Source organism: Pseudarthrobacter sp. Pseusp20, assembly GCF_059492155.1.
This window is the reverse complement of record NZ_CP168521.1, coordinates 112,555-167,268: the sequence shown is the minus strand read 5'-3', so window position 1 is coordinate 167,268 and position 54,714 is coordinate 112,555. Positions and strand designations below refer to the sequence as shown.

The window sequence follows — 54,714 nt, the reverse complement described above, 5'->3', positions numbered from 1 at the left end:
TCAATATCCACGGGCTCCCTAGAATAGGAGCTCCACGATGGCTAAGGCTGAACTCCGTAAGCCCAAACCAAAGTCCAACCCCTTGAAGGCCGCTGACATCACTGTCATCGACTACAAGGACGTAGCATTGCTGCGCAAGTTCATCTCCGACCGCGGAAAGATCCGCGCCCGTCGCGTCACTGGCGTTACGGTGCAGGAACAGCGCAAGATCGCCCAGGCAATCAAGAACGCCCGCGAAGTTGCTCTGCTGCCTTACTCCGGCGCTGGCCGCGGCTAAGGAAGGGATTAACTAACATGGCAAAGCTCATTCTGACCCACGAAGTAACCGGTCTCGGTGCTGCTGGCGATGTTGTCGAGGTCAAGGACGGTTACGCACGTAACTACCTCCTGCCCCGCAACTTTGCCCTGACCTGGTCGAAGGGTGGCGAGAAGCAGGTTGAGTCCATCAAGGCTGCCCGCGCTGCCCGCGAGCACGCTTCCCTGGAAGATGCTCAGAAGCAGGCCGCTGCACTGTCCGCCAAGCCGGTCAAGCTGGTCGTCAAGGCCGGCGAGTCCGGCCGCCTGTTCGGCACCGTCAAGCAGGGCGACGTCGCCGACGCTGTTGAGGCCGCCGGCCTCGGCAAGATCGACAAGCGCAAGGTTGAACTGCCTGCCCACATCAAGTCGGTTGGTTCCTACCAGGCCAACGTCCGCCTCCACGCTGACGTTGCTGCTGTGATCGAACTCGACGTGGTTGCAGGAAAGTAGTCCTCAACTGCATCGGAAGACCCCCGTCGCCGGACTCCGGCGGCGGGGGTCTTTCGTTTTCCGGTGGTAGCCTGCTCCGGTGAACCCGACACCACGCAGCCGCCCCTTCCATCAGGTGGATGTTTTCGCCAGCCAGGCCTACCGCGGCAACCCGCTCGCCGTCGTACTTGATGCCCAAGGGCTGGACACGGCAACAATGCAGCACTTCGCCAACTGGACCAATCTCTCGGAAACCACGTTTCTCCTGCCTCCCGAAGATCCCCGCGCCGATTACCGGGTCCGGATCTTTACCGGCAGCGAAGAGTTTCCGTTCGCAGGCCACCCGACCCTTGGCTCGGCCCATACGTGGCTGCGGGCCGGGGGAGTGCCGCGGTCTGACGGCCACGTGGTGCAGGAGTGCGCTGCGGGCCTGGTCCGGATAAAGCGCGACGGCGGGAGGCTGGCTTTCGCGGCACCGCCGCTGACACGCTTCGGGCCTGTGGATGCGGGTATCCGCCGTCAACTGGCCGCGGCGTTGCGGGTGTCCGCTGCCGACATCGTTGACGCGTCCTGGCTGGTGAATGGTCCGGAATGGATCGGTGTCCTGCTGCCTTCTGCGGCCCAGGTGCTGGCCCTGAATCCGGACCAGGCGGCGATGGGCAACCTGAAGATCGGCGTTGTCGGGCCGCACGAGCCGGGTGCAGACGCCGACTTTGAGGTCCGCACATTCCTGCCCGGCGACGCCATGGCCGAAGACCCGGTCACCGGCAGCTTCAATGCAGGCGCCGCCCAATGGCTCATTGGAAGCGGCAGGGCGCCGGAGGAATATGTGGCTTCGCAGGGGACCGTCCTGGGGCGTGCCGGACGCATCCACATCACTGCCGATGCCGGGGACATCTGGGTGGGCGGGGACTCCGCCACCTGCATCCAGGGAAGCGTCCTGCTCTGACGCAGCGGCCCGGGTTCACGTCCGGGAATACTTCGCTGCCGGCGGCAGTTCACAGGTATAGATGCAAACGCATGTATGCTGAAGTGAACGATTACCAGGAGAATGCCATGGAAACCCGCCGTATCACCGTCCTTTCCGCAGGGCTTGGCGTACCTTCGTCCAGCCGGCTGCTGGCTGACCAGCTGGCTGCTGCCGCCGAGCGCCAGCTCAGGGCCGGGGGCTACGAGGTGGAGGTGGACGTCGTCGAACTCCGCGACTTTGCCGTGGACATCGCCAACAACTTCGTCACCGGGTATGCCGCACCACGCCTGGCCGAGGTCATAGCCGGGGTGGAGGCCTCGGACGGCATCATCGCCGTGACACCGGTCTTCAGCGCCTCCTTCAGCGGCCTTTTCAAATCCTTTATCGATGTTCTCGACCCGAAGTCGCTGGACGGCAAGGCGGTCCTGCTGGGCGCCACCGGCGGCACGGACCGGCACCAGATGGTCTTGGACTACGCGCTGCGGCCACTGTTCAGCTACCTCCGCACGCGCATGGCTGCAACCGGCGTCTTTGCCGGACCCCAGGACTGGGGAACAGCTGAAGAGGGCGGGGGGTCACTGGCGGACCGCATCGACCGCGCAGCCGGTGAATTCACCACTCTGCTGCAGGGGCCCCAACCGGGCCGGAAGCCCGCCCCGCTGGAGTCCCTTCCCTTCGAGCAGCTGCTGGCCGGGATTTCCGGGAACCGCTGACACACGGGCGGCCGCCCCCGGTGCCGGACCCCGTGGTTTCGGGGTTAGGGGACCCGGGCCGCGGGTTTTAGGGGGCGGTCCGGGGATTGCTATTGATCCTTCCACCGCCAACACTGAGCAGTCTGGGGGTTGACTGATAATTCAACACCGGGGAGTGAAGTTGAGAGACCATCCAATATCCAACGTGGACGAGCATGATCGGGGTGCCGGGGCTTCCCGGCCCTTTCTTAGAGGGGGACCTGCCGGTCCCGAGGGCCGCCGCATGCGTCAACGCCGACTGGCGTTTCCCGCACTGCTGACGGCGCTGCTGCTTGTGCTTGGTGGTCTGGTGGCGCCGTTGGCCGCCTCCGCCGCTACCGGTGATGTAGGCGTCCAGGGCCCGTCCCACTCCGGGACGGCAACGCCCACCGGGACCAAACGGCAGACGAATTCGCTGTGGTTCAACGACGGGACCTGGTGGGGGAACCTTTGGGACGCCGGCAGTTCCACTTTCCGCATCTTCCGGTTCAATGCCTCGACAAGTTCGTGGACGAGTACAGGTGTGGTGACGGAGTCCCGGGCGAACACCCACCATGACGTGTTGTGGGACGGGAAGACCCTGTATGTCGCGAGCTTCCGGTTCGTCAATGACGGCCTGCCGTCCGAACCGAACTTCCCCACGACTATGCGGCGGTACAGCTACAACTCGAGCACCAAGTCGTACACGAGCCTGGGATCCAGCCAAATCAACAACCAAAAAACTGAAACCATCTCCATTGATAAGGACTCAACCGGCCGAGTGTGGGCCACGTGGCAGCAGGGCAATCGGATCTATATGAACGTCACCGGCACGGACGGCGCCACGTGGGGCACCCCGTTTGCCCATCCGGCGTCGTTGAGCAATGTGTCCGTGGACGATAACTCGGCGGTCATCGCGTTCAGCGGGAACAAGATCGGTGTGATGTGGAGCAGGCAGGTGGGGGACTCCACTGACGGCATGTACTGGAGCTACCACGTCGACGGAGCGTCGAAGACCACCTGGACCACTCCTGTGGCGGCGGTGAAGGGGCAGCGGAGCGGCGACGACCACATGAACCTGAAGTGGCTGGATGCCTCAACAGACAAGGTTTTTGCCGCAATCAAAACCTCGTACACCTCGGCGTCCCAGCCGCTGATCCAGTTGCTGGCACTGAATACGTCTACGTCGACGTGGTCTGCATACACGATCGCGACAGTGTCTGAGTGCCCGAACAGGGTGATCGTCATGATCGACGAGGCAGCGCGCAAGCTGCGTACCTTCGCTACCTATCCGAAGCCGGGTGGCACAACGAATGCCGGGGTATGCACGAGTTCCGGCGGGGCCATCTACGAGAAATCCACGTCGCTGGACAACATCAGCTTCAGCACCACCAAGACGGCCCGGATCGTTGACGCCGACCAGTACGTCCACAACGTCACGTCGACCAAGCAGAACGTCAACAGTGTTGCGCGGGGCACGGCCAACAGCGGCCTGCTGGTGCTCGCTGACGTGAATGCCACAAGCCGGTACTGGCACTACTACGATTCCACCGGCGGTGCCGGGTAGGCGGGCGGCAGCCAGCCCATCTTCATCCTGAGCCAGGCAAGGCATACAGGACAAGTACGGCCGGGACCCATTCGCAGGAATGGGAGCCCGGCCGTACAGCCGTTTCAATTGGCAGGTGTCAGTCGTCCAGCAGCGCAATGAACTCGCGGGCCTGCTTCATGGAGATATCAGAATGCTTGGACAGTGCAGTGGCTGCCGCTTCGGTGTCGCCACTGCGGGCAAGGGTGCGGATCCTGCCATAGATCTCGTCGTTGAGCATGTTGCTGCTCACTTCGCGGGTGACGTCGCCCTTGCTGGCGATCGCCCGGTAGCGGTAAGGAAACCGCTGGGGCTCGTCGTCGTCGGCCTCGGGTGCCTGCGCCGACTCGGGGCTCCGGTAGGGCTGGGGATGGGCCGCCAGGGCCCCGACGGCGTCACGGGAGGCCCGAAGCCCGTCGCCCGTGATTTCGTAGTAGAGCTTGATGGCAGCCATGGCCTGGCCCTGGGCAATCAGGGCATAAAGCCGCCGGTGTTCGTCTTCCGACAGCCGGTCTGCCGCAGCCCGGGCCAGCTCCTGTGGGGTGGCAGCGGGCTGGGACTGGGAGGCGGTATGTGCGGCCCTCCGCCTGGTGGCCGCGCGGTAGGCCACGGTGACTCCCGCAACCACGGCGAGCAGGATAAGGACCGGGACCACAAGCGATTCCATTTTCACGAGCCGTTCTATGTACTTCCTGGCCCTCGCCAGGTGCGATTGCTTTGCTGGTCATCCGCCCAGCCGTGTTCCTGCTGTTGGATGCGCTGCTGCCTGTTTTGGCTTGGGTGGGTAGCCGCCTCCAGCCGGGCGCGGGCGGCGGTGGCCGCCTCGACCTGGGCTGCGTAATGCCGGGCAGACCGTTCGGCAAGTTCGTGCTGGTATTTTTCGGCTTCAGAGGTGCCCGCACCACGCGGCCGCAGGGCTGTGGCAATGCCCCAGATGAGCGCCACCAAAACTATCGCCGGCAACAGCACCAGCAGTAGATCGCCCATACCTAGAGCTTAATCCAGATCGTGGTTATCCACAGCATATTCACTGCTTCGCATACAGCGCCCCGCTGGTGTGGGTCAAACTCCCTGACGGGAATATGAGTAGTGCCACAGCGCCGATCGAAGTGCTCCCGGCCCGGCCTTACCTCCGCTTTCCGCGAGTGGTGCCAACAATGGCCTGTGGATGAAATTCCTTGGAAGAAATATTTACTCCACATGCTGTCCCAAGTGTTTCCCCAGGTCAGAGGCGGAAGCGGCGACAAAAAACTTTGATATCCACAGTGTTCCCCACAGACTGTGCACAAGGTATGCCCGGTACTGCACAGGTTATCCACAGCCCCTGCGGCATGCTGGCTTTGCGGCTGGCGCCAGGGCGGTTAGCGTAGCGGGGTACCTGTTCTCCGCGGTCAAAACAGGGTATGCCTGCACCGGTTTTCAGCCCGGCGCACGGCCTCCTGCAGGTCTCTGTGGAAAAGCTGTGGATAGTGGGGATAACTCCTGCGGAGCCGGGCATCCGGAGCCGCCGGCGCTTGATTGTCAGGGCCAGCGGGTAGACCTGGGCAGGTGGCGGAGCCGGTTACCGGGTGCCGCGAACAGGATGGATCGCCGGGCCGCCAGGCCGGGCATAAATTGAGGACGGCAGCTTTGTCAATCGCGCATCTGGACCCTGTCGAGACAACCCGTGGATCGGACGCCAGCCGGAAACCTCCCCAGGACATCGCGGCCGAACAGTCGGTCCTGGGCGGCATGATGCTGTCCAAGGATGCCATCGCAGATGTCGTTGAGATCCTCCGCGGGCAGGATTTCTACCGTCCCGCGCACGAGACCATCTACGAGGCCATCATTGACCTCTACGGCCGGGGGGAGCCCGCCGATGCCGTCACCGTCTCCGATGAGCTGACCAAGCGCGCCGAGATCAACAGGATCGGCGGCCCTGCCTACCTGCACGAACTGATCCAGACCGTTCCCACGGCAGCCAACGCGGGCTACTACGCCGAGATCGTGGCCGAACGGGCAGTGCTCCGCCGGCTGGTGAACGCCGGAACCAAGATCGTCCAGCTGGGGTACGGGTCGGACGGCGAGGTGGAGGACCTGGTCAACCAGGCGCAGGCGGAGGTTTACGCGGTAGCGGAGCGCCGCACCGCGGAGGACTACGTGGTACTGAAGGACGTGATGGAGTCCACGGTGGACGAAATTGAGGCGTCCGGCCACCGTGGAGAGGGCATGACGGGTGTGCCCACCGGCTTCTATGAGCTCGACGAGCTGACCCACGGGCTCCACCCGGGGCAGATGATCGTCATCGCCGCCCGCCCGGCCGTCGGTAAGTCGACGTTCGCACTGGACTTCGCCCGTTCCGCAGCCATCAAGAACAACCTCGCCACCGTCATGTTTTCGCTGGAAATGGGCCGGAATGAGATCGCCATGCGCCTGCTGTCTGCCGAGGCCACCATTGGTCTCCAGGACCTCCGCAAGGGCACCATCAAGGACGAACAGTGGTCCAAGATCGCCACCACCATGGGCCGGATGAATGATGCACCGCTGTTCATTGATGACAGCCCCAACATGTCCCTGATGGAAATCCGGGCCAAATGCCGCCGCCTGAAGCAGCAGCACGACCTCAAGCTGGTCATCCTGGACTACCTGCAGCTCATGAGCTCGGGAAAGAAGGTGGAGTCCCGCCAGCAGGAAGTCTCCGAGTTTTCGCGTGCGCTCAAGCTCCTTGCCAAGGAACTCCAGGTCCCCGTGATCGCGCTGTCCCAGCTGAACCGTGGATCGGAACAGCGGCAGGACAAGCGGCCCATGGTGTCCGACCTCCGCGAGTCCGGCTCCATCGAGCAGGACGCGGACATGGTGATCCTGCTTCACCGCGAGGACGTCTACGACAAGGAATCACCCCGTGCCGGAGAAGCGGACATCCTGGTGGCCAAACACCGTAACGGTCCCACCAAGGACATTGTGGTGGCCTTCCAGGGCCACTACTCCCGCTTCGCCAACATGGCCGGCGATACCGGCGGCGGCGGCTTCTAAGTATCCCGGCGGGCGCTGGTTCCGCCGCCGGCAGGCCCTGCGGCGGCCAGCAGGTGGTTCGGCAGGCGGTTGCCGGGCGCTGTTCCCCGGATCTCCAGGAGTTCGCGGGCGTGGGCGTGGAGCCGCTTGTCCTCCTCGCTGACCGGCACCCAGGCGGGGACGGGCACGGAGTTGCCCTCGTCGTCGCGCGCCACCATCACGGTGAGGCAGTATGTGGTGAGGGCCAGTTCACGGCCTTTCGGATCGCCCGAACGGACATGGACGGCGATGTGCATTCCCTTGGTCCCGGTGTAAACCAGCCGGGCCTCAACCTCCACAACATGGCCAATCAGCAGCGGCCGGTAGAAGCGCACGCCGCCGGAGAAGACAGCCACGGTATCCCTGCCGCAGTAACGGGAAGCGCACACGTAAGCGGCCTCGTCGATCCACTTCATGACAATGCCGCCGTGGACCTTGCCGCCCCAGTTCACGTCCGTGGGGGCGGCCATGAACCGCAGCGTCACCCGCTCGGCCGTACCGGCGTCGGTATATTCCTGCCGGTTCATGGCTTCCACGATCTGCTCGCGGACCTTGATCCTGGCCAGCGCGTGGTCCCGTTGCTCGATCTCGGCCGGGGTTTGGGGTTCGAACTGCTGCACCGGGATGGGCCTGCCGTCCGGGCCGACCGCAACGAAGATCACCATGCACTGGCTGCGCATGGTGGCAGGGCCGCCTTTGGGGTCACCCGAGGAAACCACGGTATGGATGTGCATTGAGGACCGGCCGGTGTAGACGATGGTCGCTTCCACCTCCACCATGTCGCCGCTGTTGACGGGATCGGCGAAGTGGATGTTTCCCACGTACGCGGTGACGCAGTAGGACTTGGCCCATCCCACTGCCGCGGCATAGGCGGCTTTGTCCACCCACTCAAGCACCGTGCCTGCGTCCACGGAGCCGCTGTGCCCCACGTCGGTGGGGGCAGCGAGGAAGCGGAGGGTCACGGAGTTGGCGCGGCCGGTCTCAGTCATGCTGCGATCTTACTGAGGGCCACGGTTACCGGCCGGTTGGGCCTGAAACAAACTTCCCGGCGGGAGTGCCGCGATTAAAGCCCGACGGCGGCCGGCCACCTTGGGTGACCTGCCGCCGTCGCACCCGGTGGGACAAGTGATCCTAGGCGAGGGCGGCCAGCCGCGAGTTGCTGCGCCCGAAGAGCGCGCGGTCCATGGAAAGCCGGCCGGCGCCCGTGAGCGCCAGCGCGAATGCCGCGGCGGCCAGGAGCAGGACGAGTTCGTAGCCGCCGTTTGCGGCAAAGATGCCGGCGGGAGCGTGCACCAGGAAAAGGGCGCCCAGCATGTCCAGGGCGAGGAGGGCGGCCACCACTCGGGTGAGGATCCCCAGGATCAGGGCAACGCCGCCCGCCAGTTCCAGGACGGCGACGGCGGGTGCCACGAGCCCGGCTGCCGGAACCCCCATTTTGGCGAAGGATGCCTGGGTGCCGGCGATGGTCCATTCGTTGAACTTCTGCCATCCGTGGGCTGCGAAGAGGAAGCCAAGGACGATGCGCAGGGCGGTGAGGGCGGTGGTGGTGAGTCGTAACTGGTTCATGGATACCACTCTTGCCGACCAATGGTTGAAGTGTCAACTATTCTTTGGGGGACTGTGGGCTTTCTCATCTCCGGAGCGTGTTGTCGGCGGCCGCGGTTAAGCTGGCAGCGTGCCCCAACAACCCGCCCCCTCCGCCGTGGCCGGCCGCCAAGGCCATGCCCGGGAGATACTCCGCCTTGCTGTCCCTGCCTTTGGCGCGCTGGTGGCTGAGCCCCTCTTCCTGCTGGCGGACTCCGCCATTGTGGGACATCTTGGTGTTGCGCAGCTCGCGGGAGTGGGGCTGGCATCTGCGGTGCTCCAGACTGCCGTCGGACTCATGGTCTTCCTGGCCTACTCCACCACGCCCGCCGTGGCCCGCGCCATTGGTGACGGGCAGTTGGGCAAGGCCCTTGCGGCAGGGCGCGACGGCGTGTGGCTGGCATTGCTCCTCGGCGTGGTCCTCGCCGTGGCAGGCATCGCGGCGGCCGAACCGCTGATTGACCTGATGGGGGCCCAGGGCAGCGTCCGGACCTTTGCGGTCGATTACTTCCGCTGGTCCATGCCGGGCCTGGTGGCAATGCTCTTGATCTTCGCCGGCACCGGTGTTCTCCGCGGACTGCAGGACACCCGCACCCCGCTGGTGGTGGCCACGGCCGGTTTCGGGGTCAATATTGTCCTGAACCTGTGGCTTGTGTACGGGCTGGGCATGTCTGTGGCTGGTTCCGCGGTGGGCACCAGCCTGGCCCAGTGGGCCATGGCGGCTGTCTATGTGGTGATGGTGCGGCGCAGCGCAGTGCGGCAGGGCGTGAGCCTGCTCCCCAGCTGGCGCGGCATCCGCAGCATGACGCGGGTTGGATCCTGGCTGATGCTGCGCACGCTCAGCCTCCGGGCCGCAATCCTGGCCACGGTGCTGGTGGTGACGGCCCAGGGGGAGGTCAACCTTGCCGCCCACCAGCTGGCCATGACCATTTTTTCCTTCCTGGCGTTCGCGCTGGATGCCCTGGCGATCGCGGCGCAGGCGCTCATTGGCAAGGAGCTCGGCGCGTCCCATGCCGCCAGGGCCCGGCTGCTGACCGGAACGATGATCCGCTGGGGCGCGGGGTTCGGCGTGGTGACGGGCCTGCTGCTGGCAGCGGCAGCCCCCTGGGCCGGGGCTCTGTTCACCACGGACCCCCAGGTGCAGCAGGCACTCACCGCTGCCCTCTGGATCCTGGCGGCCGGGCAGCCGATCGCCGGCTATGTCTTTGTCCTGGACGGCGTGCTGATCGGCGCAGGGGACGCGCGGTACCTCGCGCTGGCGGGGCTGGTGAACCTTGCCGTCTACGTGCCGCTGCTGGCAGCGGTTGCCTGGTCCGGTGCCACCGGCACCACCGGGCTCGCATGGCTTTGGGTGGCCTTCGCGCTGGGGTATATGGCGGCGCGCGCCGTGACGCTGGGCCTGCGTGCCCGGTCCGACCGCTGGATGGTGCTGGGCTCTGCCTGACGCGGCCCGGTTAGACCTTCCAGCTGCCCCCACTAAACTGGACCGGTGACACAACAATCCACCCCCGCCGGTGCTGCTCCCGGAACCACCGCCCGCCACGACCTCTGGAAGCCGGTCCTGCTCCGTGCGGCCGCTGCCCTGGTGTTTGGCGCCGTGACGGTCTTCTGGACGTCACCGTCTGTGGAGGTCATGGGCTGGGCCGGGGGACTCTACCTCCTGGCCGCCGGTGTGGTTTCCCTGCGGACCGTCCCCGCAGCCGGATTCGCGCAGAACTCGGCGGCCGGCAAGCTGCTGTCCGCCGCCGGCGCGGTCCTGGCCGGCGCAGGCTTTGCCGTGCTCCTCCTGCACAGTGACCTGCTGTTCGGGGTGATCGCAGCCCTGGGCCTGGGCGCAGCCGGCATCCTGGAGCTTGCCTGCGGCCTGCAGCACAGGCGCCGCCATGTTCTTGCCCGCGACTGGATTGCTTCCGGCGTCATCGGGATTGGAACCGCGGTGCTCCTGCCGTTCTTCATCAGTCTCGGTGCCCATGCCCTGCTGGGCGTGGCCGGTGGAGGCGCCATTATTTCCGGCGTCCTGTGGGTGCTTTCCGGCCTGACGCTGCGGCACGATGCCCGTGCCGGCGCAGGGAAGCCGTAAACTAGGGGGAGCGCCCTTCTACTTTCTGTAGAAAATTCGGTGCGACACCGCAATTCGTAAACCGGGCCGGCCGTGCGCCGCCCGCAGGGAGGAACCACCGTGGCTGACCAGCATCAAGGAAAACCGCGCAAGCTGCGGACCTCGGTGAAGGGGCCGCTGATGTTTTCGGCATTCTGGGCCGTCGTCGCCTTCGTGGCAGTGTTGATCTTCGCCTCCGGTGGAAGCGCACGTGCACCCCGGTTCGACCTCGCGTTCACCGCAGCCGGCATCGCCTTCATCGCCACCCTGGTGATCGCCGCAATGCTGTCCATGAGCTACAAGGAGAACGCCGAACACCTGGGCAAGGGATCAGGGGTGAACCTGAGTTCGGCGCCCAAAGGATCCCCGCACGCAGGGCCAAGCCATGGCTTCGGAGCTCCCGGCAACCAGAACCCGCCGGCATCCGGCGATGGCACTGACGAAACTCCCCAGCGCTAGCCGTTACCGGCGGCAACCGGACAAAGCGCGGGAAAATCCCTACCCCGCAGCAGCCTGGCGGGCCCGGTAAGCAGCAACATGCGCACGGTTGGCACAGTTGCCGGTATCGCAGTACCTCTTGGACCGGTTGCGGCTCAGGTCCAGCACGGCGGCATCGCAGTCCTCTGACTCACACATCCGCAGCCTGTCCATCTCCTTGCTGCGGATCACATCAGCCAGGGCCATGGCCGCTTCGGTGCTCATCCGGTCGGCAAGGGGTGCCTCGGGCGCCGTGGCATGAAGGTGCCAGTCCCATCCGTCGTGCTTCATCAGCTGCGGCAGCGCGTTGGCGTCCCGCAGCAGCCGGTTGACGGTTTCCACGGCGGCGTCCTCACCGGCCGTCCATACCGCGGACAGTTCACGGCGCAACTGCCGCACGCTTTCCAATTCCGCAGCGTCCCGGTTCCGGGAGCCGGAAAAACCCTCCGCGGCCAGGAAGCTGTCCAGGTCCGCAACGGAGGCCAGGCCTTCCCTGCCGTTCGCGGCCGTGTTGATGAGGTTCACCACCGTCCGCAGCGCCACTTCAGTGTCAGGGGCGAAAACCATGTTGACTCCTTACAGCGCTTGAGCGTAGTGTCATGAGCATTACCCCACTTTACTCCTGACAGGAGGCAACGGTGCCTGCCGCCCAAAACCACACCCCCACCCCGGAACTGTCCCCCAGGCGTCCCGGCTTCCAGGCCTCCGGGCTCGGCGTCGCGCTGTTCTCCTCCGCCGTCTTTGGCCTGTCCGGATCCTTCGCCAAGTCGCTGCTGGAAACCGGCTGGTCCCCGGGGGCGGCCGTGACTGCCCGCCTGACGGGAGCTGCCCTGATCCTTGCCCTGCCCGCGGCGTGGGCGCTTAGGGGCCGCTGGAGCCAGTTGAAGGACAACTGGCTCACCATCATGCTGTTCGGACTCATCGGGGTGGCGGCATGCCAGTTGTTCTACTTCAACGCAGTGGCCCTGCTCTCCGTGGGCGTCGCGCTCCTGCTGGAGTACCTGGCCCCGGTGATCATCGTCCTGTGGCTCTGGGCCGCCAGCCGACGCCGCCCGCGCGTCCTCACGGCCGGCGGGACGCTGCTTTCGCTGGCCGGGCTGGTACTGGTCCTTGACCTCACCGGAGCCGTGAAGGTTGACCTGGTGGGGGTGCTGTGGGGCATGGCTGCCGCGGTCTGCCTGGCCATCTACTTCTTCATCACGGCAAAGGAAAATGACACGCTGCCGCCCATCGTGCTGGCTTCCGGCGGCCTGCTGGTGGGTGCGGCCGCCATGTGGCTCGCTGCCGCCACGGGCCTGCTGCCCATGGCCTTCAGCACTGCGGACACCACCCTGGGCCCATGGCTTACGCCGTGGTGGGTGCCGCTTGCCGGGCTGGTGGTGCTGGCCACCGTGCTGGCGTACGTCTCGGGCGTCATGGCGGCCCGGGCCCTCGGTTCCAAGGTGGCGTCCTTCGTGTCGCTCACCGAGGTCCTCTTCGCCGTGGTCTGGGCGTGGCTGCTGCTTGGGGAGCTGCCGGGCACCATCCAACTCCTGGGCGGGGTGCTGATCGTCGGCGGGGTCATCCTGGTAAGGCTCGACGAGCTGCGTTCCCCCGCCACCATTGCTCCTTACGACGGCGGAAAGGGCACCCAGGTGCCGGCGTCACCGCTGGAGCACGCGAACGACGTCGAGCCTGTCCCTTAGGAGCGCAGGTCCCGTAAGCCGGGCACCGGCGTCGCACGCCAACACAAAAGGGCAGGGACACCACCTGGTGTCCCTGCCCCTTGCCGGAATGCGGCGATAAGCCTAGTTCGATGCCTGGCTCTGCTGCTCGGCGTTGCGCTTGGCCTGCGCGCCGGCTTCCTTCAGCGCCTCGGCAACCTTGGTAAGCATGGTGGTGTGGGTTCCGGACCACTCCTGGCGGAACTTATCAGCGTCCGGGCCCTTCCAGTCAGTGCCGCTCAGGACCTTGGTGAGAGTGGACTTCTGCGTCTCGATCTCGGACGCCCCTGCCTGAAGCTTGCTGCCGAGCTGGCGAAGCTGCTCAACGTCTGCACCCCAAATAGCCATCAGTTTCTCCTTGTTAGGTCGTGGATCCGAACCAGATCGGCTCCCCAGTGGCCCCCCGGCTCATCCGGAAGATCCATTGCCTCAAACCTATCCCGGCCCCCAAAACAGTGTCGATGGGCAGCCCTGCCCATGCCGGGCTCCCCATGGACGCCGGGTAGGGACCATGAAAAGGGGTCGATCCCAGGCGTTGGAAGAGCCTAGCATGGCGGTATGTGCCGGAATATCCGAACCCTTCACAACTTTGAGCCGCACGCCACCTCCGAGGAAGTGCACGCGGCGGCGCTGCAGTATGTCCGCAAAGTCAGCGGCAGCACCAAACCGTCCAAGGCCAACCAGGAGGCCTTTGATGAGGCCGTGCACCAGATAGCCCACATCACGCAGCACCTGCTGGATTCCCTGGTGACGCAGGCGCCGCCGAAGGACCGGGAGGCCGAAGCGGCCAAGGCCAGGGCGCGCGCCGCGGTCCGTTACGGCGCGGCCTGAGCCCGCGCTGCTACTTGCCGAAGCTGCGCAGCCGCAGAGAGTTGGCCACCACCAGCACCGAGCTGGCAGCCATGGCAGCTCCTGCGATCATCGGGTTGAGCAGCCCCAGGGCGGCCACCGGGATCCCCACGGCGTTGTAGAAGAACGCCCAGAACAGGTTGGTCTTGATGGTGCCCAGGGTCTTCCGGGACAGCTCGATGGCCTGGGCCACCTGGGCGAGGTCGTTCCCCATCACCGTCAGGTCCGCGGCTTCGATGGCTACATCGGTCCCGGAGCCCATCGCAATCCCGAGATCCGCCTGCGCAAGCGCCGCGGCATCATTGACGCCGTCCCCGGCCATGGCCACCGTGGCCCCGTCCGCCTGGAGCTCCCGGACTGCTGCCACCTTCCCTTCCGGCAGGACGCCTGCATGGACGTCATCCGCGGCGATGCCGACGGCGGCAGCCACCTGGGCGGCGACGGCGGCGTTGTCGCCGGTCAGCAGGATGGGCCGCAGGCCCAGCGCCTTAAGCCGGGCGACCGCTGCGGCGGACCCTTCCTTGACGCTGTCCCTGAGGCTGATGATGCCGGCGGGCGTGCCATCCACTGCCACGCAGATGGCCGTGGCGCCGCCTTCCTCTGCAGCAGCCAACTGCGCCTGCTGGCCGCCGTCCAGGGCAATGCCGTTCTGCTCCAGCCAGCTGCTCCGCCCGGCCATCACGTGGCTGCCTTCGACGGTGCCCGACACTCCGCCACCCGGGGCGGAACTGAACCCCTGGACTGGCGGCAGGTGCACTGAAGGCGAGGTGCCGCCGTCGTCCCCTGCGGGCGCCAGGCGTGCGGCGGAAGCTGCTGCTGCCGCAATGGCGTGCGCAACCGGGTGCTCGCTGGCGGCCTCAACGGCTCCGGCCAGCCGGAGGACATCCCGGTCCTGGAAGCCGGGGAACGCGGCCGTGGCATCCACGGCCAGGGCGCCGGTGGTGACCGTCCCCGTCTTGTCCAGCAGGATGGTGTCCACGGTGCGGGTGTCCTCCAGGACCTGGGGGCCCTTGATCAGGATGCCCAGCTGTGCGCCGCGTCCGGTTCCGGTCAGCAGTCCCACCGGAGTGGCCAGGCCCAGCGCGCAGGGGCAGGCGATCACCAGCACTGCGACGGCGGCCGTGAACGCCTGCCGCAGGTGGCTGCCGTCGGCGCCCGGGCCGGCGACGAGGAGCCAGAGCACGAACGTCAGGGCGGCGATGGCCAGGACCACCGGTACGAAGACGGCGCTGATGCGGTCGGCGAGCCGCGCGATGGGGGCCTTGCCGGTCTGGGCCTGCGACACCAGGCGCGCCATCTGGGCCAGTGTGGTTTCGGAGCCGACCCGGGTTGCCCTGACCAGCAGGCGGCCGGAGGTGTTGATGGTGGCACCCGTAACGCGGCTGTCCGGCCCCACCTCGACGGGGACGGACTCACCCGTGACCAGGGAGGCGTCCACCGCGGAGGCGCCGTCCACCACCACACCGTCGGTGGCGATCTTTTCACCCGGCCTTACCACCAGGACGTCGCCCACCTGCAGACCGTCCGCGGGAATTTTCTCTTCCCGGCCGCCGCGCAGGACGGTGGCGTCCTTGGCGCCCAGGTTCAGCAGGGCCTGGAGGGCGCCGCCGGCCTTTTGCTTGGCATTGGCCTCCAGGTACCGGCCCAGGAGAAGGAAGGTGGTGACCACCGCGGCCACCTCGAAGTACAGGCCGCCGGACATGCCTTCCATGCCGGGATGCTCCGTCATGCGCGGGTCCGCCAGCAGCTGCCAGGCGGAGAAGAGGTAGGCGGCGGCCACGCCGAGCGACACCAGGGTGTCCATGGTGGAGGCGAGATGGCGGGCATTGACTGCTGCGGCCCGGTGGAAGGGCCACGCCGCCCACGTGACCACCGGCAGCGCCAGGACCGCTGCCACCCAGCCCCAGTGCGGGAACTGGAACGCCGGAACCATGCTGACCAAAAACACCGGGACTGTCAGCACCGCAGCGGCGGCCAGGCGCGGGCGGAGACTCGAAGCGTGGACCTCAGCAGACGGGTCCACCGGCCGCGCCCCCGCACCAGTAGTGCTGCGGTGGCGGACCCTCGCCTTGTACCCGGCTGCCTCGACCGTTGACGTGAGCTGTTCGTCGGTGATGCCCTCGGGGACCGTCACGTAGGCCGACTCCAGCGGCAGGTTGACGGTGGCCGCCACACCGTCGAGCTTGCCGAGCTTCTTCTCCACCCGGTTGACGCAGGACGCGCAGGTCATCCCCTCGATGTCCAGTTCGACGATCCGGGTACCCGGTGGGTGGAGCAGTTCCTGGTGGCTCATGTCAGCTTTCCGCGGTGTAGGGGTTTCTAGGCCTCGTTGGCAACCACCAGGTAGCCCGCCTCAGCGACGGCCTCCCCGATGTCGGAGGGTGGGAGTTCCTTGCTTGAGGTGATGGTCACTGTGGAGACCCCGCCGGCGTTCAGGTCGACGGTGACCTCTTCAACGCCTTCGAGGGCTTCAAGTTCTTCACTGACGGCCGACACACAGTGCCCGCAGGTCATGCCGGAGACGCTGATGGTCGTGGTGGTGGGAGAGGTGGTGCTCATGGCTTGCTCCTTCAGTTGGGACGGCGGTGGCCGGGATCCGGGTTTTGGTGGGTGTCAGCGAAGCAGTCGGCCGATGGCGTCGGCGGCTTCCTTGACTTTGGCATCGATGGCTTCAGCGCGTGCTGCCGGGTCCGGCTCGGAGGCTGCACCCACCACGCAGTGGCCGATGTGTTCCTCGACCAGCCCCAGGCTGACGGCGTGCAGGGCCTTGGTGACGGCGGCAACCTGCGTGAGGATATCGATGCAGTACTTGTCCTCATCCACCATCCGGGCAATGCCCCGGACCTGCCCCTCAATGCGCTTCAGGCGGCGAAGGTACGCGTCCTTGTTTTCCGTGTAACCGTGCTGGGCTGCGTAACCGTGTTGGGCTGCAACGCCGGACTCCGCGGCCGGTGGTGCGGCTGCTACCGCCGCAACGGCTTCTTCGATAGCGTTCATGCAGCCAACCTATACCCCTTGGGGGTATGAGCGCAAGTACCCCCTAGGGGTATCCGGGAACTCTTCCCACCCGTCCGTGGGACAGTATCCCGGGCACAAAAAAAGCTCCGGAGTGCGTTATTGGGGGATACGCACTCCGGAGCAGCTTTTGGGCAAATCCGGCTTCCACTCGTGTGGATCGGCCTTGCTTGAATCAGCTTACTGGCAGGTACGGGCAGCGCGCCAGCACCACGAATAAGTACTTTCGCTTTACTTTAAGCCCGCCATTTCCAGGCGCATTTTCCCCGGTATCCGCCGCTCAGGGCCTGTCCTCATGGGCCGGCATCCGGTATGGAACCACAAGCACGGGGCGGCTTTGGTGGTGGCTTAGCCACTGCCCGACCGATCCGTTGAGTGCCTCCGAGAGCCGGTGCGTGAAGCCGCGCTCGGAGGTGCCCACGATGATGACCGGGGCATCCAGTTCGGCGGCCAGTTGCGCCAGCGCCCGTGCGGGATCGCCTGAAAGGGTGCGGAAGGACCACTGCAGGGGCCCGCCGTCGGAAGGCACCTTGTCCGCCGCAGCCTGGACCTGTGCCTTCAACTCCGTTGTCAGCGCCAGCATGTCGTCATCTGCGTCCGGGTGCAGGGAAAGCCGGTGGGCGGAGCGGGCCGGGTCCCATTCCACCAGGTAGCTGGCTTCGTCCACGTACGCGCAGACCAATGGCGCCGACAACCGGGCTGCCAGGGAGGCTGCGGTCTGGAGAACCTCCGGGTGCTGTTTGGGCATGATTCCCGTCAGCAGCGGAGCGCCGTCGAAGTTTTCCCACGTCATGCTGCAATTGTCCGCCCGCACCGGCTGCATGAACAGGTTCGTTCGGCCCGTCAGACCTCCGGAGTGCGGGCCCGGAGGCCTAGGGAAGGCTGGGATATGCCGTGACCACCACGTTCTTGCCCCACGGATCCTCGGTGTAGCAGCTGATGAGGACCAGCCGGTTGGGCACCATGTCCCAGACGGGGCTGTCCTTGAGGCTGGACTTCAGGTAGGTCGTGACGCTGTCCACCCGGTAGCTGATGGTTCCCGCCACTGTTTCCACCTCCAGGCGGTCGCCAACGGCCGCCGCCGAACTGAGGTGGTTGAAGGGAGCATCCGCGCCGTCCCAACTGTGGCCAATCACGTAGGTGGTGTTGCCGGAGCCCTTGCCCGGAACCCCGAAGGGCGTGAGCCAGTAGCCGTCCTTGGTGGCGGGAGGTTCAATGGTCCGGCTGTATTGGGCCCCACTGTCCAGGTCCAGCGGGTGGACGGGCACATCGAAGGCGGCCGACGGGTAGCGGATGCGGACCGGCTGGGATGCCGCCGGAAGCTCCGGTCCCGCAGGCGCTTCCGTTGCTGTTTCGCCAGGAGCCTGGGCTGCCGCTGCCTGGTCGGGTGCCGCTGCGGCGTCCTGCAGGCCGGTCTCCGCAATGGGAGCCGCCCCCGCGGCGGATGGAATGCCGCCACGAACCAGGGCAACCGAAGCGGGGGCATTTCCGATTGCCAGTGGCGGTGCCGGGTGGAACAGGGGAGCGCCGAGGGTGAATGACACGAAGGCGAGGACGCCACAGCACAGGATTGCCAGGTCACCGGCGTTCCACCGGCGCCATATGCGCCGCCACATGCCGTGCTGGGGGGCTGCGTGCCGGCTCCGGTCCTGTGGCATGGCGCTCCTCACGGGTTGGCGGGGGTGGAAGGAAGGCGTCCTGCCGGGCACTGGCAGGACGCCTTCCTTGTCAGGGGGCCACTGGTGGTGGCGGTGTTCCGGCTAGCCGACAGTGTGCAGCGGACGCGACTGGCGCCGTACTGCCACCACGGTCCCCGCGGCAGCAAGCGCTCCCAGGCCTACCAGCCAGCCCGGCAAGCCATCGGGTGCTCCCACCGCCGTCTGTGCGTTGTAGCCCTGGTTGGTTCCGACGCTGACGGGTGCCGCGGCAGGGGCGGCCTTGGGTGTGGCAACAGCCTGCTTGGCGGGCGCCGGCTGCGCGGGTGCGGCAGCAGGGGCCACAGCCGCCACAGCGGCCGGAGCAGTTCCACCGGTTGTGTCGCCGCCGGTGTTGCCGCCGGTATTGTCGCCGCCGGTGTTGGTGTTGCCGCCGGTATTGTCGCCGCCGGTATCGCCGCCGCCGGTATTGTCGCCGCCGGTGTTGCCGCCGGTATTGTCGCCGCCGCCGCCGTTGCCGCCACCGTTGTTGCCGCCGCCGCCGCCGTTGCCGCCACCGTTGTTGCCGCCGCCGTTGCCGTTGCCGCCACCGTTGTTGGTGCCGCCGCCGCCACCGTTGCCGGTGCCGCCGCCGTTGGTGCCGCCACCGCCGTTGCCGCCGCCGTTGTTGGTGCCGCCGGTGCCGCCGCCGTTGGTGCCGCCACCGCCGGTGCCGCCGCCGTTGGTGCCGCCACCGCCGGTGCCGCCGCCGTTGGTGCCGCCGCCGCCGTTGCCGCCACCGTTGTTGGTGCCGCCGCCGCCGTTGCCGCCACCGTTGTTGGTGCCGCCGCCGCCGGTGCCGCCACCGTTGTTGGTGCCGCCGCCGCCGTTGCCGCCACCGATGTTGTTGCCGCCGCCGTTGTTGGTGTCACCGGTGTTGTTGCCGCCGCCGTTGTTGGTGCCGCCGTTGGTATTGATCTCCAGCGGTATCAGGGCGCTTCCGTTTGAGCGGGCGACCACCACCTGGTCGGAAGCCGCGATGGCGGGCGCTGTGAGGCTGATAAGGCCAAGCCCCATCACCCCCATTGTTGCTAAGGTGCGTTTCATTTTGTCTCCCCATATATGTGTGAAACGGACCATGGCGAGGAAAGGCCAGCGGTGACGCCGTATGCCCCAGCAGCACGGTCAGCTTGCTTGAGATTTCAGGCTAGGAGCGCCGCCTTGCGCAGTCGCCAGTAGGGGATACTCGTCTTTCAACGGGGTTGGCCGGGAAAGTTACCTGCCAGTACTTGAAACCCGGCCGGACACACCTGCTTCCGGCCGCAGCACCTTGTCCCCCGGAGGGGCCGCGCCTAACGTTTAAAGCGACGCAAGGAGGGGTTTCGTGGAAATCTTTATGTGGTGGCTGGACCTGGACCTCGCCAGCAAAGAGTGGCTGCGGGAAAACCTTTATGCGGAGGAACTGCCCCTTCCGGTGCTCCAGGGCATCGCTGAGGCGGGCGGCCCGCACCCCGGAAATCCCGCCGCCGTGCTGACCGTCGCCGACTGGGACTTCATCCAGACGCAGTCGGAGTTCGTGGACTGACTCCTGCCTCTGTGAATGTGGAGCCTGCGCACCTGGAAACGTTGCGCGGTGACTGATCCGGTGGTTGCATGGTCCGCATGGCAACGGCCGCAGAATCATTTGTCCTGGCAATCGGGACCAAGAAAGGGCTGTGGCTTGCCACGAGCCGGGACCGGCAGGAGTGGTCCTTCACCGGGCCGCACTTCCTCATGGCGGAGATCCCCAGCATCGGGATCGATACCAGGGAAGGCCGCACGCGCATCCTGGTGGGTGTCCGCAGTCCGCACTGGGGACCAACGGTTGCCCACTCCGACGACTTCGGCACCACCTGGACCGAGCCGGAACAGGGCGCCATCAAGTTCCCAGAGGACACCGGGGCAGCATTGGAGCGGGTCTGGCAGATCTATCCGGACGCCGAGTCCCGCCCCGGAGTGGTATGGGCCGGAGCCGAACCCATCTCCGTCTGGAAATCCACGGACGGCGGGGAGCACTTCGAGCTGAACCGCGGCTTGTGGGACCACCCGCACCGCAGCGAATGGGGAGCGGGCTATGGCGGGGCGGCTGCGCATTCGATCGTGGTCCAGCCGGCCGGGGAAACGGTGCACGTTGCCATGAGTACCGGCGGCGTTTACCGCTCGCTGGACGGCGGCACCTCCTGGGAGGCGCGCAACAAGGGCATCTCGGCCTACTTCATGCCGGACCCCAACCCCGAGTTCGGCCAGTGCGTGCACAAGATCGCCGCCGATGCCGCCGTGGAAGGGCGCCTCTATGCCCAGAACCACCATGGGGTGTACCGGACGGACGACAATGCGGACAGCTGGACATCCATCGCCGAAGGCCTGCCTGCCGATTTCGGCTTCGTCATGCTCACGCATCCCCGCAGGGAGGGCACCGCCTGGGTTATTCCGTTGAAGGCCGACGGCGAACGCATCCCGCCCGACGGAAAGCTTGCCGTCCACCGCACCGACGACGCCGGGAACACCTGGAAGCGGCTCAGCACCGGGCTCCCTGAGCACGAATACAACAGCGTGCTCAGGGACGCGGCGTCCGTGGACACCGCAGATCCCGCCGGCGTGTACTTCGGTACGCGGGGCGGGACGGTCTATGCGAGTGCGGATGAAGGGGAGACATTCAGGGAGGTGGCCTCCCACCTGCCTGATGTCCTGTGTGTCAGGGCGGCCGTGGTGGCAGGTGCCTGAGATTTCTTTGCTGCTGCCCAGCGTCCTGCAGCCCCTGGCCGGCGGGCAGTCCGTACTGACTGCGCCCGCGGACGGGCCGGTGACGGTGGAAAGCCTGCTCGATGCGGTGGCCTCCGACTACCCGGTGCTGGGCCGGCGGCTCCGTGACGAAACCGGTGCGCTGCGCCGGTTCGTCAACATCTACGTCAACGGCGACGAGGTGCGGCGGTTGCAGGGCCTGGATACCAGGGTGGCGCCGGGCCAGGAAGTACTGGTGATCCAGTCCGTGGCCGGCGGCTAACCGGGAGGCGGGCCGGTGGCGGGCAGTCCTTACTGACTACGCCCGCAGCCCCGCATCCAGGTCCCTATGCCACACGCCAGACGGTGCATTCGTCCGTATTGATTGCTTTCCGGACCCCCGTGATCCGGTCCAGGATCCACACCACCCCGATGCCGGGCGCCGTTTCCTGCACGCTGCCGCGGCGGATCACCACGTCGTCGTAGGAAGGGCCTACGGAGAGGCGGGCTTCGATTTCGTCACCGCGGTGGAGCTGGTCCAGGGCGCGGACTCTGGTTACATGCGTGGTCGCTTTCTTCAACATCGGGGGCCTCCTGGCTGGAGCTGGTGCCGGCTCTTGCCTGCACTACCCAGTGTGGGCCGGGAATGTTGCGTAGCGGTTTCCCCGTGGTTAGCGCCCGGTTAGTTCTTCGCGCCGCTGCGGTTTCCTGCCTCTGCTTACATGTCCCCGGCGTTATTCGTCCGTGCCGTTGCGGTAGGCGGCCAGGAAGCTGGAAATCCGCCGGACGGCTTCCTCGATGTCCAGCACCGAGGGGAGGATGACAAACCGGAAGTGGTCCGGCGCGGGCCAGTTGAAGGCCGAGCCGTGGGAGACCAGGATCTTTTGGTCCCGGAGCAGGTCCAGGACGAATTTTTCGTCATTGGCAATGGGATACAGGTCCGCGTCCAGGCGCGGGAACAGGTACATGGCGCCCGACGCCGGCACGCAGGTCACGCCGGGAATGGCGGTAAGGAGTCTATGGGCAAGGTCCCGCTGCTCGCGCAGCCGGCCTCCGGGTTTCACCAGCGCCTCGATGCTCTGGTAGCCGCCCAGGCAGGTTTGGATGGCATGCTGGGCGGGAACGTTGGCGCAAAGGCGCAGCGAGGCAAGCAGCTCAAGGCCTTCACGGTAGGCGGCGGTAGCGGCAAGCGGTCCGGTGATGGCCACCCATCCTGCCCGGTAGCCAGGCATCCGGTAGGCCTTGGACAGTCCGCTGAACGTCAGGCAGCACAGGTCCTCAGCCACGGACGCGGTGTGGATATGCTTTGCGTCGTCGTACAGCACCTTCTCGTAGATCTCATCCGAGAACAGGACCAGGTTGTGCTTCCGGGCCAGCGCCGCGAACTGCTCCAGGATGTGGCGGGGGTAGACGGCGCCGGTGGGGTTGTTCGGGTTGATGATCACGATGCCTTTGGTGCGGCTGGTGATCTTTGCCTCCACGTCGGCCATGTCCGGCCACCAGTTCTCCGCCTCGTCGCAGGCGTAGTGCACGGGTTTTCCGCCCGTCAGGGTCACGGCGGCGGTCCACAAAGGGTAGTCCGGTGCCGGGACCAAAATTTGGTCGCCGTTCTCCATGAACGCCTGGAGGCACATGGAGATCAGTTCGCTGACGCCGTTGCCGATCACGATGTCTTCGACCCCGATGTTCATCAGGCCACGCGTCTGGTAGTACTGCGAGATGGCGGTCCGCGCCGTGAAAATGCCCTTGGAGTCACTGTAGCCCTGGGCGCCGCGAAGGTGGTGGATCATGTCCACCACCACGGATTCAGGTGCTTCCAGGCCGAACGGCGCCGTGTCCCCGAGGTTCATCTTGAGGATCCGGTGCCCTTCGGCCTCCATGTTTTTGGCCGCCTGCAGGACTGGCCCGCGGAGCTCATACCGGACGTTTTCAAGCTTGCTGGAGTGCTGCATTGCGTGCATGGTTGATCTTTTCACACAGCGCACACCGGGGGCAGCGGGTCACGCGGCCCACCTGGCAATGTCGGGACCGCTTGTCCGATAAGTTTGAGACTTGTAGTACTTTGTCCTGCGGCGCGGCAGGATGCGGCGGGAGCGGAAGGAAGTACCCCACGTGGGCGGTGTGCTGATCGGACTGGCGGTGATCGGCGTCGTCATTGCCGTGGGTTACATCGCCGCACGCTGCGGCCTGGGCGATGAACCCACCATCTCGGCGCTGACCCGGACCGCCTTCTTCATCACCAACCCGGTGCTGCTCTTCACCGTGGTGCTGAAATCGGACCTCTCCGTGGTCCTCTCCGCATACGTTCCGCTCGCCATGATCACGGCGGCGATCACGGCCCTCCTGTATGTGGCCGCCAGCCGGATCTGGTTTCCGCGGCCGCTCGCGGAGACGGCCGTGGGCGCGATGGCGGGCTCCTACGTCAACGCCAACAACATCGGCATCCCCATCACGCTGTATGCCCTGGGGGACGCCACTCCCGTAGCTCCGGTCCTGCTGGTCCAGCTGCTCCTGTTCGCCCCGCTGGTCCTGACCCTGCTGGACCTCTCCGAGGCCGGCCGGTTTTCGCCCCGGCTCATGCTGACGCAGCCCTTCCGGAACCCCATGATCATCGCCTCGCTCCTGGGCGTGGTCCTGGCCGCGTTCCATGTGCAGCTTCCGGCTCCGGTGATGGCTCCACTGACGCTCCTGGGCGGTGCTGCAGTGCCGGTGGTGCTCCTGGCCTTCGGGATGTCGCTGCACGGAACAAAGATGCTTCGAAGCGGCGGCCACACGGCCGAAATCCTCACTGCCACGGCACTCAAGTCCGCGGTGATGCCGGCGGTGGCGTTCGTCGTCGGCCGCTTCCTCTTCAACCTGGACCACCACATGCTGCTGGGCGTAGTGCTCATGGCGGCGCTTCCCTCGGCCCAGAACGTGTTCCTGTTCGCCAGCAAGTACGGGAGGGGGGTGGCGGTGGCGCGGGAAACCATCCTGCTCTCCACGGCCGCCGCGGCGCCGGTGCTGGTGCTGGTGGTTTGGCTGCTGGCAGGCTGAAAACCACTCCGCCGCCGCGCCGCCCTACCGTGCAGGGCGCTGGCCGGGCAAGAATGGGCACTATGGAACTTCCCGTGATGCCGCCCGTCCCGCCCATGCTCGCCAAGGCCGTCAGCGGCATTGACGGCATTCCAGGAAGCGCGGACCTCAGCTACGAGCCAAAATGGGACGGCTTCAGGTCCATCATCTTCCGCGACGGTGATGACCTGGAGATCGGCAGCCGCAACGAGAAGCCCATGACCCGCTACTTCCCGGAGCTCGTTGCGGCACTGAAGGAAAACCTGCCGCCGCGCTGCGTGGTGGACGGCGAGATCATCCTTATCGGTGCGTCCGGCGACCGGCTGGATTTCGACACCCTGCAGCAGCGCATCCACCCCGCGGCCAGCCGGGTGAAGCTGCTGGCCCAACAAACCCCGGCGAGCTTCGTGGCGTTCGACCTGCTGGCGCTGGACGACGACGACTACACCGGCAGGCCTTTTTCTGAGCGGCGGGCCGCGCTGGAGAAGGCGCTCGCGGCCAGCAGCGCCCCGGTCCATCTCACAGCTGCCACCACGGACAAAGCCACGGCCGCGCAGTGGTTCGAACAGTTCGAGGGCGCCGGGCTGGACGGCATCGTGGCCAAGCGGCTGGACGGCCGGTACGAGCCGGACAAGCGGGTGATGTTCAAGGTCAAGCACGAGCGCACGGCCGACTGCGTGGTGGCAGGATACCGCCTCCACAAGAGCGGTCCCGATGCTATCGGGTCCCTCCTGCTGGGCCTCTACAAGGACGACGGCGGCCTGGCGAGCGTGGGCGTGATCGGCGCCTTCCCCATGAAGCGCCGCAAGGAACTGTTCGAAGAACTCCAGCCGCTGGTGACCGGCTTCGAGGGCCACCCGTGGGCGTGGGGCAAGCAGGAAGAAGGGGAACGGACGCCGCGGAACGCCGAAGGCAGCAGGTGGAGCGCCGGGAAGGACCTGTCCTTCGTCCCACTGCGGCCCGAACTGGTGGTGGAGGTCCGCTACGACCACATGGAGGGCGACAGGTTCCGCCACACGGCCCAGTTCAACCGCTGGCGCCCGGACCGGGACCCGGAGTCCTGCACCTATGAGCAATTGGAGGAACCGGTCAATTTTGACCTGGCCTCGGTGCTGGAGACCGGGCGGGGGTAAGTGCCCTGCGGGACGCTTCCGAAGCAGCCCATCTTTCACGAAGGAAAGCCCGCCATTTGGGGGAATGGCGGGCTTTCCGGCTCTAAACCGGGCTGGTGTGACGTCGGCGCCTACTTCACGCCCAGCAGGTTGGTGGGGGTCCGGAAGGACTCCTTGGCCGTGAGTGCCGAGACGGCGGCGATGGCGCAGATGATGGCGGTGAAGATGCTGATCTGGACCCAGCCGCCCGCCTGGATGCCGCCCATCGCAGCCACAATGGCCGGGGCGAAGCCAGCCATCAGGAACCCGAGCTGGGTGCCGATGGCCAGGCCGGAGAAGCGGACCTTGGTGCTGAACATCTCGGCGTAGAAGGACGGCCACACGGCGTTGGAGGCGGCGTAGCCGAAGGAGAAGAAGCCGATGGCTGCAACGAACATCAACGGGATGCTGTGGGATTCCAGGCTGAGCAGGAACAGCGGGGTGAGGATTGCGCTGGCCACGGCGCCGTAAATGAAGACGGGCTTGCGGCCGATCCTGTCCGCGAGCTTCCCGAAGAGCGGCTGGGTGCCCAGGGCCACCAGGTTGGCCCCCACGACGAGCCACAGGGTGGTGGTGCCGTCCACTCCGGCCACGGTCTTGGCGTAGCTGATGGCCAGGGTGCCGAAGACGGTGGAGACGGCGGCAATGAAGGCGCAGGCGACAACACGCAGGACGTCGCGCCAGTGGCCCTTGAGGAGGTCGGCCACCGGGAGCTTGGAGATCTGGGCGTTCTTCTGCGCTTCCTCGAAGGCCGGCGGCTCGTGCAGCGTGCGGCGGATGAAGAAGGCAACCATGACCACGACGGCGCTGAGCCAGAACGGGACGCGCCAGCCGATGCCGTACTTGATCTCATCCGGCAGGGCCAGGACGGGGATGAAGACCAGGGCGGCGAGGATCTGGCCGCCCTGGGTACCGGTGAGGGTCCAGGACGTAAAGAAGGAACGCTGGTTGTCCGGAGCGTGCTCCAGGGTCATGGACGAGGCGCCGGCCTGCTCACCGGCGGCGGAGAGGCCCTGGCACAGGCGGGCCAGCACCAGCAGGACCGGGGCCCACCAGCCGACCGTGTGGAAGTCGGGGAGGCAGCCGATCACGAACGTCGACGCGCCCATGAGCAGCAGGGTAAACATCAGGACCTTCCGGCGGCCCACCCGGTCGCCGAAGTGGCCCAGGATGATGGCGCCCACGGGACGTGCCACGTAGGCGAAGCCGAAGGTGGCGAAGGACATGATGGCAGCGTTGGTGTCTGCATCGGGGAAGAAGACCTTGGGGAAGATCAGCGCCGCAGCGGATCCGAAGATGAAGAAGTCGTAGTATTCGACGGCGCTGCCCAGGAAGCTGGCGAGGGCTGCTTTCCTGGGCGTCCCGGCACGGGTGAGGGCACCCGCCCCGGCGGACGGAAGTGTCTGGCTCATGGTGTTCCTTTGGTGTGACGACATTGTCGCGGATGGATCTGGAGGTCGCAGCCGCCGCTGCCTTGGTGCGGGCGGGGCGCGATGCGGCTGGAGTCCGGAAGAAGACCCGGCGTCAGTAGCCACATGGTGGGAGCTACTTGTGCGATATAGAAACTATGACTGTGAGGGCAGTCACCTGTCAAGAAAATAATCACCATCTAGAAATAGCTCTCACATTGTGGCAACATGATTGCCATGAGTGTGAACCAAACCACAGCGGCCAATGAAGAATCCGCTGCTGCCCCTGCCGCCACGGAGCCCGTGAACGCCATGCCCCTGGAGGCGAAGGTTGGCGCGCGTCCTGCGGAACGCACGGACATGGTGGGCAAGGCCCTGGGCCTGCTTGTCCTCCTGGGGGACGAACCCCGCGGTGCCAGCGCCGCGGAAATTTCCCGCCGCGCGGAACTGCCGTTCAGCACAACCTACCGGCTGCTCGGATCCCTGACCCGTGACGGCTTTGTTGACTACGAGCCGGACGGCCGCCGCTACCACCTGGGCCTGCGCATCTTCCAGCTGGGCCAGCGGGTCTCCAACCACCACGGTTTCGCGGGCACTGCCATGCCCATCCTGCGCCGGGTGACCGAGCAGACCGGGGAAGCCACCATCCTCAGCGTCCGGGACGGCCTGCACCACCTCACCGTCAGCAAGGTGGACGGGCCGCAGATCTTCCGCGTCACCAGCGATCCGGGCCACCTGGGCTCCTTGTCCACCACTGCCGTCGGCAAGGCCCTGGTGGCATTCGCCGAGGATGCGGAACGGGAGCGGCTGCTCGCGGAACTCCCGCTCGAGGCGCTCACCGCCCGCTCCATCACCGACCGGGACGCGTTCCGGGCGGAAATCGAGGAGGTGCGCCGCCGCGGCTACGCGGTCATGGATGAGGAGAACGAGGCCGGCATGCGTGCCGTGGCGGTGCCCCTGCTCAACAGCCAGGGCCACGCCTTTGCCTCCCTGGCGACGGCCGTTCCGGTCTTCCGCCTGAGCCTCGAGGAGCTGGAGGCCCACGTCCCCGTCCTGGTCGATGCGGCAGCCGAGTTGGCTGCACGCCTTCCGCAGCGCGGCTAAGGCGCCTGTGCCGTTACTCAAAATATTTGGTTCGTATCTCGAACAGTAGTGCGAGAAGTGAACAAATGCTGTACTGTAATCCCTATCACCGGCGCAGCCCATCCCCGCATGGACACTGCCGGTGCCGTTACCAAAGGAGCTGCACGGATGAGTATTCGAACTGAGTCCTACCTCGTGGGACTGGTTGGAGACGGTGTCACGCCGTCGCTCACGCCGCCCATGCACGAACGGGAAGGTGACGTGCAGGGCCTGCGTTACCTCTACCGCCCCATCGACCTCCTGGAGCTGGGCCTGGCGGGCGAGTCCGTCGGCAGCATCCTGCAGAGCGCCCGGACGCTGGGCTTCAATGGGTTGAACATCACCCATCCCTGCAAGCAGCTGGTCCTGGAGTACCTTGACGAAATCTCCCCGGACGCCCGCCGCCTGGGCGCCGTCAACACCGTGGTGATCCGGGACGGCCGCTTCATCGGCCACAACACCGACTTCTCCGGCTTCGCCGCGGCACTGGCTTCCGGCCTCCCCGGGGCGTCGCTGGACCGCGTGGTCCAGCTCGGTGCCGGCGGTGCCGGATCTGCCGTCGCCTACGCCCTGCTGACCGCCGGCGTCAGGACCCTGCACCTGGTGGACGTGGACCCGGGACGCGCGGCAGCCCGGGCCGCCGAGCTCCAGGGCTTCTTCCCGGACAGCACCGTCACGGCAGGTACGACGGCGGAGCTGCCGCAGCTGATGCGCGTGGCCGACGGCCTGGTGCACTGCACCCCCGTGGGGATGGCCGCCCACCCCGGCGTGCCGCTGGACCTGGACCTGCTGGAGTCCCGGCACTGGGTGGCGGATATCGTCTACCGCCCCATCGACACGGAACTGGTCCGCGGCGCCCGGGCCAAGGGCTGCGACGTCCTGGACGGCGGCCGGATGGCCGTGGGCCAGGCCGCGGACGCGTTCCGGATCTTCACCGGGCTGGACGCGGACCCGGACCGCATGCGCGCCCACTTCCTGGAGCTCGTGGCAGCGGAAGAGGTGGCTGCCTGATGCGCACCGGAATCGCCACTGTCTGCCTGTCCGGAACCCTCAAAGAGAAGATGCAGGCCTGCGCCATCGCAGGCTTCGACGGCATCGAGATCTTCGAGCAGGACCTGGTGACGTCCCCGCTGAGTCCCGAGGACGTCCGCAAGCTGGCCGCGGACCTGGGCCTTGGCCTGGATCTTTACCAGCCCTTCCGGGATTTTGACGGCGTCAGCCCGGACCTGCTGAAGGCCAACCTCCGCCGGGCCGAGGCCAAGTTCCGGCTCATGGCCCGCCTGGGCATGGACACCATCCTGGTCTGCTCCAACGTTGCCACCGCCACCATCGACGACGACGGCCTCCGCGCCGAGCAGCTGGCACAGCTTGCCAACCTGGCCGGCGACCACGGCGTCAAGGTGGCCTATGAAGCGCTTGCGTGGGGCAAGTACGTCAACGACTACGAGCATGCCTACCGGCTGGTGGAGATGGTTGACCATCCCAATCTGGGCACTTGCCTGGACTCCTTCCACATCCTCTCGCGGGACTGGGAAACCGCCCACATTGAGGCATTCAACCCGGAGAAGATCTTCTTCGTCCAGGTTGCGGACGCCCCCAAGCTCTCCATGGATGTGCTGTCCTGGAGCCGGCACTACCGGGTGTTCCCGGGCGAGGGCCAGTTTGAGCTGGCCAAGTTCATGGGCCACGTGGTCCGGGCCGGGTACACCGGACCCGTCTCGCTGGAAGTCTTCAATGACGTTTTCCGCCAGTCGGACGTGGAGCGGACGGCCGTGGATGCCATGCGGTCGCTCATCTGGCTTGAAGAACAGAGCGCCAAATGGTTGGCCGGTACCGAAGCCGCACCAGGCAACGGAGCAGCGCTCCGCCGTCGTTACCCCATGGAACTTGCCACCCTGCCCAAGGTGAACGAACCCGCGGGCTTCAACTTTGCCGAGGTCAAGGCGGACGACACCGCGCAGCTGGAGAAACTCCTGGGCCAGCTGGGCTTCGCCTTCGAGGGCAGGCACCGCACCAAGGACGTCCAGCTGTGGACCATGGGTCAGGCCCGGGTGATCATCAACGAACAGGCGGCCCGGCATGCCGAGCCCGCCATTGCCGCACTGGGGTTCGACGTCGATTCCCCCGTGATTGCCTCGGCGCGCGCCCAGCAGCTCAAGGCCCCCGTGGTGGCCCGCAAGGTGCAGGCGGACGAGGAAGTCTTCCAGGGCATCTCCGCGCCCGATTCCACCGAGATCTTTCTCTGCCAGGGCAGCCCGGACGGCACGGCGGCGTGGACCCACGAGTTCGGGGAGGGGCTGGAACACCCGTCCGCCGGAGCCAGTGCCGTGATCGACCACGTCAACCTTGCCCAGCCGTGGCAGCACTTCGACGAAGCTGTCCTCTTCTACACCAGCGCCCTGGCCCTGGAGCCGCAGCCGTTCGCGGAGGTGCCAAGCCCCAGCGGGCTGGTGCGCTCGCAGGTCATGCAGACCTCCGACGGCGCGGTGCGGCTGGTGCTCAACCTCGCCCCCATCCAGCAGGCACGGAGCGAGGTCCGCAAGACCTACCAGGAGCACATCGCCTTTGCCGTGGACGACCTCGTGGCCACAGCCCGGGCAGCCCGGGAACGGGGCCTGGAATTCCTGCAGATCCCGGCCAACTACTACGAGGACCTGGACGCCCGGTTCGACCTGGAGCCTGGGTTCCTGGCCACCCTGCAGGAGCTGAACCTGCTGTTCGACCGCGACGCCGACGGCGAATTCCTGCACTTCTACACCGCCACCGTGGGCAGCGTGTTCTTCGAAATGGTGGAACGCCGCGGCGGTTACGACGGCTACGGCGCCCCCAATGCTCCGGTGCGCCACGCCGTCCAGTACGACTCGCTGCACCGCACGCCTTAGACCGCACCACACAACCCCGGACGCAAGAAACCGAACAGATCAGAAAGGAGCCAGCCATGCCGGAAGACATCACCGCCGAGCTGGAGTCGGAGGAACTCGTGCCCCCGGCCGAACCGAAGGCTGCCCACCAGCCCCTGGACAAGGCCATCGAGTCACAGGCGGACCTCAGCGCAGAGATCAACGCCATCGGCGAGGCCTACCAGCGGGCATTGAAGGACGGCGCCCAGCCGGAGACCCAGCCGCGGCTGGACTACCCGCCGTACCGCAGCAGCATCCTGCGCCACCCCACCAAGAGCCTGCACCACGCGGATCCGGAGACCATCGAGCTGTACTCGCCGGCGTTCGGGCACCAGGACGTGCACGCCCTGGAGTCCGACCTGACCATCCAGCACAACGGCGAACCGCTGGGCGAGCGGATTATCGTCGCCGGCAAGGTCCTGGACGGCGACGGCCGCCCGGTGGCAGGCCAGCTGGTGGAAATCTGGCAGGCCAACTCGTCCGGCCGCTACATCCACAAGCGCGACCAGCACCCCGCCCCGATCGACCCCAACTTCACCGGCATCGGCCGCTGCATCACCGGCCCGGACGGCTCCTACCGGTTCATCACCATCAAGCCCGGCGCCTACCCCTGGAAGAACCACCTGAACGCGTGGCGACCCGCCCACATCCACTTTTCGCTGTTCGGCACGGAGTTCACCCAGCGCATCATCACCCAGATGTACTTCCCGGGCGACCAGCTCTTCCCGCTGGACCCCATCTACCAGACCATCGTGGACCAGGACGCCCGCGACCGCCTGGTGGCCACCTACGACCACAGCCTCACCGAGCCCGAGTGGGCCCTGGGCTACAACTGGGACATCGTCCTGACCGGGCCCAAGCGGACCTGGACCGAAAACGAGGCGCTCGGCGCAGAAGGTGACGAGGAGTAGGAAAATGAGCACCAAACTTGTTCCCACCCCGGGCCAGACCGTTGGCCCCTTCTATGGCTATGCGCTTCCGTTCGAGAAGGACAACGAGCTGCTGCCTCCCGGCTTCCCGGGCTCCACCCGCCTGCAGGGCACCGTCTACGACGGCGCCGGCCACACCATCCCGGACGCCATCCTGGAAATCTGGCAGCCGGACGCCGACGGCAGGGTTGTCCAGCGCACCGGCTCCCTGGTCCGCGACGGCTACACCTTCACTGGGTGGGGCCGCGGCGCCGTGGGCAACTCCGGCGTTTTCACGTTCACCACGGTCAACCCCGGCCCCACCAAACCGGGTGCGGCGCCGTTCATCTCCGTGGCGCTCTTTGCCCGCGGCCTGACCAACCGGCTGTTCACCCGCATCTACCTGCCTGAGGACGCCGAGGCGCTGGCCAACGACCCCCTGCTCAGCTCGCTGGATCCGGAGCGCCGCAAGACGCTCATCGCCCGCCGCGACCCTGACGGCGGCCTCACCTGGGACATCCGCCTCCAGGGTGAGGGCGAGACGGTCTTCCTGGACTTCCAGTGACCAACGCCGCCCCGGGAGATCTGCGCGCCTTCGCGGAAGAGGCCGACGCCGGCCTGCTCAGTCCCGTATCAGCGTCACCGTTGGTGGCGGCGCTGACGGGGGACCGGGCAGTGCTGGCGGCGATCCTCGCCGTCGAATCGGGCTGGGCAGCCGTGCTGCAACGGGCCGGCCTGGCACCTGCCGGTTCTGCCGCCGTCGTGGCTTCCGCTGCCGAGGCAGGGCGATACGACCTCGCCGACATCGCGCTGCGTGCCCAGGGCGGCGGCAACCCGGTCATTCCGCTGCTGGCGGACCTCCGGAAGAAGGTGGCCGCGCTGGACAGCGCCGGGATCGGTGCCGGGAAGGCCGTGCATACCTCCCTGACCAGCCAGGACGTGCTGGACACCGCCCTCATGCTGGTGGCCCGCAACACCGTCCACGCCGTGCTGGCCGACCTCAAAGGCACCGCCGCGGCGCTGGCCGCCCTGGCGGGGCAACATGCGCAGACGCTGTGCGTGGGCAGGAGCCTGACGCAGCATTCGCTTCCCTATACCTTCGGGCTCCGGGCCGCGCAGTGGTTCCAGGGCGTGGCCGCCGCGGGCCGGCAGCTGCAAGGCCTGGAGTTCCCGGTCCAGTTCGGCGGGGCTGCGGGAACGCTCGCCGCCGGAACCGTGCTGACCGACGGATCCACTGCCACCCCGTTTACCCTGGCCGATGCCCTGGCCGCCCAGCTGGGCCTGGCCCCCGCGGCGGCTCCCTGGCACACCAACCGGCTGGCCATCACGTCCCTTGGGCATGGGCTGGCTTCGGTTTTGGATGCGTTCGGAAAGATCGCCGCGGACGTCCTGTTCCTGAGCAGGCCCGAGGTGGCCGAGCTTGCCGAGCCACGCGCTCCCGGGCGCGGGGTTTCCTCTGCCATGCCGCAAAAGCAGAACCCGGTCCTGTCCGTCCTGGTCCGCAGCGCCGCACTGCAGGCGCCCGGCCTGGCTGCCCAGCTGCACCTGGCCGCCGCCACCTTCAACGACGAACGCCCGGACGGCGCCTGGCACATCGAATGGCCGGCACTCCGCCAGCTCCTGGCGCTCACGCTCGGCGCTGCCGGACATATCCGTGAGCTCGCCGAAGGACTCCAGGTGTTCCCCGACGCCATGCGCCGCAACCTGGACCTGTCCGGGCCGCTGCTGCTGGCAGAAGGCGTCAGCGCGGCCGTGGCGCCCCTCCTGGACGGGAAGGACGGCCGCACCGGCAAGCAGCAGCTGCAGGACGTGGTGGACCAGACCCTTCAAGCACCGCCTTCCGACCAGGCCGCCACCTACCGGAAGCTGCTCCGCGAGGCCGTCCCTGCCGCCGTCGTTCCCGACCAGCGGCTGGAGGAGCTCCTGGACCCCGGCAGCTACCTGGGCCAGGCGGCCCAGATCTCCCGCCGCATCCTGGCGGCGTTCCCCGACTTTGATTCCCAGACCACCGACGCGAACGGAGCTTCCCGTGGCTAAGCCAACCCTGAAGGCAGCGCTGCTGTCCCCCCAGCGACCCCTTGGCGACCACCCCCTGCTGGTGGCGGGCCCATCCCTGGGCACCTCCTCCATCCTGTGGAACAGGGTGGCCACCCTGCTCGGCAATGACTACGACGTGGTCGCCTGGGACCTGCCCGGCCACGGCGTCTCTCCGGCAGCCACCGAAACCTTCGACGTCGCAGCCCTCGCGGACGCCGTGGTGGACCTGGTGGATTCCATCGCCCCCGGTGAAACATTCCACTACGCCGGCGTTTCACTGGGCGGCGCCGTGGGCCTGCAGCTGGGCATCAAGCACGGCGAGCGGCTCAAGAGCCTCTCCATCCAGAACAGCGGGGCGAAGATCGGCACCCCGGAGGGCTGGCTGGAACGGGCCGAAACGGTCCGCACCCAGGGCACACCCGTGATGATCCAGGGCTCGGCGCAGCGCTGGTTCGCGCCGGGCTACATGGACCGGGAACCCGAGTTCAGCAGCCGGCTCCTGCACGCCCTGCGCGACGCCGACCGTTTCAGCTACGCCTTCTGCTGCGAGGCCCTGGCCTCCTTCGACGTCCGCAGCCAGCTGGGCAGCATCCGCGTCCCCACCCAGGTCATCGCCGGCGCGGTGGACGGCGTGGCCACGCCGGCCATGGCTGACGAGGTGGCAGCCGGCATCACCGCCGGGGGCGGCACCGCCACGGCCGTCACGCTGGAAGGCGTGGCGCACCTGGCACCGGCCGAGGCTCCCGCGCACGTTGCCGATCTCATGCGCAGCCTGATCAGCTGGACCGAATCCCAGGGAGCAGCCAAGTGAGCGGAAATGAGCGGCACGGCGTGGTCCAGCCCGGCGCCACCAGCCAGGAGATTTACGACGGCGGCATGGTGGTCCGGCGCGAAGTCCTGGGGGACGTGCACGTGGACCGGGCCAACGCCAACAAGGATGAGTTCACCGAGGACTTCCAGGACATGATCACCCGGATCGCCTGGGGTGGTATCTGGACCCGCCCGGGGCTCCCGCGCCAGATGCGCTCCGCCGTCACCATCACTGCCATGGTGGCGCACGGGCACTGGGAAGAGCTGGCCATGCACATCCGCGCCGCCCTCCGGAACGGCCTGAGCAGGGACGAGATCAAGGAGATCCTGCTCCAGACCGCCATCTACTGCGGCGTCCCCTCCGCCAACACCGCCTTCAAGACAGCACAGCAGGTGTTCCACGACATGGACAACACCGGAACGGATAAAACCCCATGAACCAGGCATTTGTGTACGACGCCGTGCGCACCCCCTTCGGCAAGTTCGGTTCCGGCCTCGCCGGCGTCCGGCCGGATGACCTTGCCGCGCACGTTATCAGCGAGTCCGTAAAGCGGGCCCCCGGGCTTGATCCGGAGCGGATCGATGAGGTGGTGTTCGGCAACGCCAACGGCGCGGGCGAGGAAAACCGCAACATCGCGCGGATGGGAACCCTTCTGGCCGGGCTGCCGGTGTCCATCCCGGGCACCACGGTCAACCGCCTCTGCGGCTCGTCCCTGGACGCGGCAATCATCGCGTCGCGGCAGGTCAACGCCGGCGACGCCGACCTGATGCTGGTGGGCGGGGCCGAGTCGATGTCCCGTGCCCCGTGGGTGCTGCCCAAGACGGAGAAGCCCTACCCGGCCGGGGACATGACCCTGGCCTCCACCACCCTGGGCTGGCGGCTGGTGAACAAGGCCATGCCCAAGGATTGGACCATCTCCCTGGGCGAGGCCACCGAGCGGCTGCGCGAGAAGTACAACGTGACCCGCGAGGCGCAGGACGAGTTCGCCGCGGCCTCCCACAACCTCTCCGCCGCCGCCTGGGATGAAGGGTTTTACGACAACCTGGTCGCCCCGGTGCCCGGGACGGACCTGGTCCGCGACGAAGGCATCCGTGCCGGATCGTCGGCGGAGAAGCTGGCCGGGCTGAAGACCGTGTTCCGGACCGAGAACGGCACGGTGACCGCCGGGAACGCATCCCCGCTGTCCGACGGCGCCTCCGCGGCGTGGATCGGATCCGAGGCGGCCGCCGGGCTGCTGGGGCTGGATCCGCTGGCCCGGATCGCCGGCCGCGGCGCGCACGCGAATGATCCGCAGTACTTCGGGTACGCACCCGTCGAGGCGGCGAACAAGGCCCTCGCGAAGGCGGGCATCGGCTGGGACCAGGTGGGCGCCGTCGAACTTAACGAAGCGTTCGCCGCGCAGTCCCTGGCCTGCATCAACGCCTGGGGCATCGATCCCTCGATCGTGAACCGGCATGGCGGGGCCATCGCGATGGGCCATCCGCTGGGTGCCTCCGGCACCCGGATCCTGGGCACCCTGGCCCGGTCCCTGCAGGCCTCCGGCGAACGCTGGGGCGTCGCGGCCATCTGCATCGGCGTGGGCCAGGGCCTGGCCGTGGTACTCGAGAACGTCACCGCTGGAAAGGACCAGTAATGCTGACTTTTGTTGACACCGTCCAGGATGCCGTGGCCGGCATCAACGACGGCTCCACCGTGATGATCGGCGGGTTCGGCAACGCCGGGCAGCCGTTCGAACTGATCGACGCGCTGCTGGACTGCGGCGCCACGGACCTGACCGTGGTGAACAACAACGCCGGCCAGGGCGACCAGGGCCTGGCCCTGCTGATCAAGGAAGGCCGGGTGAAGAAGATGATCTGCTCCTTCCCGCGGCAGTCCGATTCCTGGCACTTCGACGCCAAGTACAAGGCAGGCGAAATCGAACTGGAACTCGTCCCGCAGGGCAACCTCGCCGAACGGATCCGCGCCGCCGGGGCAGGGATCGGCGGGTTCTTCACCCCCACCGGGTACGGCACCATGCTTGCCGAGGGCAAGGAAACCCGTATCATCGACGGCCGCGGCCAGGTCTTTGAAACACCCATCCACGCCGACGTCGCCCTGATCAAGGCACTGAAGGCGGACGGCAAGGGCAACCTGGTCTACCGCAAGACGGCCCGGAACTTCGGCCCCATCATGGCTGCCGCCGCGAAGCAGAGCATCGTGCAGGTCTCCGAGATCGTGCCCACGGGGGCGCTGGACCCGGAAAACGTGGTCACCCCCGGCATCTACGTCAACACGGTTGTCCGCGTCCCGGCCTCAGACCGCAGCGCAACCGGCACCAGCGGAAAGGTGGCCTGACCTTGACCACTGCAACATCACTCCAGACCTCCGCCACGCCCCTGGGCCGGGATGACCTCGCCCGGCTCGTGGCCCGCGACATCGCCCCGGGCTCGTTCGTGAACCTCGGCATCGGCCAGCCCACCCTCGTCTCCAACTACCTCACCGAGGAACAGAACATCACCCTCCACACCGAGAACGGCATGCTCGGCATGGGCCCCGAAGCCAAGGGTGATGACATTGACGAGGACCTGATCAATGCCGGCAAGATTCCCGTGACCGAACTCCCGGGCGCTTCCTACTTCCATCACGCCGACTCCTTCGCCATCATGCGCGGCGGGCACCTGGACATCTGCGTACTGGGCGCCTTCCAGGTCTCGGCCACCGGTGACCTGGCCAACTGGCACACCGGCGCACCCGGGGCGATTCCCGCCGTCGGAGGTGCCATGGACCTGGCCACCGGCGCCAAGGACGTCTTCGTCATGATGACCCTCCTGACCCGCGACGGCGCCTCCAAGATCGTCGAGGCCTGCACCTACCCGGTCACCGGCGTCAACTGCGTCACCCGCGTCTACACGGACAAGGCCGTCTTCCTCACCGGTCCCAACGGTGTCACCGTCCGCGAGACTTTTGGCTGCACCCTCGAGGAACTCCAGGAACTCATCCCCGTCCCGCTCAAGGCCGCCTCGGCCGGCTAAGGACGGCCCTAGGATTGGTTACCATGACCGACGCCGCAGGTACCGATATCCAGCCAACCCCGCAGGCCAGCGACCAGTACGTCCAGTCGCTGGCCCGCGGGCTGGCGGTGATCCGCGCCTTCGACGCCGACCGGCCGGTCATGACGCTCACCGAGGTGGCGGGCCGCACGGGCCTGACCCGTGCCACGGCACGCCGGTTCCTGCACACCCTGGTGGAGCTGGGGTACGTGCGCACCGACGGCAAGACCTTCGCGCTGACGGCCAAAGTCCTCCAGTTGGGCTACGCCTACCTCTCCGGGCTGTCGCTGCCCCAACTGGCCCAGCCGCACCTGGAGGAACTGTCCCTCAAACTCGGCGAATCGACGTCGGCCGCCGTGCTGGACGGCACCGACATCGCCTACATTGCCCGCGTCACCACGCGCCGCATCATGACCATCGGGATCACCGTGGGCACCCGGTTCCCCGCCTACGCCACCTCCATGGGCCGGGTCCTGCTGGCCCACCTGCCGGCGTCGGACCTCAAGGCCTATCTCGCCGCGGCCGACATCAAGCCCCTGACCCCCCGCGCCCTCGGGTCCGTCCAGGAACTGCTGGCCGTCCTGGAAACGGTCCGTGCACAGGGCTGGTGCCTGCTGGACCAGGAACTGGAGCTGGGCCTGATGTCCGTTGCCGCTCCTGTGTACGACGGACCCAAGGTGGTGGCCGCCGTGAACGTCTCCCTGCAGGCCCAGTCCGTGGAGGCCAAACCGGACCGGGAAGCCTACCTGGCCTCGGTGGCGCAGGAGATCATGGCCACCGCGAAACTCATCTCCGCGGACCTGACCGCCCGCGGATAACAAAAACCCCAGCCGCGCGTCCACTCCTGGCCTGAGTGCGCCGGGACTGTTCCTGCGCACTCAACCAGGGCCACGCCGCGCCGCCAGGTTAAGCAAGAGGACGACGGCGGGTGCTTCCCGCCGTCGTCCTCTTCTGTTCGTTATGGGGCTGTGAATGCCCCTACCGGACGGGGTTGCCCAGTTCCCGCAGCGGCGTCTTGGCGGTCTCGCGCGCCCACCAGGCGCCGGCCACGGCGAGGATCGACGAGCCTGCCACGATCCAGGCTGCCGGTCCCCAGTTCGCCTTGTCGGCGCCCACCAGGGCGGTGCCGAGCAGCGGGGTGAAACCGGCGCACAGGATGCCGATCTGGAGCCCGATGGCCATGCCGGAGTAGCGGACCTTGACGTTGAAGAGCTCGGAGAACCAGGCCGGGTAGATCGCGTTGGACATGGCATAGGTGCCGGCGGTGATCAGCGTGCTGGTCAGGAAGATCATGGGGATGTTGCCGGTGGCGATCACCGAGAAATACACGAAGATCATGATGCCGGAGCCCAGGACGCCGATGATGAAGATGGGCCGGCGGCCGAACGTGTCCGACAGGCGCGCGGTCAGGGGCTGGGTGAAGACGGCCAGGATGTTGCCCACGATGCTGACCCACAGCATGGTGGAAGCGGGAACGCCGACGGACACGGCGTAGGCCAGGCCGAATGACTGCATGAACGTGTTGGTGACCGTTTCGAAGGACATGAGCGCCACCTGGAAGAACTGCGCCGGGTGGGTCTGGAACATCTTGGCGAACGGAAGCTTCACCAGTTCACCGTGCTCCTGCTTTTCCTCGAAGACCTCAGGTTCGGCCAGTGACCGGCGGACCAGGTAGGCGACGATGAGCACGATCAGGGAGAGCCAGAACGGGATCCGCCAGCCCCAGGCGAGGCGGTCGGCCTCGCTCATGGCAGCCACGGGCAGGAAGGCCAGGGATGCCAGGACGATGCCCGCGGAAATGCCGCTCATGGCAAAGCTGGCGAAGAAGCCGCGCCGGCCCTCGGGAGCCTCTTCCGTGGAGAGGGCGGAGGCGCCGGCCGTCTCGGCGCCGGCGGAGAGGCCCTGCATCAGGCGGAGCAGGACCAGCAGCGCGGGTGCCCAGTAGCCGGCGGTGTTGAAGTCCGGCAGGGCGCCGATGAGGAACGTTGCGCTGCCCATGAGCACCAGGGTGAGCACGAGCGTATTCTTCCGGCCGATCTTGTCACCAAGGTGGCCGAACACCACGGCGCCGAAGGGCCGGGCCACGTATGCCACGCCGAACGTGGCGAAGGAGGCCAGCAAGGCAACCGTGGGGTCGCCCGCCGGGAAGAAGATCTTCGAGAAGACGAGGGAAGCGGCAGTGGCGTAGATGAAGAAGTCGTAGTACTCCAGGGCGCCGCCGAGGAATGCGGCCAGCGCTGCCTTCTTGGCGCGCTTTAGCCGGCGTTGTGCCTCAGGCGTCGGCTTGGCCTGGGCTCCTGCTGCGATGTCGGTCATGTCCGGGTTTTCCTTCCACGCTGAAGGCGGGGGATCTGTTCTATTTGTACGCATTGCGAACATGTGTGCGTAATGCGCCTAGAAAGAGGATACTAGTCGGTGACGCCAATCACAACGCCGACGGAAAGGTGCTTCACGATGGAACCCTCCCGCTTAGTCCTGATCGGATCAGCAGCTTCCAAGGCCATGTCCCCGCGCCTCTGGAATCCTGTTTTCCAGGAACTCGGCCTTGGATGGACCTACGATGCCTGGGATGTGCCGGCCGGCGGCGACCTCGACGAGGTCCGCAGGCGGCTCCTGGCGCCTGGCATCGTGGCGGCCAACGTGACCATGCCGCACAAGCACTGGGCGGCGGAAACAGCGGACGAGGCAACAGACCCGGTCCTGTTGAGCGGTGCCTGCAACCTCCTGGTTCGAAAGGGCACACGGCTGGTGGGGCACAACACCGATATATCCGCCGTGACCGCGCTGCTGGGCGGCCAGTACCAACGGCACGCCCTCCTCCTGGGCGCCGGTGGAGCGGCAAGGGCCGCGATGATCGCCCTGGAGGGGCATCTGGGGACCGTTTCCATCACTGACCGCGACCCGCACGCCGCGGCGGAATTGCTGGATCTTGCCCGGGAACGCGGCATGGACGCCCGGACGGTCTCCTGGCAGCAGGGGCAGGAGCTGTCCGCCGATGCCTCCCTGATCGTGAATGCCACTCCCATCGGCAAAAGCATGTCTGACGGTCCGGCATGGGGCGACGGCCCACTCGCCCCTGACGCCGTCCTCTATGACTTCGTGTATGCCCGCCACACCACTGCAAGCGTGGCCCGGGCGCGTGGCCTGGGAGTCCGGTGCATCGATGGCTGGGAGCACCTGCGGGAACAGGCGGTGGCCATGGTGCCGCTCCTGGGGCTCGACGTGCAGTCCGGGAGGCTGCTCAAGGAAACGCTGGAACGCATCCGGGCCGCCTCCTGACCAGCGGGCCGCCCCCCGCACTCCAGTGCCCACCGGGCCGATATGATCGGACAGGCGCTGAAGCCCGGCGGACCCTATGCCGGGGCGCCGACCGTCGGGAGAGGAACCGCAACGTTCATGGAGGAGCAGCCAGCCTACTTTGTGAAGTCGGTTGAGAAGGCCTTCGACGTGCTGCTCGCCTTTTCCCCCGACCAGCCACGGCTCACTGTTTCCCAGGTTGCTGCCCGGACCGACATGACCCGCGCCTCCGCGCGCCGGTTCCTCCTGACCCTGGCAGATCTTGGCTACCTCCGCGCCGAGGGCCAGGCCTTTGAACTGACCGCCCGTTCCCTGGACATCGGTCGGGCCTACCTGGCCGGCCTTACGCTGCCCGGGGTGGCCCAGCCGCACCTCAAGGAACTGGCGGAGGACCTGAACGAGACCACGGCCTTGTGCATCCTCGACGGCGGCGACGTGGTTTACGTTGCCTGCGTGCCGTCGCCGCGGCTGTTGAGCGTCTCCATTACCGTGGGGACCCGGTTTCCGGCCTGGGCGACGTCAATGGGCCGGGTGCTCCTCGCCGGAATGCCCCCGGCGCAGCTCGAGGAGTATCTCCGCACGGTCCAGCTGCACCGCTACACCGACCGCTCCATCAGCAGCATTGACGACCTGCGTTCCGAAGTGGAGCTGGCGCGTAAAAGGGGCTGGTCCATGGTTTCCCAGGAGCTCGAGGAAGGCCTGCGCGGCGTGGCCGTGCCGGTGCGGCGGGGGAACGAGGTGGTGGCTGCGGCGAATGTTTCACTGCAGACGCATCGGGCGGCCGCCCAGGACATTGAAGCGTCAGTCCTTCCCCCGTTGATGGAGACCGCGCGGCGGATCGCACTCGATTACGGCGGCCCTGGCCCAACCACCCGCGGCTGACCCTCCCTCCCGCGGTGGACCGCGCTCAAGGCCGCTTGCCATGTAACTGTTTCCACACAAGCACAGCGCACCACTCCCGCCGCAGCTGAACGGGCCATAGACTCTAGCCAACTGCGTGCAGCAGAGCCGCTGCATCGCTTGTCAGGAGGAGGGGTCGGCGGGTGAAACTGGGCATACCGCGGGAACGCCGGGAGGGCGAGCGTCGTGTGGCCGCCACGCCGGATACCGTCAGGCAGCTGGCCGGGATGGGGCTGGAGGTCCTGGTGGAGACCGGGGCGGGGGACGGCGCCGGGCACGCTGACCAGGCATACCAAAACGCCGGCGCCGCCGTCGTCCCGGAACTCAACACCACGGCCCTCGACATCCTGGCGCATGTCCGCCCCCTTGACCCGCACACCGCCGCGTCCCTGAAAAGGGGAGCCGTCACCGTGGGGCTCGCGTCGCCGTCGTCCGAGCTGCCGGCAGTGCAGGCGCTCGCGGACAACGGGGTGACCTCCTTCGCCCTTGAACTGGTGCCCCGCATTTCCCGTGCCCAGTCCATGGACGCCCTCAGCTCGCAGGCGCTGGTGGCCGGCTACCGCTGCGTGCTGGAGGCTGCCATCCGGCTGCCCCGCTTCTTCCCGCTCTACATGACGGCCGCGGGAACCATTCCGCCCGCCAGGGTCCTGGTCCTCGGAGCCGGGGTGGCGGGGCTGCAGGCCATCGGCACGGCCAAGCGCCTGGGCGCCCGGGTTTTCGCCAACGACATCCGTCCGGCTTCCGCGGACGAGGTTGCCTCCATGGGCGGCACCTTCATCCGGCTGGACCTGGAGACGGCGGAGGCGGCCGGCGGCTACGCCCGGCAGCTGAGCTCCGATGCCGGCACACGGCAGCGGCAGCTGCTGGCGCCGCACGTGGCTCAGTCGGACGTGCTGATTACGACGGCGGCGGTCCCCGGGCGCCCCGCACCCCTCCTGGTGACGCGCGGGATGGTGCAGGGCATGCGGCCCGGGTCGGTGGTGGTTGATCTCGCCGCGGAGTCCGGCGGCAACGTGGAGGGTTCGGTACCGGGCCAGGACATCCCCATCCCCACCGCCGATGGAATGGGGCACGTCACCCTGGTGGGCCTGAAGGACCCGGCCTCGGCGATGGCGTCGGACGCCTCCCGTCTTTACGCCAAGAACGTGGCCAACCTGCTGGCCCTGCTGGTGCGCCCGGATGACGCCGGTGCCGGCGGGCTCACCCTGGATTTCGACGACGAAGTGGTGGCCGGTGCCTGCCTCACCCACGACGGCGTGGTGCGGCACCAGCCCACGGCGGAGCTGCTGGCCGCCCGCGCACGTGCCGCCGCAGAGCCGGCCACGGCCGCGGCCCGGCAGGAAGGAACGCTCTGATGGACGGAACAGCCCTGCTGACCATTACGGTACTGGCGGTGTTCGTCGGCTTCGAAGTGGTGTCCAAGGTCTCCAGCACCCTGCACACGCCGCTGATGTCCGGTGCCAACGCCATCCACGGCATCATCCTTGTCGGTGCCATCATTGTGGCCGGCCAGGCAGCAGACCCATGGGTCCTGGCGGTGGCGCTGCTCGCCGTTGTCCTTGCCACCGCCAACCTGGTGGGCGGGTTCGTGGTGACGGACCGGATGCTGCACATGTTCCATGCCAGGAAGGACGCAGCCCCAAAAGGTGCCGTGCAGCCTGAAACGGGCAGCAAATGAGCCTCCTCGACCCCATCGGGACCTCCCTGCTCTACCTCGTCGCGGCGGTCTGCTTCATCCTGGCCCTGCGCGGGCTCAGTTCCCCGCGGACCGCGCGCCGCGGAAACCTGGTGGGCGCACTCGGTGCGCTGATCGCCGTCGTCACGGTGTTCCTGTCCGCCCGGCTGGAGAACATCCCCTGGATCCTGGCCGCCATCGCGGTGGGCAGCGTGGTGGCGGCACCCGTGGCCCGGCGCGTGAAGATGACGCAGATGCCCCAGCTGGTGGCGCTGTTCAACGGCGTGGGAGGCGGCGCGGCTGCCTTGGTGGCCCTCCTGGAACTGGGCCATGCCGGCAATCCCTGGGTCCGCGTGGCCATCGTGTTCACGCTCCTGGTGGGTGCCGTTTCCTTCGCCGGTTCCGGCGTCACCTTCGCCAAGCTGCAGGAACTGATGACCACCCGGCCCGTGGTTTTCCCGGGCCTCCCGGTGGTGATGGCCGTGGTCCTGCTCGCCGCAGTGGCCGCCGGCGTGGCCGTGGTGCTCACCGCCTCGCTGCCCCTTGCGGTCCTGCTGTTGCTGCTGGGCCTTGCCGCCGGCGTCCTGCTGGTGCTGCCGGTAGGCGGCGCCGACGTGCCAATCGTCATCTCGCTGCTGAACGCCTTTACCGGCCTGGCCGTCGCGGCGTCCGGCCTGGTGCTGGGCAACGTCCTGCTGGTGGTGGCCGGGACCCTGGTGGGGGCTTCGGGCACCATCCTCACCCGGGCCATGGCCGCCGCCATGGGCCGGAGCGTGGCGGGCATCCTGTTCGGGGCTTTCAGGGGAGGTTCGACGGCGGGGTCCACCGCCGTAAGCGAGCGTCCGGTCCGTTCGTCCTCGGCCGAGGACGTGGCGGTCCTTTTGGGGTACGCCCAGCGGGTGATCATCGTCCCCGGCTACGGCCTGGCCGTGGCGCAGGGCCAACATACGGCCGCCGAGCTGGCCCTGGCCCTGGAGGCCCGAGGCATCGAAGTGGATTTTGCCATCCATCCCGTGGCCGGCCGGATGCCCGGACACATGAACGTGCTCCTGGCCGAGGCCAACGTCCCGTACGAGTCGCTCAAGGAGATGGGCGAGATCAACCCGCAGTTCAAGACGACGGACGTGGCCCTGGTGGTGGGCGCCAACGACGTGGTGAACCCCGCCGCCAAGACTTCGTCCGGCTCGCCGATCTACGGCATGCCCATCCTTGAAGTGGCGGAGGCGCGGCAGGTGGTGTTCCTCAAGCGGTCCATGCGCCCGGGATTCGCCGGCATCGAGAACGACCTGCTGTACGAACCCCAGACATCGCTGCTGTTCGGCGACGCCAAGGACTCCCTGGCCCAGGTGCTGGGCGCGGTCAAGGCCCTGTAGGCGCTGAACGGCGCACCGGGCGGGTTACCCTTCTCTCAGAAGCTTGCTTTCCATCCGCCATCAGAGGACGCCATGACTGACAACAGCTCCACTTCGCCCAAACGTGCCGCCATCATCGTCAATCCTGCCAAGCCGGTGGATATCGACGTGCGCGGCCTGGTGGCCAAGCACTGCGTGGAAAACGGGTGGGGGGAAGCCATTTGGCTGGAAACCACCAAGGAGGATCCGGGCGTCGGCCAGGCCAAGGAAGCGCTGGCCCAGGGTGCGGACATCGTGATCGCGGCCGGCGGCGACGGCACCGTGAGGTGCGTTGCCGAGGTCCTGGCCGGCAGCGACACCCCCATGGGCCTGCTGCCGCTGGGGACGGGCAACCTGCTGGCGCGCAACCTGGGCATGGACGTCACCGACTACGACGGCGCCATGGCCGGGGCCCTCATCGGCACGGAGCGGAAGATCGACGTGGTCCGGGCCCGGCGCAGCGACCCGGACAAGGACCAGCTCTTCCTGGTCATGGCCGGCCTGGGCTATGACGCCACCATCATGGCGGACACCAACGAGGACCTGAAGGACAAGGTGGGCTGGCTGGCCTACGTGGACGCCGGCATCCGGAACCTGCCCGGCAAACCGGTCAAGGCAACCGTGGTGATCGACGGCAAGCCCGTGGTGCACCGGGGCGTCCGCAGCGTGATGGTGGGCAACTGCGGCAAGGTCCAGGGCGGTCTTGAAATCTTCCCTGATGCCAAGGTGGACGACGGCCTGCTGGACATCGCCGTCCTGGCTCCCCACCACGGAAAGCTGGGGTGGCTCTCCGTGGTGGCGGGAATGATCGGCAAGGGCCGCGGCAAGGACACCGCCGTGGAGTACTTCCAGGGCAAGACCGTTGAGATCACGCTGGAACACAAGGACGACTACCAGTTGGACGGGGACCACGAAGGCGAGAGCAAGCACGTGCTCATGACCATGGAGCCCGGCGCCCTGACCTTGCGGATGTAGGGCGGTTTAGCCCAGCAGCCGTCCCCAGCGTGGTTCCAGCAACGGCGCGCCTGCCAGTTTCAGAGCGTGCCAGAGGGTGACGGCAACGGAGTCCAGCACCGGCACTCCGGTGCTGTCCTCGATTTCGGCGGTGATGTTGGCCCCGTAGAGGTTGGTGCACAGGTACACCAGTGCGTCCGGTGCCGCGGCAGCCAGTTCCAGGGAACCCGGGCGCATCTCGTCGTCGGTGACCCGGGCAAAGGACTCGTTGTCGCTCAAACCCAGCGCCCGGTGGTCCACGGTCTTGATGCCTTCGCGCTCGTAGCAGGCGATGACCCGGTGGTTCACGTCCGCGGTGTAGGGGGTGAACAGGCCGATCCGCTCCGTGCCGAAGGTCCGGAAGGCTTCCAGGTAGGCAAGCGTGGAGGTGGTGGCGGGGATGCCCGTGGCGCCGCTGATCCCGGCCGCCAACTCCTGGTCGTGCGCCGGGCCCAGCCACGAGCCTGACGTGCCGTTCCAGGCAATCACGTCCACGTCCGCCGTCGCCAGCAGCGCTGCTGCCTCCTGCATGACTGTGGGATCGAACTGGCGGTCGGAGGAGTCATCGAGCGCGATGCGGGTGACTGGGATCCGGGTGAAGTGCACCGTGACGTCGGTGCGGCCGCCCAGGATGCGGTAGGTCTGCGGTTCCAGGCAGGTGTTGGAGGACGGCACGATCATGCCGATCCGGCGGGGGCGTGTGCTTGCAGGCATGGGGGCTCCTAGAGGGCGGCGGCGAGTCGGGAAGCTTCGGGGGCAGCAGACTGGTGCTGCCGGAAGCCGGTGCGGTTGATGAAGCGGCCCACGGCGCCCGGGTCATGGAAGCCGTCCGCGTCCAGGACCACGCGTCCCTTGGAAACAACGACGGCGGGCCAGCCCGTGAGTGCCCTCCCGTCAAAAGGCGAGAAGTCCGTTCCCATGTGCAGGGCCGCGCCGTTTACGGTGCGTTCCTCTGCGGGGTCGAAAACCACCAGGTCGGCGTCGAACCCCTCGGCGATGCAGCCTTTGCCGGGCACGGCGTTGATCCGTGCCGGCGCGGCAGCGAAAGCCTCCACGAACTGCTCCACGGTTGCCCCGGCGGAGGTCATCGCGGTGAACGTCACCGGCATCCGCGTCTCCACGCCGGGCAGTCCGTGCGGCATGGCGCGCACGTCGTCGGTGCGCTCGCGCTTCTGGGACAGGTCGTAGCAGGAGTGGTCGGAGGACATGGTGTGGATGGCTCCGGACACCAGCCGCTCCTTGAGGGCGGCCACGGTTTCCGGGCTGCGCATGGGCGGGCAGCAGGCGAACCACTCGGGGAAGGTGGATCCGTAGACGGAATCGTCCAGCGTGACGTAATGCGGGCAGGTCTCGGAGTAGGCCTCCAGTCCCCGGGAGCGGGCTTCGCTCACCAGGTCCACTGCCCCGGGCGTGGACTGGTGGACGAAGTACACCGGGGCGCCGGTGTATTCGGCCATGGCCAGGGTTTCCTTGACCGAGATCTCCTCGGCCAGTTCCGGCCGGGTCCGGTGCAGGTGTTCGATGCCGATCCGCCCGTCCTCAGCGTGCTGGGCGGTGCAGTCGGCGATGATGGGATCGTGTTCGGCGTGGATGTACGTCAACCCGTCCAGCCGGACCATTTCCCGCATGACCTTCAGGATGGTGTCGCCGTCGGCCATGGTGGTGCCCCGGTTGGTGGTGTACATCTTCACCGACCGGACGCCTTCCGCTGCGAGCTGCTCAAGCTGCCACGGGACGGTTTCGTCCCAGGTGACCACGGCGCCGTGAAGGGCAACGTCGCAGCGGGACTCCGTGGCGAGTTCCTTCTTGTGCAGGGCGGCGGCGAGCGGGGTTTCCTGGGCGTCGCGGGGAATTCCGAAATCGATGATGGTGGTGGTTCCGCCCCACAGCGCTGCCGTGGAGGTGGTCCGGTAGTCGTCCAGGGTGCGGAATCGCCCCGTGACCTGGGCCACGTGGCAGTGTCCGTCCACGCCGCCGGGGATCACGAGTTTGCCCGCCGCATCGATGGTGCGGTCCGCCGCGGGGACGGGCCCGGCGGCGTCGACGAGCCGGGCAATGCGGCCGTCGTGGACCACGACGTGCGCCTCCCGGCGGCCGTGGCTGTTCACCACGGTGGCGTTGGCAATGACGAGTTGTGGCTGGTGGGACATCGGTGTCCTCCTAAAGTTGTTGGGCTCTGGCTAGGCGGCGGGCTGGGGGGTGCCGGCGTGCTCCTGGCGGGCGGCAAGGGCCGCGTCCAGATTTGGCGACAGGCCCTTGCGGTCCTTGGCCGGCGGCGGGGCGAAGGCGCCGGCGCGGTGCGGCCCGGATTGCAGCGCGGCAACGGCCTCGGCCATGCGGATGCCTGCGGAGATGCCATCCACCACAGGGACGGGAATCTGCCCCGTGAGGTCGCGGGCCAGGCCGGCCAGCGGGGCGCCGGCAAGGATCACGACGTCGGCGCCGTCCTCCGCCACGGCCTGCCGGCTGAGTGCCAGCAGGGTTTCCCTGAAGTCCTGCTGGACGGAGGCGATGCTGGTCAGGGAGTCATTGATGGAACGGATGGAGGCCAGCCGTCCGGCAAGTCCGAACTGCTCCACGCACTCGCGGTACCAGGGCTTGATCCGGTCCGAGATGGCGATGATGGAGAACCGGTGGCCCTGCAGTGCTGCTGCGCACAGGGCGGCCTCGGTGATCCCGATGACGGGCACCTCGGCCAGTTCCTTGAGGGCCGGCATTCCCGGGTCCCCGAAGGCAGCCACCACCACGGCGTCCACCGGGTCTGCGCCGGGACGGGTGTGTTCGGCAATGATCTCTGCCACGGCACCCGCGGCGATGAGGGCTTCGAAGCGGGTCTCGATGTACTCCACGCCGTGCCCGGCAGTCCTGACCAGCAGTTCGGTGCCGGCGGAGGCGGAACGGAGCGCCTCTGATTCAATCAGCGCGGTGACATCGGCGCTGATGTTGGGGTTGATGACCAGGAGTTTCATTTTCTCTTCCGGTGGAATTCTGGTTCGGTCTTCTGGAAGTCCTCGGGAAACTGGTCCCGGTACTTTCCAATGTGTGATGCGGACTGGGCGGCTGCCTTGTCCGGATCGCCGCTGGCAATGGCGGTGTACAGGTCGCGGTGTTCGCGGATGAGTTCGGGCAGGTCGCTGACATGCCGGAACAGCCAGTGCATGCGGCCCTGGAGGGGTTCCAGGGCGGACTTGAGGAAGTTGTTGTCCGCGATGCGGGTGATGGCGTCGTGGAATTCGCTGTTGGAGCGGTGCGCCTCCATCACTGATCCCTTGGCCAGGAAGGTTTCCGCATCGTCCAGCAGCCCCTTCAAATGGGCGAGGTCCTCCTTGGTAGCCCGTTTGGCGGCGAGCCGGCACGCCAGGACTTCCAGGGACTGGCGGACATCGAAGAGGTCCTCCACGTCCTTGGGGCTGAGGCTGCTCACCTCAGCCCCGCGGGCGCCCCGGTCGCTGATCAGGCCTTCCTGGCGAAGCATGCGCAGGGCCTCGCGGACCGGCAGCCGGGAGACGGAGAATTCGGCTGCCAGGTCGCGTTCCACCAGCCGCGTGCCGGGAGCGTAGTGTCCTTCGAAAATCCTGGTGCGGAGGGTATCCCGGACAGTCTCGCGGAGGGGGCGGTCCTTGTCCTGGGTCTCTTCTGCGGTCAGCATGATGCTCCATTCGGATTTTGTACGGCACTGCTCCCGGCTGCGGGGGCGTTGGTTGCAAGTTTCCCTGCGAGGGTCAGCTTAGACAGGAAGCCGCTTGTTGTAGTTCAGCGTCAGGACTGAGGCGCCCATGATCACCGCGGAACCCACGAAGTACAGCAGCGCCCAGGTGTAGGAACCTGTGGCTCCGACGATCAGGCCGACGGCGATCGGCGTGACGAAGCCGGAGATGTTGCCGCTGAAGTTCATGGCACCGCCCAGGACGCCTGCGTTGGTGCGGCCGCCCAGGATGGAGGGGATGCTCCAGAACAGGCCCACCCAGCGCAGGAAGAACATGACGAGGGAGAGCAGGACCACAGCGGTGGTGGGGTCCGGGACCACGGTGACGCCCACCAGGCCGCCGATCACCACGACACTCGAGATGCCCAGGAGGGTGCGCATCACCCGGTTGGCTGACGCGCCGGATGCACGCCACTTGTCCGCAATGGTGCCGCCCAGGATTTCACCGACGAAGCCGGCACCGAAGATGACGAAGGTGGACCAGCCGATGGTCTTCAAGTCGAAGCCCTTGGCCTGGGCGAGATAGAGCGGGCCCCAGGTCAGCAGGCCATAGAACACTCCATTGAAGCCGAGCCAGCCGAAGCACATCGCCCAGAAGGAGCGGAACTTGAGGTAGGGGAGCAGTGCGCGTTTGCCCTGGCTGCCGTCGAGCTCAGCTTCGGCATCCTCGGCAGCGTGCGACGCTTCGATGTACTCGGCTTCGGCGGCATTGACACCGCGGTGCTGCCGCGGGTTGTCGCGGACGTACCACCAGACGGCCAGGCCCATCAGGACTGTTGCGGCGCCGGCGATGACGAACGAACTGCGCCAACTGCCCGTCGCTGCGATGAGGCCGGCGATGAGGATGCCGCCAAGGCCTGCACCCAGCGGGGCGCCGGCGTCCAGGATGGTGGCACCGCGGCCGCGCTCCGACTTGTGCATCCAGATGGCGTTGAGCTTGCCGCCCGCGGGCATGACACCTGCTTCGGTCACGCCGATGCCGAGGCGGGCGATAAACATGCTCAGGAAGCCGCCGGCCATGCCGGATGCGGCCGTTGCCGCGCCCCAGCCCACGCAGGAGGCGGTCATCACCTTGCGGGGACCGAACTTGTCGATGAGCAGGCCCACAGGGATCTGCATCAGGGCGTAGGTCCAGAAGAAGGCGGAGAGCAGCAGGCCCACCAGTTCCGGGGCGAGGTCGAACTCCTTTTGGATGATGGGCAGGGCCACCGAGATGGAGCCGCGGTCGATGTAGTTGACGGACACCAGGACCAGGAGCAGCAGGAACAGCCGCCAGCGGACGGAGGTGCGCCGTTGCGTTCCGTCCTTTCCGCGCGTTTCGGTAGTGCCGGGGGTGGCCTCGTCGGACGTGGCCGTTGTTTCAGTGTTTGGGATGGACACAGCTTCTCCTTCACGGGGAAGTTTACGGATGGGGAGGATGCGAATGGTGCGTTGTACGTACGTGCCGGGCAGGGTTGTTGCGCCTGCCGGCAGGGGGCCGCTGGACGATCCGGAGCGTTGAGCGGGAAATGCACTTTTGGGATCCCAATTTGGGATCCCAAAATCAAAGGTAGAAGTGACTCCGGCCACTGTCAAGGGTTTTTGCCGGCCGGGCGCTGCAGGGGCCCTGCTGACGGATTGTGACTGCCGCGCACGGGTAAGGCCGGGCGGCAGCAGCGCGGAAAGCTCAACGCGCCGTGGGGGATCCGTCCGGCCGGTGGGACAGGATCTCGGCCAGTTCCGCCAGCCGGTGGGCCCGCGCGGACTCAGCCGGCGTAAACGGCTCATCCGGCCGGGAGAAGGTGATGGGGCCATGCCAGGCCGTGGGGATCTTAAGGTGCGTCCCGTCGTCGGACGCTTTGAAGCCGGCGTCCGACGGCGGCACAATCCGTGCGTGCAGCAGCTCGGCCACCGCCAGGGGGAGTTCGTCCGGGGCGGCAGCGATCCTCGCTGCCAGGCTGAGCGCCCGGGTTTGCCCGTCAGCCATGGCCAGGGCGGTGGTGGGCCAGGCGTGCGGACTGCTGCCGCCGCCGTCGTGAAGTGCCGCCAGCAGTTCCCGTTCGCCCACGTCCCCGGGCACCGAGAGGACAAACTCATCCAGGACCCCAGCCGGTACCGGGTGGACGTGGATGCTCAGGATGTTGGTGTCCAGCCGGGCCAGCGCCGCCGTGATCCGCTGCAGCGAACCGGGCCGGTCCTGGAGAAGCGTCCGCGCCCGCCACAGGGACGGCGCCGACGCCAGTTGCCGCCGGTGCCGGAGGGCCGGGGCGTGCAGCCAGCGCAGCAGGATCCGGGCAGCCGAGGGCTCGGCCACCCAGATCACCAGGACTGTGGCCGTCAGGGTCAGCACCAGGACCTTGGCCACATAGGGAAGGTGGGTCTCCACCACCAGGGCGTGGACCAGCAGCTCGATGGGCAGCATCACGGCGACGTTCGCCAAGGTCAGCCGCGCCTTGGGCGGCTCAGGCATCAGGCCGCAGACCTCGCAGCGCAGTTCGGCAGCGGGTGTGTTGTGGGCAGGGCGCTTCATGACACAAGCATGGTGCGGTGCTGTTTCCACCGCATTGCCTCCCGATTCCATTCATGGGAACGCGCCGGGGGCCTTCCGGGTCCCGCACCGTAGGATTTATCAGGAACGTCAGCGCGGCCGCCCGTCAGAATCCACCCCAGGAAGGCGCTGCCCGTGAAGTTGTTTGCTGAAATGTTCAGCATTGCCCCCGGCAACAAGGACCACCACCCCGCGTTCAGGTGCGCCGTGGGCGTCTTCGTTCCGCTGATCACGCTGGTGCTGCTCGGCAGGCTGGACCTGGCAATTTTCGCGTCCTTCGGCGCCTTCACCGGAATCTACGGCCGCGGCGAACCCCACGCCGTCCGGTTTATCCTGCAGCTGCGCGCCGGTCTGCTGATGCTGCTCGTCATGCTCCTGGCGGCGCTGGCGGCGCGCATGGGTCCCGCCTGGGGCCTGGACGCCCCCACCCACACGTGGCTGCTGGTCCTGGCCACCACGCTGGTGGCCGGCGCCTGTTCGGTTGCCATTTCCTGGCTCAGGCTGCGCCCCGGCGGCTCGCTCTTCCATATCTTCGCCTTCGCCGCCATCGCATCCATTCCCAACCAGCCGCCGCTCTGGCAAGGCATGCTGGTGGCCGTCCTGACCACGGTGTTCGCCCTGCTGGTCGGCTTCTCGTCCCGCATCCTTCCCAGCCACAGGACTCCCTGGGCCAGGCCGCCCCGAATCCGCCGCACTCCCGCGGAGAAGCGCGCGGCCTGGGTTGAAGGACTCGGCTACCTGGTGGCCGCAGGCCTTGCCGGCACGCTGGCAACGTGGGCGGGGGAGCGCCTGGGGTTCGGGCACAACTACTGGGCCATGGTTGCTGCCGTGGTGCCGCTGGTGGGCCACACCACCAGGCACCGGGTGCGCCGCGGCATACAAAGGATCATCGGCACGGTCCTGGGCCTGCTGGTCCTCGCGGCCGTGCTGCTGGTGGGCCTGCAGCCGTGGCAAACCGTGCTGGTGATGGCGCTGTGCCAGTTCGGGGCCGAGATGTTCATCATCCGCCAGTACCTTCTGGCCCAGGTTTTCGTGACACCCCTCGCGCTGGTCTCAACACTGCTGGTGGTCCCGGCGTCACCCTCCATCCTGCTGCGCGACCGCATCATCGAGACCGTGATCGGCGCCGCTGTCGGCATTGCCGTGGTGCTGGCGCCCGGCGCATGGCGCCGGATCAGGCAAAGGACGACGGCGGCCTGACCGCCTTGTGCCCGTCCCTGCAACACCAGGGGCAGGGACGGACAGTGACGCGTTACGGACGTTCCGCGGCTGATGCTTCCCGGACCGCAGCGATGGTGTGCGGCACCGTCACCAGCGCCACCACGGCAATCGCGGCAGCGGCCGCAAAGACGTAGAAGCCCCAGGGGTAGGCGATGTTGGCAGCGACCAGCGTGCCGGTGACGGCGGGGCCCATGATCGCGCCGAGCCGGCCCACCCCGGCGGCGAAGCCGAGGGCTGTAGCACGGAGGGTTGCCGGGAACAGCTGGCTGACCCATGCGTAAACCAGGACCTGTGCGCTGAAGACGAACACGCCGGTGACAAAGACTGCCGCGTTGAGCAGCAGTTCATTCTGGATCTTGACGCTCAGGACAGCCAGGAAAACCGCGGAGAGTCCGAACCACAGCAGCACCACACGCTTGGTGCCGTGTTTGTCGGCCAGGATCCCTGCGATCACCAGGCCCACCACGGCCCCTACGTTGAGGACCAGCAGGAGAACCAGGCCGGTGCTGACGGTGTACCCGGCGCCGGCCATCAGCTGCGGAAGCCAGGTGTTCAGGCCGTAGACCAGGAGCAACCCCATGAAGGACGCGGCCGCGATGGCCAGCGCCACCAAGGGGTAAGGCTTCCGTGCCAGGTCCCGGAAGCCCGTGCGGGCTGCGGCAGGTTCTGTTCCTGCCGCCGCCGGGGGAAGGGTTTCGGGGAGCTTGAACCACAGGAAGGGTGCCAGGGCGAAGCCTGCCAGCCCGCCCACGATGAACATCATCCGCCAGTCCGGGATCAGCAGCAGGGCAAGGAAGGCCGTGGCCACAGCGCCGGCGTGGTAGCCGGTCATGGTCCGGGTGGTCGACTTTCCGGCGGTACCTGCCGGAGCGTAGTCGTTCATGTAGGCCAGGGCGGCCGGGAGGCAGGCGCCCAAACCCAGCCCGGCAAGAAGCCGGAAGGCGCAGAACACCGCCACGTTGGGTGCGAACACCACGGCGATGGTGAAGATCGAAAACCACAGGACGCAGGCCACCAGGAGGCGGCGCCGGCCAAAGCGGTCGGACAGCGGGGCGATGAACAGGGCACCGGCGCCAACGCCCACCAGTGAGATTGTGGCGGCCAAGGTGGCACCCACCGCGTCGAAGCCAAGCTCATGGGTCTTGATCAGTGTGGGAATGACGGTGCCCAAAACCACCAGGTCAAAACCGTCAAGAACCATAGCCAGCCAGCAAAGCCAGACTGGCCACTTGGAACGGTGCTGGGATGGCGCAAATGACATAGAAATACCTCGGTGTATCTTCCAGGAGTTTTGAGCGGCAGGCTGCTTTGCCGGTAGTGGGTGGGCAGCATTGCCCACATCCCCAGTGAGGTTTGTATCACTATCGGGTGTAATCTGGGACAACTTTTCCCATTCAATGGAAGCAGGTGTTCACGCTGGCCAACTCCCCGTCCGGCGATTC

The 54,714-nt window shown here is 67.1% G+C and carries 59 protein-coding genes (1 of these 59 only partly in view); 36 read left to right on the top strand and 23 right to left on the bottom strand.

Going from position 1 to position 54,714, the window contains the following annotated elements; genetic code table 11:
• Positions 1–37 precede the first annotated feature (37 nt).
• The 5 genes from rpsR to ACEN9K_RS00815 all read left to right on the top strand — a co-directional run bounded on the left by rpsR (position 38) and on the right by ACEN9K_RS00815 (position 3,973).
• On the top strand, positions 38–277 hold the full coding sequence (gene rpsR, locus ACEN9K_RS00835; RefSeq protein ID WP_003800144.1) for a 30S ribosomal protein S18: 240 nt from the start codon (positions 38–40) through the stop codon (positions 275–277).
• 17 nt (positions 278–294) lie between these two features.
• Positions 295–747 carry a 50S ribosomal protein L9 gene (gene rplI, locus ACEN9K_RS00830; protein WP_018769834.1) on the top strand — a complete coding sequence of 151 codons (453 nt, stop codon included), beginning with the start codon at positions 295–297 and terminating at the stop codon, positions 745–747.
• A 79-nt stretch (positions 748–826) separates the two neighbouring features.
• Positions 827–1,675, top strand: a complete 849-nt coding sequence (locus ACEN9K_RS00825; protein ID WP_495635043.1) for a PhzF family phenazine biosynthesis protein — start codon at positions 827–829, stop codon at positions 1,673–1,675.
• Positions 1,676–1,782: 107 nt separating this feature from the next.
• Positions 1,783–2,409 carry an FMN reductase gene (locus ACEN9K_RS00820; protein WP_495635042.1) on the top strand — a complete coding sequence of 209 codons (627 nt, stop codon included), beginning with the start codon at positions 1,783–1,785 and terminating at the stop codon, positions 2,407–2,409.
• A 262-nt stretch (positions 2,410–2,671) separates the two neighbouring features.
• The gene (locus ACEN9K_RS00815) at positions 2,672–3,973 is read left to right on the top strand and encodes a hypothetical protein (protein ID WP_478222645.1); all 1,302 of its coding nucleotides are present in this window, start codon (positions 2,672–2,674) and stop codon (positions 3,971–3,973) included.
• Positions 3,974–4,091: 118 nt separating this feature from the next.
• Here ACEN9K_RS00815 and ACEN9K_RS00810 read toward each other — a convergent pair whose 3' ends face one another.
• Together ACEN9K_RS00810 and ACEN9K_RS00805 are read right to left on the bottom strand one after the other, a co-directional pair.
• Positions 4,092–4,658: a hypothetical protein gene (locus ACEN9K_RS00810; protein WP_018769830.1), complete on the bottom strand. Its 567-nt coding sequence runs from the start codon at positions 4,656–4,658 to the stop codon at positions 4,092–4,094.
• A gap of 14 nt (positions 4,659–4,672) precedes the next feature.
• Positions 4,673–4,978: a hypothetical protein gene (locus ACEN9K_RS00805; protein ID WP_056392372.1), complete on the bottom strand. Its 306-nt coding sequence runs from the start codon at positions 4,976–4,978 to the stop codon at positions 4,673–4,675.
• 642 nt (positions 4,979–5,620) lie between these two features.
• On the opposite strand from ACEN9K_RS00805, the gene dnaB reads away from it, so the two are divergent.
• A complete protein-coding gene (dnaB, locus tag ACEN9K_RS00800) occupies positions 5,621–7,003 on the top strand; it encodes a replicative DNA helicase (protein WP_134164865.1) in 1,383 nt (460 codons plus the stop codon).
• On the opposite strand, the gene ACEN9K_RS00795 is transcribed toward dnaB, so the two are convergent.
• The gene (locus ACEN9K_RS00795) at positions 7,000–8,010 is read right to left on the bottom strand and encodes an acyl-CoA thioesterase (protein ID WP_056392374.1); all 1,011 of its coding nucleotides are present in this window, start codon (positions 8,008–8,010) and stop codon (positions 7,000–7,002) included. The two genes, dnaB and ACEN9K_RS00795, sit on opposite strands and share 4 nt — an antisense overlap.
• A 142-nt stretch (positions 8,011–8,152) precedes the next feature.
• Positions 8,153–8,587: a DoxX family protein gene (locus ACEN9K_RS00790; protein WP_495635041.1), complete on the bottom strand. Its 435-nt coding sequence runs from the start codon at positions 8,585–8,587 to the stop codon at positions 8,153–8,155.
• A gap of 136 nt (positions 8,588–8,723) precedes the next feature.
• Between ACEN9K_RS00790 and ACEN9K_RS00785 the strand changes: the two genes are divergently transcribed.
• The 3 genes from ACEN9K_RS00785 (at position 8,724) to ACEN9K_RS00775 (ending at position 11,162) form a co-directional block, all read left to right on the top strand.
• Positions 8,724–10,049 carry an MATE family efflux transporter gene (locus ACEN9K_RS00785; RefSeq protein ID WP_495635664.1) on the top strand — a complete coding sequence of 442 codons (1,326 nt, stop codon included), beginning with the start codon at positions 8,724–8,726 and terminating at the stop codon, positions 10,047–10,049.
• Positions 10,050–10,094: 45 nt separating this feature from the next.
• Complete coding sequence (locus ACEN9K_RS00780; RefSeq protein WP_495635040.1) at positions 10,095–10,685, top strand: hypothetical protein; 591 nt, start codon at positions 10,095–10,097, stop codon at positions 10,683–10,685.
• 99 nt (positions 10,686–10,784) lie between these two features.
• Positions 10,785–11,162, top strand: a complete 378-nt coding sequence (locus ACEN9K_RS00775) for a hypothetical protein (RefSeq protein ID WP_018769823.1) — start codon at positions 10,785–10,787, stop codon at positions 11,160–11,162.
• Between the two features lie 39 nt (positions 11,163–11,201).
• Here the strand turns inward: ACEN9K_RS00775 and ACEN9K_RS00770 are convergent, their stop codons facing one another.
• Positions 11,202–11,747 carry a CGNR zinc finger domain-containing protein gene (locus tag ACEN9K_RS00770; RefSeq protein ID WP_018769822.1) on the bottom strand — a complete coding sequence of 182 codons (546 nt, stop codon included), beginning with the start codon at positions 11,745–11,747 and terminating at the stop codon, positions 11,202–11,204.
• Positions 11,748–11,818: 71 nt separating this feature from the next.
• On the opposite strand from ACEN9K_RS00770, the gene ACEN9K_RS00765 reads away from it, so the two are divergent.
• Positions 11,819–12,865, top strand: coding sequence for an EamA family transporter (locus ACEN9K_RS00765; protein ID WP_268002234.1), 1,047 nt, complete (start codon positions 11,819–11,821; stop codon positions 12,863–12,865).
• A 102-nt stretch (positions 12,866–12,967) separates the two neighbouring features.
• Here ACEN9K_RS00765 and ACEN9K_RS00760 read toward each other — a convergent pair whose 3' ends face one another.
• A complete protein-coding gene (locus tag ACEN9K_RS00760; protein ID WP_018769820.1) occupies positions 12,968–13,231 on the bottom strand; it encodes a WXG100 family type VII secretion target in 264 nt (87 codons plus the stop codon).
• Between the two features lie 210 nt (positions 13,232–13,441).
• Here ACEN9K_RS00760 and ACEN9K_RS00755 point away from each other — a divergent pair, with 210 nt between their 5' ends.
• A complete protein-coding gene (locus tag ACEN9K_RS00755; protein ID WP_018769819.1) occupies positions 13,442–13,714 on the top strand; it encodes a DUF2277 domain-containing protein in 273 nt (90 codons plus the stop codon).
• Positions 13,715–13,724: 10 nt separating this feature from the next.
• Here ACEN9K_RS00755 and ACEN9K_RS00750 read toward each other — a convergent pair whose 3' ends face one another.
• The 6 genes from ACEN9K_RS00750 to ACEN9K_RS00725 all read right to left on the bottom strand — a co-directional run bounded on the left by ACEN9K_RS00750 (position 13,725) and on the right by ACEN9K_RS00725 (position 19,488).
• A complete protein-coding gene (locus ACEN9K_RS00750) occupies positions 13,725–16,025 on the bottom strand; it encodes a heavy metal translocating P-type ATPase (RefSeq protein WP_495635039.1) in 2,301 nt (766 codons plus the stop codon).
• Positions 16,026–16,051: 26 nt separating this feature from the next.
• A complete protein-coding gene (locus ACEN9K_RS00745; protein ID WP_018769817.1) occupies positions 16,052–16,291 on the bottom strand; it encodes a heavy-metal-associated domain-containing protein in 240 nt (79 codons plus the stop codon).
• Positions 16,292–16,345: 54 nt separating this feature from the next.
• Positions 16,346–16,729, bottom strand: coding sequence for a metal-sensitive transcriptional regulator (locus ACEN9K_RS00740; RefSeq protein ID WP_018769816.1), 384 nt, complete (start codon positions 16,727–16,729; stop codon positions 16,346–16,348).
• 298 nt (positions 16,730–17,027) lie between these two features.
• Positions 17,028–17,540 carry a universal stress protein gene (locus ACEN9K_RS00735; protein ID WP_026265853.1) on the bottom strand — a complete coding sequence of 171 codons (513 nt, stop codon included), beginning with the start codon at positions 17,538–17,540 and terminating at the stop codon, positions 17,028–17,030.
• 79 nt (positions 17,541–17,619) lie between these two features.
• Complete coding sequence (locus tag ACEN9K_RS00730; RefSeq protein ID WP_495635038.1) at positions 17,620–18,405, bottom strand: class F sortase; 786 nt, start codon at positions 18,403–18,405, stop codon at positions 17,620–17,622.
• 102 nt (positions 18,406–18,507) lie between these two features.
• Positions 18,508–19,488: a hypothetical protein gene (locus tag ACEN9K_RS00725; protein ID WP_495635037.1), complete on the bottom strand. Its 981-nt coding sequence runs from the start codon at positions 19,486–19,488 to the stop codon at positions 18,508–18,510.
• Between the two features lie 277 nt (positions 19,489–19,765).
• On the opposite strand from ACEN9K_RS00725, the gene ACEN9K_RS00720 reads away from it, so the two are divergent.
• The 3 genes from ACEN9K_RS00720 (at position 19,766) to ACEN9K_RS00710 (ending at position 21,424) form a co-directional block, all read left to right on the top strand.
• Positions 19,766–19,966 carry a hypothetical protein gene (locus tag ACEN9K_RS00720; RefSeq protein WP_018769813.1) on the top strand — a complete coding sequence of 67 codons (201 nt, stop codon included), beginning with the start codon at positions 19,766–19,768 and terminating at the stop codon, positions 19,964–19,966.
• 68 nt (positions 19,967–20,034) lie between these two features.
• Positions 20,035–21,144: a WD40/YVTN/BNR-like repeat-containing protein gene (locus ACEN9K_RS00715; RefSeq protein ID WP_018769812.1), complete on the top strand. Its 1,110-nt coding sequence runs from the start codon at positions 20,035–20,037 to the stop codon at positions 21,142–21,144.
• Positions 21,104–21,424 carry a MoaD/ThiS family protein gene (locus ACEN9K_RS00710; protein ID WP_377204588.1) on the top strand — a complete coding sequence of 107 codons (321 nt, stop codon included), beginning with the start codon at positions 21,104–21,106 and terminating at the stop codon, positions 21,422–21,424. The genes ACEN9K_RS00715 and ACEN9K_RS00710 overlap by 41 nt, the downstream gene beginning before the upstream one ends.
• A 64-nt stretch (positions 21,425–21,488) precedes the next feature.
• Here ACEN9K_RS00710 and ACEN9K_RS00705 read toward each other — a convergent pair whose 3' ends face one another.
• On the bottom strand, positions 21,489–21,725 hold the full coding sequence (locus ACEN9K_RS00705) for a hypothetical protein (RefSeq protein ID WP_056392396.1): 237 nt from the start codon (positions 21,723–21,725) through the stop codon (positions 21,489–21,491).
• 150 nt (positions 21,726–21,875) lie between these two features.
• On the bottom strand, positions 21,876–23,102 hold the full coding sequence (locus ACEN9K_RS00700) for a pyridoxal phosphate-dependent aminotransferase (RefSeq protein WP_018769809.1): 1,227 nt from the start codon (positions 23,100–23,102) through the stop codon (positions 21,876–21,878).
• Between the two features lie 151 nt (positions 23,103–23,253).
• Here ACEN9K_RS00700 and ACEN9K_RS00695 point away from each other — a divergent pair, with 151 nt between their 5' ends.
• Positions 23,254–24,177: an AEC family transporter gene (locus tag ACEN9K_RS00695; protein ID WP_018769808.1), complete on the top strand. Its 924-nt coding sequence runs from the start codon at positions 23,254–23,256 to the stop codon at positions 24,175–24,177.
• Between the two features lie 62 nt (positions 24,178–24,239).
• Positions 24,240–25,328: an ATP-dependent DNA ligase gene (locus tag ACEN9K_RS00690; protein ID WP_018769807.1), complete on the top strand. Its 1,089-nt coding sequence runs from the start codon at positions 24,240–24,242 to the stop codon at positions 25,326–25,328.
• 110 nt (positions 25,329–25,438) lie between these two features.
• Here the strand turns inward: ACEN9K_RS00690 and ACEN9K_RS00685 are convergent, their stop codons facing one another.
• Positions 25,439–26,758 (bottom strand): MFS transporter, encoded by a 1,320-nt coding sequence (locus tag ACEN9K_RS00685; protein WP_018769806.1) that lies wholly within the window; start codon positions 26,756–26,758, stop codon positions 25,439–25,441.
• Between the two features lie 234 nt (positions 26,759–26,992).
• On the opposite strand from ACEN9K_RS00685, the gene ACEN9K_RS00680 reads away from it, so the two are divergent.
• The 12 genes from ACEN9K_RS00680 to ACEN9K_RS00625 all read left to right on the top strand — a co-directional run bounded on the left by ACEN9K_RS00680 (position 26,993) and on the right by ACEN9K_RS00625 (position 38,380).
• Positions 26,993–27,859: an IclR family transcriptional regulator gene (locus tag ACEN9K_RS00680; RefSeq protein WP_495635036.1), complete on the top strand. Its 867-nt coding sequence runs from the start codon at positions 26,993–26,995 to the stop codon at positions 27,857–27,859.
• A 147-nt stretch (positions 27,860–28,006) separates the two neighbouring features.
• Complete coding sequence (locus ACEN9K_RS00675) at positions 28,007–28,888, top strand: shikimate dehydrogenase (protein WP_495635035.1); 882 nt, start codon at positions 28,007–28,009, stop codon at positions 28,886–28,888.
• Positions 28,888–30,759: a bifunctional sugar phosphate isomerase/epimerase/4-hydroxyphenylpyruvate dioxygenase family protein gene (locus tag ACEN9K_RS00670; RefSeq protein WP_018769803.1), complete on the top strand. Its 1,872-nt coding sequence runs from the start codon at positions 28,888–28,890 to the stop codon at positions 30,757–30,759. The genes ACEN9K_RS00675 and ACEN9K_RS00670 overlap by 1 nt, the downstream gene beginning before the upstream one ends.
• 56 nt (positions 30,760–30,815) lie before the next feature.
• Positions 30,816–31,688: a protocatechuate 3,4-dioxygenase subunit beta gene (gene pcaH, locus ACEN9K_RS00665; RefSeq protein WP_018769802.1), complete on the top strand. Its 873-nt coding sequence runs from the start codon at positions 30,816–30,818 to the stop codon at positions 31,686–31,688.
• Between the two features lie 4 nt (positions 31,689–31,692).
• Positions 31,693–32,250, top strand: a complete 558-nt coding sequence (gene pcaG / locus ACEN9K_RS00660) for a protocatechuate 3,4-dioxygenase subunit alpha (RefSeq protein ID WP_223993135.1) — start codon at positions 31,693–31,695, stop codon at positions 32,248–32,250.
• On the top strand, positions 32,247–33,722 hold the full coding sequence (locus ACEN9K_RS00655; RefSeq protein ID WP_268002228.1) for a lyase family protein: 1,476 nt from the start codon (positions 32,247–32,249) through the stop codon (positions 33,720–33,722). Before pcaG ends, ACEN9K_RS00655 begins: the two co-directional genes overlap by 4 nt.
• Positions 33,715–34,533, top strand: a complete 819-nt coding sequence (locus ACEN9K_RS00650; protein WP_478222660.1) for an alpha/beta fold hydrolase — start codon at positions 33,715–33,717, stop codon at positions 34,531–34,533. Before ACEN9K_RS00655 ends, ACEN9K_RS00650 begins: the two co-directional genes overlap by 8 nt.
• Positions 34,530–34,970 carry a 4-carboxymuconolactone decarboxylase gene (pcaC, locus tag ACEN9K_RS00645; protein WP_134164875.1) on the top strand — a complete coding sequence of 147 codons (441 nt, stop codon included), beginning with the start codon at positions 34,530–34,532 and terminating at the stop codon, positions 34,968–34,970. The genes ACEN9K_RS00650 and pcaC overlap by 4 nt, the downstream gene beginning before the upstream one ends.
• Positions 34,967–36,166, top strand: coding sequence for a thiolase family protein (locus ACEN9K_RS00640; RefSeq protein ID WP_495635034.1), 1,200 nt, complete (start codon positions 34,967–34,969; stop codon positions 36,164–36,166). Before pcaC ends, ACEN9K_RS00640 begins: the two co-directional genes overlap by 4 nt.
• Entirely contained in the window at positions 36,166–36,867 is a 702-nt protein-coding gene (locus ACEN9K_RS00635; RefSeq protein WP_495635033.1) for a 3-oxoacid CoA-transferase subunit A, read from the top strand. Before ACEN9K_RS00640 ends, ACEN9K_RS00635 begins: the two co-directional genes overlap by 1 nt.
• A gap of 2 nt (positions 36,868–36,869) precedes the next feature.
• The gene (locus tag ACEN9K_RS00630; protein ID WP_495635032.1) at positions 36,870–37,544 is read left to right on the top strand and encodes a 3-oxoacid CoA-transferase subunit B; all 675 of its coding nucleotides are present in this window, start codon (positions 36,870–36,872) and stop codon (positions 37,542–37,544) included.
• A gap of 23 nt (positions 37,545–37,567) precedes the next feature.
• Positions 37,568–38,380, top strand: a complete 813-nt coding sequence (locus tag ACEN9K_RS00625) for an IclR family transcriptional regulator domain-containing protein (RefSeq protein WP_018769794.1) — start codon at positions 37,568–37,570, stop codon at positions 38,378–38,380.
• A gap of 160 nt (positions 38,381–38,540) precedes the next feature.
• Here ACEN9K_RS00625 and ACEN9K_RS00620 read toward each other — a convergent pair whose 3' ends face one another.
• Complete coding sequence (locus ACEN9K_RS00620) at positions 38,541–39,878, bottom strand: MFS transporter (protein ID WP_142070083.1); 1,338 nt, start codon at positions 39,876–39,878, stop codon at positions 38,541–38,543.
• Positions 39,879–40,016: 138 nt separating this feature from the next.
• Between ACEN9K_RS00620 and ACEN9K_RS00615 the strand changes: the two genes are divergently transcribed.
• The 6 genes from ACEN9K_RS00615 (at position 40,017) to ACEN9K_RS00590 (ending at position 45,800) form a co-directional block, all read left to right on the top strand.
• Positions 40,017–40,841, top strand: a complete 825-nt coding sequence (locus tag ACEN9K_RS00615; protein WP_495635031.1) for a shikimate dehydrogenase family protein — start codon at positions 40,017–40,019, stop codon at positions 40,839–40,841.
• A 117-nt stretch (positions 40,842–40,958) separates the two neighbouring features.
• Positions 40,959–41,741, top strand: coding sequence for an IclR family transcriptional regulator domain-containing protein (locus ACEN9K_RS00610; protein ID WP_018769790.1), 783 nt, complete (start codon positions 40,959–40,961; stop codon positions 41,739–41,741).
• A gap of 161 nt (positions 41,742–41,902) precedes the next feature.
• Complete coding sequence (locus ACEN9K_RS00605; RefSeq protein WP_018769789.1) at positions 41,903–43,114, top strand: Re/Si-specific NAD(P)(+) transhydrogenase subunit alpha; 1,212 nt, start codon at positions 41,903–41,905, stop codon at positions 43,112–43,114.
• Complete coding sequence (locus ACEN9K_RS00600; RefSeq protein ID WP_223993130.1) at positions 43,114–43,437, top strand: NAD(P) transhydrogenase subunit alpha part 2; 324 nt, start codon at positions 43,114–43,116, stop codon at positions 43,435–43,437. The genes ACEN9K_RS00605 and ACEN9K_RS00600 overlap by 1 nt, the downstream gene beginning before the upstream one ends.
• A complete protein-coding gene (locus ACEN9K_RS00595) occupies positions 43,434–44,807 on the top strand; it encodes an NAD(P)(+) transhydrogenase (Re/Si-specific) subunit beta (protein ID WP_018769787.1) in 1,374 nt (457 codons plus the stop codon). Before ACEN9K_RS00600 ends, ACEN9K_RS00595 begins: the two co-directional genes overlap by 4 nt.
• 72 nt (positions 44,808–44,879) lie before the next feature.
• Positions 44,880–45,800 carry a diacylglycerol/lipid kinase family protein gene (locus tag ACEN9K_RS00590; protein ID WP_134164877.1) on the top strand — a complete coding sequence of 307 codons (921 nt, stop codon included), beginning with the start codon at positions 44,880–44,882 and terminating at the stop codon, positions 45,798–45,800.
• Between the two features lie 6 nt (positions 45,801–45,806).
• On the opposite strand, the gene ACEN9K_RS00585 is transcribed toward ACEN9K_RS00590, so the two are convergent.
• The 6 genes from ACEN9K_RS00585 to ACEN9K_RS00560 all read right to left on the bottom strand — a co-directional run bounded on the left by ACEN9K_RS00585 (position 45,807) and on the right by ACEN9K_RS00560 (position 52,033).
• Entirely contained in the window at positions 45,807–46,532 is a 726-nt protein-coding gene (locus tag ACEN9K_RS00585) for a maleate cis-trans isomerase family protein (protein ID WP_134164878.1), read from the bottom strand.
• Positions 46,533–46,540: 8 nt separating this feature from the next.
• Positions 46,541–47,968, bottom strand: a complete 1,428-nt coding sequence (locus ACEN9K_RS00580; RefSeq protein WP_478222663.1) for an amidohydrolase family protein — start codon at positions 47,966–47,968, stop codon at positions 46,541–46,543.
• A 30-nt stretch (positions 47,969–47,998) separates the two neighbouring features.
• On the bottom strand, positions 47,999–48,787 hold the full coding sequence (locus ACEN9K_RS00575; protein WP_056392439.1) for an aspartate/glutamate racemase family protein: 789 nt from the start codon (positions 48,785–48,787) through the stop codon (positions 47,999–48,001).
• On the bottom strand, positions 48,784–49,467 hold the full coding sequence (locus ACEN9K_RS00570) for a GntR family transcriptional regulator (protein ID WP_018769782.1): 684 nt from the start codon (positions 49,465–49,467) through the stop codon (positions 48,784–48,786). The genes ACEN9K_RS00575 and ACEN9K_RS00570 overlap by 4 nt, the downstream gene beginning before the upstream one ends.
• Before the next feature lie 78 nt (positions 49,468–49,545).
• Entirely contained in the window at positions 49,546–50,904 is a 1,359-nt protein-coding gene (locus ACEN9K_RS00565) for an MFS transporter (protein WP_018769781.1), read from the bottom strand.
• A 286-nt stretch (positions 50,905–51,190) separates the two neighbouring features.
• Entirely contained in the window at positions 51,191–52,033 is an 843-nt protein-coding gene (locus ACEN9K_RS00560) for an ACT domain-containing protein (RefSeq protein WP_478222664.1), read from the bottom strand.
• Positions 52,034–52,186: 153 nt separating this feature from the next.
• Between ACEN9K_RS00560 and ACEN9K_RS00555 the strand changes: the two genes are divergently transcribed.
• Entirely contained in the window at positions 52,187–53,251 is a 1,065-nt protein-coding gene (locus ACEN9K_RS00555; protein ID WP_134164882.1) for an FUSC family protein, read from the top strand.
• Between the two features lie 52 nt (positions 53,252–53,303).
• Here the strand turns inward: ACEN9K_RS00555 and ACEN9K_RS00550 are convergent, their stop codons facing one another.
• Complete coding sequence (locus tag ACEN9K_RS00550) at positions 53,304–54,473, bottom strand: MFS transporter (RefSeq protein WP_018769778.1); 1,170 nt, start codon at positions 54,471–54,473, stop codon at positions 53,304–53,306.
• Positions 54,474–54,688: 215 nt separating this feature from the next.
• Here ACEN9K_RS00550 and ACEN9K_RS00545 point away from each other — a divergent pair, with 215 nt between their 5' ends.
• Positions 54,689–54,714: the start of an IclR family transcriptional regulator gene (locus ACEN9K_RS00545; RefSeq protein ID WP_134164958.1), read on the top strand. Its footprint extends 718 nt past the window's final position; the window shows 26 of its 744 coding nt (coding positions 1–26); it begins with the start codon at positions 54,689–54,691; its stop codon lies beyond the right edge, outside the window.

Excerpts from the sequence above, each read along its gene's own strand:
- rpsR (WP_003800144.1), top strand. The coding sequence starts at position 38 with ATGGCTAAGGCTGAACTCCGTAAGCCCAAACCAAAGTCCAACCCCTTG.
- rplI (WP_018769834.1), top strand. The coding sequence starts at position 295 with ATGGCAAAGCTCATTCTGACCCACGAAGTAACCGGTCTCGGTGCTGCT.
- ACEN9K_RS00820 (WP_495635042.1), top strand. The coding sequence starts at position 1,783 with ATGGAAACCCGCCGTATCACCGTCCTTTCCGCAGGGCTTGGCGTACCT.
- ACEN9K_RS00815 (WP_478222645.1), top strand. The coding sequence starts at position 2,672 with ATGCGTCAACGCCGACTGGCGTTTCCCGCACTGCTGACGGCGCTGCTG.
- ACEN9K_RS00810 (WP_018769830.1), bottom strand. The coding sequence starts at position 4,658 with ATGGAATCGCTTGTGGTCCCGGTCCTTATCCTGCTCGCCGTGGTTGCG.
- ACEN9K_RS00805 (WP_056392372.1), bottom strand. The coding sequence starts at position 4,978 with ATGGGCGATCTACTGCTGGTGCTGTTGCCGGCGATAGTTTTGGTGGCG.
- ACEN9K_RS00795 (WP_056392374.1), bottom strand. The coding sequence starts at position 8,010 with ATGACTGAGACCGGCCGCGCCAACTCCGTGACCCTCCGCTTCCTCGCT.
- ACEN9K_RS00790 (WP_495635041.1), bottom strand. The coding sequence starts at position 8,587 with ATGAACCAGTTACGACTCACCACCACCGCCCTCACCGCCCTGCGCATC.
- ACEN9K_RS00770 (WP_018769822.1), bottom strand. The coding sequence starts at position 11,747 with ATGGTTTTCGCCCCTGACACTGAAGTGGCGCTGCGGACGGTGGTGAAC.
- ACEN9K_RS00760 (WP_018769820.1), bottom strand. The coding sequence starts at position 13,231 with ATGGCTATTTGGGGTGCAGACGTTGAGCAGCTTCGCCAGCTCGGCAGC.
- ACEN9K_RS00755 (WP_018769819.1), top strand. The coding sequence starts at position 13,442 with ATGTGCCGGAATATCCGAACCCTTCACAACTTTGAGCCGCACGCCACC.
- ACEN9K_RS00750 (WP_495635039.1), bottom strand. The coding sequence starts at position 16,025 with ATGAGCCACCAGGAACTGCTCCACCCACCGGGTACCCGGATCGTCGAA.
- ACEN9K_RS00745 (WP_018769817.1), bottom strand. The coding sequence starts at position 16,291 with ATGAGCACCACCTCTCCCACCACCACGACCATCAGCGTCTCCGGCATG.
- ACEN9K_RS00740 (WP_018769816.1), bottom strand. The coding sequence starts at position 16,729 with ATGAACGCTATCGAAGAAGCCGTTGCGGCGGTAGCAGCCGCACCACCG.
- ACEN9K_RS00735 (WP_026265853.1), bottom strand. The coding sequence starts at position 17,540 with ATGACGTGGGAAAACTTCGACGGCGCTCCGCTGCTGACGGGAATCATG.
- ACEN9K_RS00730 (WP_495635038.1), bottom strand. The coding sequence starts at position 18,405 with ATGCCACAGGACCGGAGCCGGCACGCAGCCCCCCAGCACGGCATGTGG.
- ACEN9K_RS00725 (WP_495635037.1), bottom strand. The coding sequence starts at position 19,488 with ATGAAACGCACCTTAGCAACAATGGGGGTGATGGGGCTTGGCCTTATC.
- ACEN9K_RS00715 (WP_018769812.1), top strand. The coding sequence starts at position 20,035 with ATGGTCCGCATGGCAACGGCCGCAGAATCATTTGTCCTGGCAATCGGG.
- ACEN9K_RS00710 (WP_377204588.1), top strand. The coding sequence starts at position 21,104 with ATGTCCTGTGTGTCAGGGCGGCCGTGGTGGCAGGTGCCTGAGATTTCT.
- ACEN9K_RS00705 (WP_056392396.1), bottom strand. The coding sequence starts at position 21,725 with ATGTTGAAGAAAGCGACCACGCATGTAACCAGAGTCCGCGCCCTGGAC.
- ACEN9K_RS00700 (WP_018769809.1), bottom strand. The coding sequence starts at position 23,102 with ATGCACGCAATGCAGCACTCCAGCAAGCTTGAAAACGTCCGGTATGAG.
- ACEN9K_RS00690 (WP_018769807.1), top strand. The coding sequence starts at position 24,240 with ATGGAACTTCCCGTGATGCCGCCCGTCCCGCCCATGCTCGCCAAGGCC.
- ACEN9K_RS00685 (WP_018769806.1), bottom strand. The coding sequence starts at position 26,758 with ATGAGCCAGACACTTCCGTCCGCCGGGGCGGGTGCCCTCACCCGTGCC.
- ACEN9K_RS00680 (WP_495635036.1), top strand. The coding sequence starts at position 26,993 with ATGAGTGTGAACCAAACCACAGCGGCCAATGAAGAATCCGCTGCTGCC.
- ACEN9K_RS00675 (WP_495635035.1), top strand. The coding sequence starts at position 28,007 with ATGAGTATTCGAACTGAGTCCTACCTCGTGGGACTGGTTGGAGACGGT.
- ACEN9K_RS00670 (WP_018769803.1), top strand. The coding sequence starts at position 28,888 with ATGCGCACCGGAATCGCCACTGTCTGCCTGTCCGGAACCCTCAAAGAG.
- pcaH (WP_018769802.1), top strand. The coding sequence starts at position 30,816 with ATGCCGGAAGACATCACCGCCGAGCTGGAGTCGGAGGAACTCGTGCCC.
- pcaG (WP_223993135.1), top strand. The coding sequence starts at position 31,693 with ATGAGCACCAAACTTGTTCCCACCCCGGGCCAGACCGTTGGCCCCTTC.
- ACEN9K_RS00640 (WP_495635034.1), top strand. The coding sequence starts at position 34,967 with ATGAACCAGGCATTTGTGTACGACGCCGTGCGCACCCCCTTCGGCAAG.
- ACEN9K_RS00635 (WP_495635033.1), top strand. The coding sequence starts at position 36,166 with ATGCTGACTTTTGTTGACACCGTCCAGGATGCCGTGGCCGGCATCAAC.
- ACEN9K_RS00625 (WP_018769794.1), top strand. The coding sequence starts at position 37,568 with ATGACCGACGCCGCAGGTACCGATATCCAGCCAACCCCGCAGGCCAGC.
- ACEN9K_RS00620 (WP_142070083.1), bottom strand. The coding sequence starts at position 39,878 with ATGACCGACATCGCAGCAGGAGCCCAGGCCAAGCCGACGCCTGAGGCA.
- ACEN9K_RS00615 (WP_495635031.1), top strand. The coding sequence starts at position 40,017 with ATGGAACCCTCCCGCTTAGTCCTGATCGGATCAGCAGCTTCCAAGGCC.
- ACEN9K_RS00610 (WP_018769790.1), top strand. The coding sequence starts at position 40,959 with ATGGAGGAGCAGCCAGCCTACTTTGTGAAGTCGGTTGAGAAGGCCTTC.
- ACEN9K_RS00600 (WP_223993130.1), top strand. The coding sequence starts at position 43,114 with ATGGACGGAACAGCCCTGCTGACCATTACGGTACTGGCGGTGTTCGTC.
- ACEN9K_RS00595 (WP_018769787.1), top strand. The coding sequence starts at position 43,434 with ATGAGCCTCCTCGACCCCATCGGGACCTCCCTGCTCTACCTCGTCGCG.
- ACEN9K_RS00590 (WP_134164877.1), top strand. The coding sequence starts at position 44,880 with ATGACTGACAACAGCTCCACTTCGCCCAAACGTGCCGCCATCATCGTC.
- ACEN9K_RS00585 (WP_134164878.1), bottom strand. The coding sequence starts at position 46,532 with ATGCCTGCAAGCACACGCCCCCGCCGGATCGGCATGATCGTGCCGTCC.
- ACEN9K_RS00580 (WP_478222663.1), bottom strand. The coding sequence starts at position 47,968 with ATGTCCCACCAGCCACAACTCGTCATTGCCAACGCCACCGTGGTGAAC.
- ACEN9K_RS00575 (WP_056392439.1), bottom strand. The coding sequence starts at position 48,787 with ATGAAACTCCTGGTCATCAACCCCAACATCAGCGCCGATGTCACCGCG.
- ACEN9K_RS00570 (WP_018769782.1), bottom strand. The coding sequence starts at position 49,467 with ATGCTGACCGCAGAAGAGACCCAGGACAAGGACCGCCCCCTCCGCGAG.
- ACEN9K_RS00560 (WP_478222664.1), bottom strand. The coding sequence starts at position 52,033 with ATGAAGCGCCCTGCCCACAACACACCCGCTGCCGAACTGCGCTGCGAG.
- ACEN9K_RS00550 (WP_018769778.1), bottom strand. The coding sequence starts at position 54,473 with ATGGTTCTTGACGGTTTTGACCTGGTGGTTTTGGGCACCGTCATTCCC.